The organism is Kribbella sp. NPDC004536 (assembly GCF_042873835.1).
Lineage (GTDB): Bacteria > Actinomycetota > Actinomycetes > Propionibacteriales > Kribbellaceae > Kribbella.
In genome coordinates, this window is sequence record NZ_JBIALY010000004.1 from 337,458 (window position 1) to 392,611 (window position 55,154).

Annotated in this window: 60 protein-coding genes (2 of these 60 cut by a window edge); 25 read left to right on the forward strand and 35 right to left on the reverse strand. The window is 68.4% G+C overall.

Features of this window, described 5'->3' with window-relative positions; translation table 11 throughout:
- A protein-coding gene (locus ACFYRU_RS34800) for a methylmalonyl-CoA mutase (RefSeq protein ID WP_387666860.1) crosses the window boundary here: on the reverse strand, positions 1-217 show its 5' portion. 1,457 nt of this gene lie to the left of the window's left edge; 217 of the gene's 1,674 nt are visible here — the first part of the coding sequence; it begins with the start codon at positions 215-217; the stop codon falls past the left edge of the window.
- 156 nt (positions 218-373) lie between these two features.
- Positions 374-874, reverse strand: a complete 501-nt coding sequence (locus ACFYRU_RS34805) for a MarR family winged helix-turn-helix transcriptional regulator (protein ID WP_387666863.1) — start codon at positions 872-874, stop codon at positions 374-376.
- Positions 875-906: 32 nt separating this feature from the next.
- Here ACFYRU_RS34805 and ACFYRU_RS34810 point away from each other — a divergent pair, with 32 nt between their 5' ends.
- From ACFYRU_RS34810 to ACFYRU_RS34825, 4 genes are all read left to right on the forward strand, one after another.
- Positions 907-1,353, forward strand: coding sequence for a DUF4231 domain-containing protein (locus ACFYRU_RS34810; protein ID WP_387666865.1), 447 nt, complete (start codon positions 907-909; stop codon positions 1,351-1,353).
- Between the two features lie 32 nt (positions 1,354-1,385).
- Positions 1,386-2,108 carry a maleylpyruvate isomerase family mycothiol-dependent enzyme gene (locus tag ACFYRU_RS34815; protein WP_387666868.1) on the forward strand — a complete coding sequence of 241 codons (723 nt, stop codon included), beginning with the start codon at positions 1,386-1,388 and terminating at the stop codon, positions 2,106-2,108.
- Between the two features lie 61 nt (positions 2,109-2,169).
- On the forward strand, positions 2,170-2,517 hold the full coding sequence (locus ACFYRU_RS34820; RefSeq protein ID WP_387666871.1) for a YciI family protein: 348 nt from the start codon (positions 2,170-2,172) through the stop codon (positions 2,515-2,517).
- Positions 2,518-2,611: 94 nt separating this feature from the next.
- On the forward strand, positions 2,612-3,886 hold the full coding sequence (locus tag ACFYRU_RS34825; protein ID WP_387666874.1) for an RNA polymerase sigma factor: 1,275 nt from the start codon (positions 2,612-2,614) through the stop codon (positions 3,884-3,886).
- On the opposite strand, the gene ACFYRU_RS34830 is transcribed toward ACFYRU_RS34825, so the two are convergent.
- The 9 genes from ACFYRU_RS34830 to ACFYRU_RS34870 all read right to left on the reverse strand — a co-directional run bounded on the left by ACFYRU_RS34830 (position 3,853) and on the right by ACFYRU_RS34870 (position 11,210).
- The gene (locus ACFYRU_RS34830; protein WP_387666876.1) at positions 3,853-4,539 is read right to left on the reverse strand and encodes an SDR family NAD(P)-dependent oxidoreductase; all 687 of its coding nucleotides are present in this window, start codon (positions 4,537-4,539) and stop codon (positions 3,853-3,855) included. The genes ACFYRU_RS34825 and ACFYRU_RS34830 overlap by 34 nt on opposite strands.
- The gene (locus tag ACFYRU_RS34835) at positions 4,539-4,697 is read right to left on the reverse strand and encodes a hypothetical protein (protein WP_387666879.1); all 159 of its coding nucleotides are present in this window, start codon (positions 4,695-4,697) and stop codon (positions 4,539-4,541) included. Before ACFYRU_RS34835 ends, ACFYRU_RS34830 begins: the two co-directional genes overlap by 1 nt.
- Positions 4,694-5,629, reverse strand: a complete 936-nt coding sequence (locus ACFYRU_RS34840; protein WP_387666882.1) for an alpha/beta hydrolase — start codon at positions 5,627-5,629, stop codon at positions 4,694-4,696. Before ACFYRU_RS34840 ends, ACFYRU_RS34835 begins: the two co-directional genes overlap by 4 nt.
- Before the next feature lie 20 nt (positions 5,630-5,649).
- Positions 5,650-6,420, reverse strand: a complete 771-nt coding sequence (locus tag ACFYRU_RS34845; protein WP_387666885.1) for a VOC family protein — start codon at positions 6,418-6,420, stop codon at positions 5,650-5,652.
- Positions 6,421-6,471: 51 nt separating this feature from the next.
- Positions 6,472-7,557 carry an aldo/keto reductase gene (locus ACFYRU_RS34850; protein WP_387666888.1) on the reverse strand — a complete coding sequence of 362 codons (1,086 nt, stop codon included), beginning with the start codon at positions 7,555-7,557 and terminating at the stop codon, positions 6,472-6,474.
- Positions 7,558-7,785: 228 nt separating this feature from the next.
- On the reverse strand, positions 7,786-8,505 hold the full coding sequence (locus ACFYRU_RS34855; RefSeq protein WP_387666891.1) for a PH domain-containing protein: 720 nt from the start codon (positions 8,503-8,505) through the stop codon (positions 7,786-7,788).
- Positions 8,506-8,594: 89 nt separating this feature from the next.
- A complete protein-coding gene (locus ACFYRU_RS34860) occupies positions 8,595-8,753 on the reverse strand; it encodes a hypothetical protein (RefSeq protein WP_185759051.1) in 159 nt (52 codons plus the stop codon).
- Positions 8,754-9,051: 298 nt separating this feature from the next.
- Positions 9,052-10,008: a methylmalonyl Co-A mutase-associated GTPase MeaB gene (gene meaB / locus ACFYRU_RS34865; RefSeq protein WP_387666894.1), complete on the reverse strand. Its 957-nt coding sequence runs from the start codon at positions 10,006-10,008 to the stop codon at positions 9,052-9,054.
- Positions 10,008-11,210, reverse strand: a complete 1,203-nt coding sequence (locus tag ACFYRU_RS34870) for an acetyl-CoA C-acetyltransferase (protein ID WP_387666897.1) — start codon at positions 11,208-11,210, stop codon at positions 10,008-10,010. The genes meaB and ACFYRU_RS34870 overlap by 1 nt, the downstream gene beginning before the upstream one ends.
- Before the next feature lie 125 nt (positions 11,211-11,335).
- Here ACFYRU_RS34870 and mce point away from each other — a divergent pair, with 125 nt between their 5' ends.
- The 5 genes from mce (at position 11,336) to ACFYRU_RS34895 (ending at position 17,693) form a co-directional block, all read left to right on the forward strand.
- Entirely contained in the window at positions 11,336-11,761 is a 426-nt protein-coding gene (gene mce, locus ACFYRU_RS34875; RefSeq protein WP_387666900.1) for a methylmalonyl-CoA epimerase, read from the forward strand.
- 58 nt (positions 11,762-11,819) lie between these two features.
- Positions 11,820-12,719, forward strand: a complete 900-nt coding sequence (locus ACFYRU_RS34880; RefSeq protein ID WP_387666902.1) for an anti-sigma factor RsbA family regulatory protein — start codon at positions 11,820-11,822, stop codon at positions 12,717-12,719.
- A gap of 140 nt (positions 12,720-12,859) precedes the next feature.
- Positions 12,860-14,191, forward strand: coding sequence for a crotonyl-CoA carboxylase/reductase (gene ccrA / locus ACFYRU_RS34885; RefSeq protein WP_387666905.1), 1,332 nt, complete (start codon positions 12,860-12,862; stop codon positions 14,189-14,191).
- Positions 14,192-14,271: 80 nt separating this feature from the next.
- Positions 14,272-16,200, forward strand: a complete 1,929-nt coding sequence (locus ACFYRU_RS34890) for a transposase (RefSeq protein ID WP_387666907.1) — start codon at positions 14,272-14,274, stop codon at positions 16,198-16,200.
- A complete protein-coding gene (locus ACFYRU_RS34895; RefSeq protein ID WP_387666909.1) occupies positions 16,197-17,693 on the forward strand; it encodes an AI-2E family transporter in 1,497 nt (498 codons plus the stop codon). The genes ACFYRU_RS34890 and ACFYRU_RS34895 overlap by 4 nt, the downstream gene beginning before the upstream one ends.
- Before the next feature lie 30 nt (positions 17,694-17,723).
- Here the strand turns inward: ACFYRU_RS34895 and ACFYRU_RS34900 are convergent, their stop codons facing one another.
- Both ACFYRU_RS34900 and ACFYRU_RS34905 read right to left on the reverse strand, forming a co-directional pair.
- Positions 17,724-18,356 carry a hypothetical protein gene (locus tag ACFYRU_RS34900; RefSeq protein WP_387666911.1) on the reverse strand — a complete coding sequence of 211 codons (633 nt, stop codon included), beginning with the start codon at positions 18,354-18,356 and terminating at the stop codon, positions 17,724-17,726.
- A gap of 55 nt (positions 18,357-18,411) precedes the next feature.
- Entirely contained in the window at positions 18,412-19,173 is a 762-nt protein-coding gene (locus ACFYRU_RS34905; RefSeq protein ID WP_387666913.1) for a phytanoyl-CoA dioxygenase family protein, read from the reverse strand.
- A gap of 86 nt (positions 19,174-19,259) precedes the next feature.
- Between ACFYRU_RS34905 and ACFYRU_RS34910 the strand changes: the two genes are divergently transcribed.
- Entirely contained in the window at positions 19,260-20,036 is a 777-nt protein-coding gene (locus tag ACFYRU_RS34910; RefSeq protein WP_387666915.1) for a helix-turn-helix domain-containing protein, read from the forward strand.
- Between the two features lie 49 nt (positions 20,037-20,085).
- On the opposite strand, the gene ACFYRU_RS34915 is transcribed toward ACFYRU_RS34910, so the two are convergent.
- From ACFYRU_RS34915 to ACFYRU_RS34965, 11 genes are all read right to left on the reverse strand, one after another.
- Positions 20,086-20,841, reverse strand: a complete 756-nt coding sequence (locus ACFYRU_RS34915) for a carbohydrate deacetylase (RefSeq protein ID WP_387666917.1) — start codon at positions 20,839-20,841, stop codon at positions 20,086-20,088.
- A gap of 11 nt (positions 20,842-20,852) precedes the next feature.
- Positions 20,853-21,599: a PIG-L deacetylase family protein gene (locus ACFYRU_RS34920; protein ID WP_387666920.1), complete on the reverse strand. Its 747-nt coding sequence runs from the start codon at positions 21,597-21,599 to the stop codon at positions 20,853-20,855.
- Positions 21,600-21,609: 10 nt separating this feature from the next.
- On the reverse strand, positions 21,610-22,479 hold the full coding sequence (locus ACFYRU_RS34925; RefSeq protein WP_387666923.1) for a carbohydrate ABC transporter permease: 870 nt from the start codon (positions 22,477-22,479) through the stop codon (positions 21,610-21,612).
- A complete protein-coding gene (locus ACFYRU_RS34930) occupies positions 22,476-23,414 on the reverse strand; it encodes a carbohydrate ABC transporter permease (RefSeq protein ID WP_387666926.1) in 939 nt (312 codons plus the stop codon). Before ACFYRU_RS34930 ends, ACFYRU_RS34925 begins: the two co-directional genes overlap by 4 nt.
- The gene (locus tag ACFYRU_RS34935; protein WP_387666929.1) at positions 23,411-24,685 is read right to left on the reverse strand and encodes an extracellular solute-binding protein; all 1,275 of its coding nucleotides are present in this window, start codon (positions 24,683-24,685) and stop codon (positions 23,411-23,413) included. The genes ACFYRU_RS34930 and ACFYRU_RS34935 overlap by 4 nt, the downstream gene beginning before the upstream one ends.
- A 2-nt stretch (positions 24,686-24,687) precedes the next feature.
- A complete protein-coding gene (locus ACFYRU_RS34940) occupies positions 24,688-25,758 on the reverse strand; it encodes a GNAT family N-acetyltransferase (RefSeq protein ID WP_387666931.1) in 1,071 nt (356 codons plus the stop codon).
- Entirely contained in the window at positions 25,755-26,858 is a 1,104-nt protein-coding gene (locus ACFYRU_RS34945; RefSeq protein WP_387666934.1) for an exo-beta-N-acetylmuramidase NamZ domain-containing protein, read from the reverse strand. The genes ACFYRU_RS34940 and ACFYRU_RS34945 overlap by 4 nt, the downstream gene beginning before the upstream one ends.
- A gap of 103 nt (positions 26,859-26,961) precedes the next feature.
- Entirely contained in the window at positions 26,962-27,729 is a 768-nt protein-coding gene (locus ACFYRU_RS34950) for an alpha/beta fold hydrolase (protein ID WP_387666937.1), read from the reverse strand.
- 11 nt (positions 27,730-27,740) lie between these two features.
- Positions 27,741-28,034 (reverse strand): hypothetical protein, encoded by a 294-nt coding sequence (locus tag ACFYRU_RS34955; protein ID WP_387666940.1) that lies wholly within the window; start codon positions 28,032-28,034, stop codon positions 27,741-27,743.
- A 30-nt stretch (positions 28,035-28,064) separates the two neighbouring features.
- On the reverse strand, positions 28,065-29,447 hold the full coding sequence (locus ACFYRU_RS34960) for a M28 family peptidase (RefSeq protein ID WP_387666943.1): 1,383 nt from the start codon (positions 29,445-29,447) through the stop codon (positions 28,065-28,067).
- A gap of 74 nt (positions 29,448-29,521) precedes the next feature.
- The gene (locus ACFYRU_RS34965; RefSeq protein ID WP_387666946.1) at positions 29,522-30,550 is read right to left on the reverse strand and encodes a fatty acid desaturase family protein; all 1,029 of its coding nucleotides are present in this window, start codon (positions 30,548-30,550) and stop codon (positions 29,522-29,524) included.
- Positions 30,551-30,740: 190 nt separating this feature from the next.
- Here ACFYRU_RS34965 and ACFYRU_RS34970 point away from each other — a divergent pair, with 190 nt between their 5' ends.
- Positions 30,741-32,039 (forward strand): sensor histidine kinase, encoded by a 1,299-nt coding sequence (locus ACFYRU_RS34970; protein WP_387666949.1) that lies wholly within the window; start codon positions 30,741-30,743, stop codon positions 32,037-32,039.
- Positions 31,991-32,638 carry a response regulator gene (locus ACFYRU_RS34975; protein ID WP_387666952.1) on the forward strand — a complete coding sequence of 216 codons (648 nt, stop codon included), beginning with the start codon at positions 31,991-31,993 and terminating at the stop codon, positions 32,636-32,638. The genes ACFYRU_RS34970 and ACFYRU_RS34975 overlap by 49 nt, the downstream gene beginning before the upstream one ends.
- 3 nt (positions 32,639-32,641) lie before the next feature.
- On the opposite strand, the gene ACFYRU_RS34980 is transcribed toward ACFYRU_RS34975, so the two are convergent.
- A complete protein-coding gene (locus tag ACFYRU_RS34980) occupies positions 32,642-33,043 on the reverse strand; it encodes a nuclear transport factor 2 family protein (protein ID WP_387666955.1) in 402 nt (133 codons plus the stop codon).
- A 69-nt stretch (positions 33,044-33,112) separates the two neighbouring features.
- Between ACFYRU_RS34980 and ACFYRU_RS34985 the strand changes: the two genes are divergently transcribed.
- Positions 33,113-33,817, forward strand: coding sequence for a TetR/AcrR family transcriptional regulator (locus tag ACFYRU_RS34985; RefSeq protein ID WP_387666958.1), 705 nt, complete (start codon positions 33,113-33,115; stop codon positions 33,815-33,817).
- A gap of 70 nt (positions 33,818-33,887) precedes the next feature.
- Here ACFYRU_RS34985 and ACFYRU_RS34990 read toward each other — a convergent pair whose 3' ends face one another.
- The 4 genes from ACFYRU_RS34990 to ACFYRU_RS35005 are packed head-to-tail and all read right to left on the reverse strand — an operon-like array spanning position 33,888 to position 37,132.
- A complete protein-coding gene (locus ACFYRU_RS34990) occupies positions 33,888-34,619 on the reverse strand; it encodes an amino acid ABC transporter ATP-binding protein (RefSeq protein ID WP_387666961.1) in 732 nt (243 codons plus the stop codon).
- Entirely contained in the window at positions 34,616-35,467 is an 852-nt protein-coding gene (locus ACFYRU_RS34995; protein ID WP_387666964.1) for an amino acid ABC transporter permease, read from the reverse strand. The genes ACFYRU_RS34990 and ACFYRU_RS34995 overlap by 4 nt, the downstream gene beginning before the upstream one ends.
- Positions 35,464-36,324 carry an ABC transporter substrate-binding protein gene (locus ACFYRU_RS35000; protein ID WP_387666967.1) on the reverse strand — a complete coding sequence of 287 codons (861 nt, stop codon included), beginning with the start codon at positions 36,322-36,324 and terminating at the stop codon, positions 35,464-35,466. Before ACFYRU_RS35000 ends, ACFYRU_RS34995 begins: the two co-directional genes overlap by 4 nt.
- A gap of 10 nt (positions 36,325-36,334) precedes the next feature.
- Entirely contained in the window at positions 36,335-37,132 is a 798-nt protein-coding gene (locus ACFYRU_RS35005; protein WP_387666969.1) for a helix-turn-helix domain-containing protein, read from the reverse strand.
- A gap of 50 nt (positions 37,133-37,182) precedes the next feature.
- On the opposite strand from ACFYRU_RS35005, the gene ACFYRU_RS35010 reads away from it, so the two are divergent.
- Positions 37,183-37,965, forward strand: coding sequence for a phytanoyl-CoA dioxygenase family protein (locus ACFYRU_RS35010; protein ID WP_387666971.1), 783 nt, complete (start codon positions 37,183-37,185; stop codon positions 37,963-37,965).
- On the opposite strand, the gene ACFYRU_RS35015 is transcribed toward ACFYRU_RS35010, so the two are convergent.
- From ACFYRU_RS35015 to ACFYRU_RS35030, 4 genes are all read right to left on the reverse strand, one after another.
- Complete coding sequence (locus ACFYRU_RS35015) at positions 37,962-39,743, reverse strand: 3-hydroxyacyl-CoA dehydrogenase family protein (protein WP_387666974.1); 1,782 nt, start codon at positions 39,741-39,743, stop codon at positions 37,962-37,964. The two genes, ACFYRU_RS35010 and ACFYRU_RS35015, sit on opposite strands and share 4 nt — an antisense overlap.
- Positions 39,744-39,807: 64 nt before the next feature.
- Positions 39,808-40,245 (reverse strand): NUDIX domain-containing protein, encoded by a 438-nt coding sequence (locus ACFYRU_RS35020; RefSeq protein WP_387666976.1) that lies wholly within the window; start codon positions 40,243-40,245, stop codon positions 39,808-39,810.
- Positions 40,242-41,123 carry a class I SAM-dependent methyltransferase gene (locus tag ACFYRU_RS35025; RefSeq protein WP_387666979.1) on the reverse strand — a complete coding sequence of 294 codons (882 nt, stop codon included), beginning with the start codon at positions 41,121-41,123 and terminating at the stop codon, positions 40,242-40,244. Before ACFYRU_RS35025 ends, ACFYRU_RS35020 begins: the two co-directional genes overlap by 4 nt.
- A complete protein-coding gene (locus ACFYRU_RS35030) occupies positions 41,120-41,443 on the reverse strand; it encodes a hypothetical protein (RefSeq protein WP_387666982.1) in 324 nt (107 codons plus the stop codon). Before ACFYRU_RS35030 ends, ACFYRU_RS35025 begins: the two co-directional genes overlap by 4 nt.
- Before the next feature lie 49 nt (positions 41,444-41,492).
- On the opposite strand from ACFYRU_RS35030, the gene nucS reads away from it, so the two are divergent.
- The 3 genes from nucS to glmS all read left to right on the forward strand — a co-directional run bounded on the left by nucS (position 41,493) and on the right by glmS (position 44,370).
- The gene (gene nucS / locus ACFYRU_RS35035; RefSeq protein ID WP_387666985.1) at positions 41,493-42,152 is read left to right on the forward strand and encodes an endonuclease NucS; all 660 of its coding nucleotides are present in this window, start codon (positions 41,493-41,495) and stop codon (positions 42,150-42,152) included.
- A gap of 81 nt (positions 42,153-42,233) precedes the next feature.
- Positions 42,234-42,515, forward strand: coding sequence for a hypothetical protein (locus tag ACFYRU_RS35040; RefSeq protein WP_131292007.1), 282 nt, complete (start codon positions 42,234-42,236; stop codon positions 42,513-42,515).
- A gap of 34 nt (positions 42,516-42,549) precedes the next feature.
- A complete protein-coding gene (glmS, locus tag ACFYRU_RS35045) occupies positions 42,550-44,370 on the forward strand; it encodes a glutamine--fructose-6-phosphate transaminase (isomerizing) (protein WP_387666988.1) in 1,821 nt (606 codons plus the stop codon).
- Between the two features lie 48 nt (positions 44,371-44,418).
- Here the strand turns inward: glmS and glsA are convergent, their stop codons facing one another.
- A complete protein-coding gene (glsA, locus tag ACFYRU_RS35050) occupies positions 44,419-45,864 on the reverse strand; it encodes a glutaminase A (RefSeq protein WP_387666991.1) in 1,446 nt (481 codons plus the stop codon).
- A 161-nt stretch (positions 45,865-46,025) separates the two neighbouring features.
- Between glsA and ACFYRU_RS35055 the strand changes: the two genes are divergently transcribed.
- The 8 genes from ACFYRU_RS35055 to mmuM all read left to right on the forward strand — a co-directional run bounded on the left by ACFYRU_RS35055 (position 46,026) and on the right by mmuM (position 53,895).
- Positions 46,026-47,141: a mandelate racemase/muconate lactonizing enzyme family protein gene (locus ACFYRU_RS35055; RefSeq protein ID WP_387666993.1), complete on the forward strand. Its 1,116-nt coding sequence runs from the start codon at positions 46,026-46,028 to the stop codon at positions 47,139-47,141.
- Positions 47,138-47,833 carry a FadR/GntR family transcriptional regulator gene (locus ACFYRU_RS35060; protein ID WP_387666996.1) on the forward strand — a complete coding sequence of 232 codons (696 nt, stop codon included), beginning with the start codon at positions 47,138-47,140 and terminating at the stop codon, positions 47,831-47,833. Before ACFYRU_RS35055 ends, ACFYRU_RS35060 begins: the two co-directional genes overlap by 4 nt.
- A gap of 15 nt (positions 47,834-47,848) precedes the next feature.
- Entirely contained in the window at positions 47,849-48,727 is an 879-nt protein-coding gene (locus ACFYRU_RS35065) for a LysR family transcriptional regulator (RefSeq protein WP_387666999.1), read from the forward strand.
- A gap of 52 nt (positions 48,728-48,779) precedes the next feature.
- Positions 48,780-49,688, forward strand: a complete 909-nt coding sequence (gene kdgD, locus ACFYRU_RS35070; RefSeq protein WP_387667002.1) for a 5-dehydro-4-deoxyglucarate dehydratase — start codon at positions 48,780-48,782, stop codon at positions 49,686-49,688.
- Positions 49,685-51,001 carry an enolase C-terminal domain-like protein gene (locus tag ACFYRU_RS35075; protein WP_387667005.1) on the forward strand — a complete coding sequence of 439 codons (1,317 nt, stop codon included), beginning with the start codon at positions 49,685-49,687 and terminating at the stop codon, positions 50,999-51,001. Before kdgD ends, ACFYRU_RS35075 begins: the two co-directional genes overlap by 4 nt.
- Positions 51,001-51,825, forward strand: coding sequence for a M55 family metallopeptidase (locus tag ACFYRU_RS35080; RefSeq protein WP_387667007.1), 825 nt, complete (start codon positions 51,001-51,003; stop codon positions 51,823-51,825). The genes ACFYRU_RS35075 and ACFYRU_RS35080 overlap by 1 nt, the downstream gene beginning before the upstream one ends.
- Before the next feature lie 194 nt (positions 51,826-52,019).
- Positions 52,020-52,946 (forward strand): FAD-dependent oxidoreductase, encoded by a 927-nt coding sequence (locus ACFYRU_RS35085; RefSeq protein ID WP_387667010.1) that lies wholly within the window; start codon positions 52,020-52,022, stop codon positions 52,944-52,946.
- Positions 52,930-53,895 (forward strand): homocysteine S-methyltransferase, encoded by a 966-nt coding sequence (gene mmuM, locus ACFYRU_RS35090; protein ID WP_387667013.1) that lies wholly within the window; start codon positions 52,930-52,932, stop codon positions 53,893-53,895. Before ACFYRU_RS35085 ends, mmuM begins: the two co-directional genes overlap by 17 nt.
- Positions 53,896-54,677: 782 nt before the next feature.
- Here the strand turns inward: mmuM and ACFYRU_RS35095 are convergent.
- Positions 54,678-55,154 carry the final stretch of a PLP-dependent aminotransferase family protein gene (locus tag ACFYRU_RS35095; protein ID WP_387667015.1) on the reverse strand. The gene runs 906 nt beyond the window's last position, so 477 of the gene's 1,383 nt are visible here — the last part of the coding sequence; the start codon falls outside the window, past its right edge; it ends in the stop codon at positions 54,678-54,680.

Genomic DNA, 55,154 nt, shown 5'->3' on the forward strand with positions numbered 1-55,154 from the left:
GGCCGCGGTACCCGGTCGCGTACAGCCCACGGGTGAACGGGAACTCGCCCGGCCAGCCGATCCGCTCCATCCGCGGGTCCGCGCTGCGCTCGGGCGGGCCGTACACGGGGGCGACCTCGGTGCCGGAGAGCGTGGTGAAGTCCGCCTCCCGCTTGCGCGCGGCGTCGTAACGCTGCTGCCACCGGCTCTGCCCGGCCGCGATCTGCTCGGCATCCATCAGTCAGACCTCCCTAGGGACTGGTCCCAAAATACTAGGACGTCCAACTATTTCCAATGTGAGGTGGACCGCCAGGCCATCGCAATCGGCTGCCGCCGGAGGTGCCAGGCGGCAGATGCGGCCCGGAAGCCGATTGTGATGGCCTGGGCGTCCGGCTCAGAAGTCGCCGGCGTTGTGGCGGAGGGGCTCGAGGACGGACCAGAGCATCTTGAGTTGCTCGTCGGTGAGGCCGCGGAGGGCGAAGTCGGCGGCGACCAGGTCGGCGGTGGCGCGTTCGACCAGGTCGCGGCCGTCGGGCGTGATCTCGCACAGCACCGCACGGCCGTCGTCCGGGTGCGGCGTCCGGGTCACCAGCCCGGCCGCCTCGAGCCGGCGGACGATCGACGTCACCGATGTCGGGTGCACCTGGAGCCGCTCCCCCATCTTTCCCAGCGGCAGCGACCCGCGGCGCGAGAAGGTCAGCAGGACCAGCGCCTCGAACCGGGCGAACGTCAGCCCGTGCTTGCGGAGGATGTCGTCCAGCTCGTTGATCACGATCTGCTGCGCCCGCATCAGCGACGTGACCGCCCGCATCTGCTCGACCGCACCCCACCGCCGCCCCCACTGCCGCGACGCCTCGTCGATCGGATCGAACGGCAACGCCCTTCTCCTGGCCATGACCGGAACCTTAGCCCCAGACTGGGCGGACCATGTCGAGACTCAGAGATTCCGACTTCCCCGCGCTCGGGAGCGACTCGCCCGCCGAGCAATTGATCAGCATCCGTTTCCGCTGGTACGCCCACCAGGCCCGGCGCGCCCGCATCTGGTACCGGGCGCTCGGCACGGTGCAACTGCTGGCCGCGCTGGTGATCGCGATCTCGGTCGCGATCAAGGCACCGACCTGGCTGGCACCCGCGCTCGGCGGCGTGATCGCGCTGGCCGAGGGGATCCGTACGTTGTTCGGGTTCAAGGACTCGTACCCGACGTACACGCGGACCGCGCAGGAGCTGCGCAACGAGGCCTGGCTGTACGCGCAGAAGGCGGGCCGCTACACGACGGCCGAGGAGCCGGTGAAACTGCTCGCCGAACGCGTCGTCGAGATCAGCCACACCGAGACCGAGGACTGGGAAGCGGCCCTCAAAGCGCGGAGCGTCTGAAACTGTCGGCGGTCTCTGACAGGGTGCGGACCATGACATACCTGGAGCAGCTGCGCGCCGACAGTGCGCGACTCGGCGAGGTGGCGCGGACCGGACTCGGCGCGCCGGTGCCGAACTGTCCCGGCTGGACGGTCGACGACGTGGTGCGGCACGTCGCGCAGGTGTACGTCCACAAGGTCGAGGTGCTGAAGCACGGCACTCTCCCCGACCCGTGGCCGCCGGACTTCTCCGGCCTCGGCAGCCTCCAGTGGTACGACGAAGCGCGCGAGGCCATTGTCGCGGCGCTGGAGAGCGCCGGGACGTCGACGCCGGTCTGGACGTTCAACCCGCGGGACAACACGTCCGCGTTCTGGTACCGGCGGATGGCGCACGAGACCGCGATCCACCGGGTCGACGTCGAACAGGCGCACGACGTGGTCACCCCGATCGACCCGTCGCTGGCGCTCGACGGCATCGACGAGGTGCTGTACCCGACGCTCGGCGGCCCGTGGTGGGAGGAAGGCGACACCGAGTACCCGATCGACGCCGCGATCCGGCTGCGGGCCGGTGGCCGGTCCTGGACGGTGAACGCCGACGCGACGAGTGTCGACGTACAGCACGGGGACGACGGCGTGGTCGCGGCGGAGGTGACCGGCGAGCCCGAGCAGGTCTACCTGTGGTTGTGGGGACGGGCCGGCGAGGACGCGATCGAGATCCTCGGCGATCCGAACGTCGTGCGCGCGTTCCGGGGCCGGATCTCCGAAGCGTCACAATGATCATGTCCTCTGTGGGAGGTGCCGTTCGTTCCCTTCACAACAGCCGAGAAGGAGGACTCCCATGGCGCAGTACCTAGCACTCACCTACACCGCGGACGTCGACTGGTGGGCGCCCGAGCAGGCCGACGAGCTGGCCGAGTACCGCCGGTTCGGCGTCGAGTACGCCGACCAGGTCAAGGCGAGCGCCGTCCTGCACCCGACCGCGACGGCGACCGTCGTCCGGGTCGAGGGAGCCCGTGGCGGACCGGTCGTCACCACCGACGGGCCGTACGCCGAGACCAAGGAAGCGCTGACCGGCTACTACCTGATCGAGGCGGACGACCTCGAGGCAGCGGTCAAGATCGCCGCCGAGATCCCAGCCGCCTGGGGCGGAGCCGTCGAGGTCCGCCCGGTGATCGTCGCCAAGTAACAGCTCTCCACGCCGAGCGGCCGCCGAGCGGCGCGGGCGCAAACGAGTGGTTGGACGATGGGCGCGGACGGCGGGGCGAGGGGTTGGGTGAGGGGTGGACGGGTCGTACGACGTGGTTGCCGAGACCGTTCGGGTCGAGCGGACGCGGATTCTCGCGACCCTGATCCGGACGCTCGGCGACGTCCAGCTCGCCGAGGACGCCGTCCAGGAAGCAGCTCTTGCCGCGCTCGGGGCCTGGCCGGTGACCGGCGTACCGCCCGAGCCGCGCGCCTGGCTGACCGTGACCGCACGGCGGAAGGCGATCGACATCATCCGCCGCGAAACCGCCCGCGGCGCCAAGGAACGCGGCGGGCAGGACCTGATCGAGCTCACCCGGCGAGACATCGAGCCCGAGGAAGTCGTCCAGGACGACCTGCTCCGGCTGATCTTCACCTGCTGCCACCCGTCGCTCTCCCCACCGACGCGGGTAGCCCTCGCGCTCCGCACCCTGTGCGGCCTCACCCCCGCCCAGATCGCCGGCGTACTGCTCACCACCGAGGTCGCCACCACGAAACGGCTCGTCCGCGCCCGCCAGAAGATCGCCGCCGCCCGCATCCCGTACCGCGTACCGCCCGCGGCCGAGCTGCCCGAACGCCTGCCGGCCGTCAGCGCGGTCGTCCACAGCCTCTACACGGCCGGACATGCACCGGCCGAGGGCGAAGCGGCGTACGACGTGGATCTCTGCGCGGAGGCGATCCGGCTGGCGGAGCTCCTGCATTCGCTGCTACCGGATCAGCCGACGCCCACCGCCGTACAAGCCCTGCTCCTCCTGACTGAAGCGCGCCGGCCGGCCCGGCTCGACGCGGACGGTCAGGTGGTGACGCTCGACCTGCAGGACCGGACGTTGTGGAACCAGGAGATGGTTGCCCGCGGCATCGCCCTGCTCAACGAATCGCTGGAACGCTCCGAGCGGCAGGCGGACGCGTACCAGCTGCAGGCCGCGATCGCCGCCGAACACGCCCGCGTCCCGAGCTACACCGCGACCGACTGGCGCGAGATCGCCCGGCTGTACGACCTGCTCGTCGAGGTCTCCCCCAGCCCCGCGGCCGAACTCGCCCGGGTCGTCGCGATCGCCGAGACCGGCGAGGTCGACGCCGCGCTGAAACTCCTGGAGACGATCCCGGTCACCTCACGGCACCACGCCGTACGCGGCGAACTCCTCGCCCGCCAGTCCCGCTACACCGAGGCAGCCGAGGCGCTGGAGGATGCGCTAGCCGAAGCCAACGAAGCCGAACGCGCCTATCGGGAGGCTCGCCGCGACCTGTTCCGGAGCTTGGAGACTCCCGATCCTCAGGCTCACCACGGAAGCATGCCGTCCACATCACAGTAAGTGCCGGTCGGCCCGTCCGGGCCAAGACAGGCCATCTGCACGATGATGACAGCTCCTTCAGAAACGCTCAGCGGGCCGCTGTGCTGATTGAGATCCGTCGCTACGTATCCCGGAACGACACAGTTGACCCGGAAGCCGGGGAACGACTTCGCGTAGTGCACCGTGATCATGTTGACTGCGGCCTTCGACGCGCCGTACGCCATCGCGGTCAGCTCGTTCTCCGGCAGGCCGGGCGTGCTCACCCGGCCCATCGATCCGAGGCTGCTCCCCACGTTCACCACGACGGGATTGGCAGACTCCGCCAGCAGGGGCAGGAACGCGTGGGTGGTTCGAACCAGCCCGACGACGTTCGTTTCGTAGATTCTATGGATCAGATCAGGCGTGACGTCCTCGACGGGAGTCCACGGGTAGTCCATGATGCCGGCGTTGTTGATCAGGACATCCAGACTGCCGACGGTCTCGACAGCCGCGGCGACCGACGCGTCATCGGTCACATCGAGCTCAACCAAGCGACCACCCACCTCGGCAACGGCGCGTTCGCCTCGAGCCTTGTCACGGGACCCCAGCCAGACAGTGTGGCCCGCCGCGACGAGCTGCCGAGCCGTCTCAAGCCCGAGCCCCTTGTTCGCGCCGGTGATCAATGTTGTGGTCATCAGTCCAGTGGCCCAACGCGTCGAAGCGTGTCCGCCCCGGTGCAAGTCAGGAGCAATAAGGTCCGGCCGCCGACGAACCCACTCATTTTGCCTGCGTTGGCCCGCAATTCCTTGATGATCTGGCCATTGTCGTCGTTGGGCATCTCCTGGTTCGTCATGTCAGATGCCTCTCGAACCAATCGAGCACCCTGGCCGGTTCCTTCTGAAAATGGCAGTAGCCGTCCCAGCGACGCGTCGTGCCCTCGATCCAGAACAAAGCCTTGTCAACCGCCGGCAGGCTGTCGAACATCGACTGGACATCACTCGGGCGAGTCATGACGTCGTCCCGCACCTGATAGAGCAGCGTCGGCAGGGTGACCTTCCGTGCTGCCGGCAGCGGCGACAGGTCCTCGAGTCTGAAGCTGATATGCCGCCGAATCCGCTCATCCAGGTCCGGCAGCCGGTCGAGCGGGATCCCCATGCTCAACAGTCTTTGCTCGACGGCCACGCGCACGGACAACGGCTGACAACCGACGAGGCACCTGACCGCTTCGAAGACGTCCGGACGTCGCGCTACCGCAAAGAACGTCGCGTTGCAGTCCATGGATCGGCTGAAGAGCCCCATACGCATGCTGCCGGTATCCTGCCGGCCGCGCACATACTGAACGGCGCCGACAACGTCGCGAGACTCGAAGATGCCGTTCGAGGTGAAGCCGTTGTTGGCAGCCCCACTGTGGCCGAAGTTCCTGTGGTCGTAGGCGAGAACGGTATAGCCGGCGTCATGGAGAATCTTCATGTCAGGTATGAAGTTGACTTCGAAGTCATTGCCACCGTAGGCGCCGAGCGACTTCCACGGCTCGAGGTGTGAGGGCAGTCCTGCACGGCTGCACCACTGGGGGTGCCCCATGATGATGATCGTGTCAGCGGAGTTCGCCGGAATCAGCCAGCCCTCCAGCGGAGTACCGTCCTCCGACGGGAAGGTCACGTCTTCGAACTCCAACCCGCTCTCCGCCGGTGTATGCAGGATCGGAGACCGCGTGAGGATACTGAACTCCTCCGCCATGACGTCCAGCAGCACATCCAGAGTTCCACCGCCGTCGGGATCCGCCATCGCGACATCGTCTGCGGGCATCAGAAGTGCTCGGTCAGGCCTGAGATCAGGGCGAAGCCGGCACCCACGACGTCACTGAAGATTCCGACCCTGCCGGCCGTCGGGAAGTCCGCGAACGGCCGCTGCTGCTCGCCGCCCAGCTCGAGAACGGTTTTCGCGGCCAGATCCACGTCGTCCACGACGAAGGTGTTCAGCCACTGCGGCGGAACATCGGGCGAGACGTACGACGGCATGTCCATCATGCCCCCGACGAACTTGCCGCCGACCCTCCAGTCGATGTACCCGGCCGTACCCACGTTCTCCTCGGGCCTCCAACCGAAGACGTCCGGATAGAACGCCATAGCCTTACCCGAATCGCGGGTGTTGAGTTCGCTCCAGCTCCAGGCTCCACGCTCGTTGACAATCTCCGCGCCGTGATGCCGGATGGGTTCCCAGGCCCGGATGCGGACACCTTCCAGGTCGGCGAAGGTTGCCGTGATTCCGCTGTCCAACACCGCCGTCGCCGGTACCAGGACCTGGCCGCCGGCCTGCAGGACCTTGGCAGACGTCGCTGCCAGGTCGCGACTGGTGATGTAGGTGTTCCACGTAGCCGCGATGTCCTCGCCGGTGGTTCGAACGATCCCAGCGACGATCTTTCCGCCTTTCCGGAACACCCCACGGCTGAGGTCCTCCGTCCAACTGGGCTCCCAGCCGAGTAGACCTCGATAGAAGTCAACGGCCGCTACGGTGTCTTCTGTCGAAAGGTCAACCCAGCACGGGGTACCTGGAACGTACGCTTGCCGTTCGGACATCGAAGACCGATCCCCTCAACAAGGCGCGGCGGGGTCGCCGGCACCGGGCGACTACGACTGGCTGCCGACACCTATCCGTGCCGAGTTGGCCCCTAGGACTGCCGGGGTCCCCGGAGGTCGCCGCCGGCGTGACTTGTCGAGGAGCGCAGGCGGGGTGTAGTTGGAGTCGTCCCGGTTGATATCGGTACCGGGGGGCACGATCTCGTCGATGCGGTCGAGGATGTCAGCACTCAGGATGGTGTCCGCTCCGGCCAACAGGTCCTTGAGCTGCTCCAGCGAGCGCGGGCCGATGATGGCCGAGGTGACCGCTGGGTGAGCGAGGACGAAGGCGATCGCCATGTGCGCCAACCGCAGCCCGGCATCGGTCGCGACCGCCCGAAGCTTGGTCACGGCCTCCAGCTTCGCGACATTCGCAGGAATGCCCTGGTCATACTTGACGCGTTCCGAGCGGGCTCGTCCTTGCTCAAGGTCCAGCTTGCCCCGTCCGTATCGGCCCGAGAGCCAGCCGGCACTCAGAGGTCCCCAGGTCAGCACGCCCATCCCGTACCGCTGCGCAGCCGGCAGTACGTCGCCCTCGACACTCCGGGCCAGCATGGAGTACGGCGGTTGCTCCGTCCGGAAGCGGACGTGGCCGCGTCGTTCGGCAGTCCACTGCGCCTCGACGAGGAGATCAGCGGGGAAGGTCGAGTGTCCGATCACCCTGACCTTGCCCGAACGCACCAGATCGGACATCGCCGACAAGGTCTCGTCGATGTGTGTCAACGGGTCAGGGCGATGCAGCTGATACAGGTCGATGTGGTCGGTGCCGAGCCGCCGCAGGCTGTTCTCGACCTCGCGGATGATCCACCGCCTGGACGAACCGCTGTGGTTCGGGTCGGGACCCATCGAGTTGAAGCATTTGGTGGCCAGCACGACGTCGTCGCGGCATCCGGCCAGAGCCTTGCCGAGAATCTCTTCGGACTCGCCGCGCGAGTACATGTCGGAGGTGTCGACGAAGTTGATGCCCGCGTCCAGAGCTGCGTGGATCGTGCGGACTGCCTCATCGTGATCAGGGTTGCCCCACGCCCCGAACATCAGTGTCCCCAGGGCGAACTCGCTCACCCAGATACCGGTGTCCCCGAGAACCCGTTGCCTCATGGCCGCCCCTTTGCTCGCCAGGCAGAGTGCAGGACGATTTGAGAGTAGCGCGGAAATGTCCGGTCGCCAGCTTGGAGTTCAGCCACACGATCACAAAGTCAGCGACACTTCAGTGACACTTCAGTGAGGCTTCAGTCACCCGCGCGGAGCCTGACACACGCTGTGCACGCGGGCACCACATCCCCACCTACACAGGACGTTCGCGCCCAGCAGGCCGTAACTGTCAGATCAGTCGTTGTCGGTCCAGTTGCCGCGTTCGCTGTTGAAGATGGACTTCGTGGCGGACGACGACGGTGGTGGCGACGGGCGGGACGTCTGCGCGGCGGCGGGGGCCGGTGTGCTCGCGGTGACCTCCTGCGCGGAGTCCATCCCGATCGGGCCCGTGCCGTCGTCGTCGGAGTCCTCGTCACCCTGCAGTACGTCGACACTCGCGGACGCACGCAGGCCGGTGCGCTGGATGACGCGCTGGATGGTCAGGTCCCGGTCGTCCGGGCGGCTGACCCACTTGATCTCACGGAAACCCTGGTCCTGCGCGGCCGACTCGAAGACGAAGTGGCCGTAGCCCAGCATCCGCCCGATGATCGGCTTCTGCAGGGTGATGTCGAGGACCCGGGCGATCGGGGTGGTCGCGACCGTCTGCGAGAAGACGCCGCGGATCCGCATCACCCGCATGTTCGTGACCACGAACCGGTCCCGATGCTGGGTGAGGAACTGCCAGAAGGCGTGCGCGAGCAGTACGAGCACGATCGCGAGCAGCACCGGCTGCCCGCCGATCGCGGTGGTCGCCATCGTCAGCAGCAGTGCCGCCGCGAGGATCACCTCGAGCATCGGCACCGTGAACACCACCCAGTGGTGCCGCACCTCGTCGATGACGACTTCGCCCTCGTCCGAGATCAGATGGCGCCGGACCTTCGGGTCGAAGATCCGGAACAGGCCTATTCCGGCCATCCACTCACTCCCCTGTCACGCGCTGGTGTGTGACCCCGTAGCTCCAAGTGTCCCGCACGATCACTCGCGACGGGACACCCGGCGGTAGATCACTTGAACAGCGCGGTCAGGAAGGTGATGACACTTCCGAACGCATCACCCACGGCAGAGAACGCGCCACCGACCGCCCCCGCGGCGTTGGCCGGCTGAGTGAACAGATAGAAGCCGGCAAAGGCGATGAGCGACCAGATCAACAGCTTCTTCGGCATGTCGCCACTCCTTGTTCCTAACCCACTCGGTCGACTGTGTTTGAGTTTTGTATCACGGACCGTCACCAATTGTCACTGACTGAACACAGCCCACCGCACAATGCTCACCAGCTACAAGGTCCATTCTGTAACGGATTCGGGGGCACGGCACCCACCGGCGCGCCGCCCGGAGAGGCGGATCCGCTTGCGGAGCGTAAATCCTGCGGTATTTGCCCGAAATCGGCACAACTCCTGGTGAACGGAAAGCAAAGACACAAAGTGACACTGCGTGGTCGATTGTTCCACAGCGAGACAAGTGTCACAAAGCGGCGATCAACTCATCTGCTGCTGAATACGGGTCGGTGCCGCCTTCGGCGACCTTTGCGGCGAGTACGTCGAGGCGGGCGTCGCCGTGCAGGTGGGCGAACCGGGCCCGCAGCGCGGTGGTCGCGATCGCCTCGATCTCGTCGCGGGCGCGGCTGCGCCGGCGCTCGGTGAGTACGCCGTTCCCCGACATCCAGGTCAGCCGGTCCTCGATCGCCTGCACGACCTCGGCCACGCCTTCGTTGCGCGAGGCCACCGTCTTCAGGATCGGCGGGGTCCACGAGCCCTCGCTGCGCTCGGCCAGCGCGAGCATCGCCCGGAGGTCCCGGGTGACGGACTGGACGCCGTCGCGGTCCGCCTTGTTGACCACGTAGATGTCGCCGACCTCGAGGATTCCGGCCTTGGCCGCTTGGATGCCGTCGCCCATACCGGGCGCGAGCAGTACGAGCGTGGTGTCCGCCATTCCGGCGATCTCCACCTCGGACTGGCCGACGCCGACCGTCTCCACGAGTACGACGTCGAAGCCGGCCGCGTCCAGTACTCGGAGCGCCTGCGGCGTGGACCAGGACAGGCCGCCGAGATGCCCGCGGGACGCCATCGAGCGGATGAACACGCCCCGGTCGGTCGCGTGGTCCTGCATCCGTACCCGGTCCCCGAGCAGCGCGCCGCCGGAGAACGGCGACGAAGGGTCCACCGCGAGTACGCCGACCCGTTTGCCGGTCTCGCGGTACGCCGAAACCAGCGCGGAGGTCGACGTCGACTTCCCGACGCCTGGCGATCCGGTGATGCCGACGATGTGCGCGTTCCCGGCGTACGGCGCCAACGCCGCCATCACGTCCCGCAGCAACGGCGACTCGTCCTCCACCAGCGAAATCAGCCGAGCCACCGCCCGGGAGTCCCCCTCCCGGGCCCGCTCCACCAGTTCACCGACCGGCGGCGTCCGACGCGGCATCAGTTCTTCGGGACCCTCACGATGAGGGCGTCGCCTTGGCCGCCGCCGCCGCACAGTGCGGCTGCGCCGACGCCGCCGCCGCGACGGCCCAGTTCGAGGGCCAGGTGCAGGACCAGGCGCGCACCCGACATCCCGATCGGGTGGCCGAGCGCGATCGCGCCGCCGTTCACGTTGACCTTGTCGTCGCCGACCTGCAGCTCGCGCGCGGACGCGATCCCGACCGCCGCGAACGCCTCGTTGATCTCGATCAGGTCGAGGTCGGCCGGCGCGATGCCTTCCTTCGAGCACGCCTTCGCGATCGCGTTGGCCGGCTGGCTCTGCAGGGTCGAGTCCGGACCCGCGACCGAACCGTGCGCACCGATCTCGGCGATCCAGCTCAGCCCGAGCTCCTCGGCCTTCGCCTTGCTCATCACGACGACCGCACAACCGCCGTCGGAGATCTGCGACGCGGACCCGGCGGTGATCGTCCCGTCCTTGCCGAACGCCGGCCGCAGCTTCGCCAGCGCCTCGACCGACGTGTCACCACGAACACCCTCGTCGGTCTCGACCACGATCGGGTCACCCTTGCGCTGCGGCACCTCGACCGGAACGACCTCGTCCGCGAAGACGCCGTTCTTCCACGCCTCTGCCGCGCGCTGGTGCGAACGAGCGCTGAACTCGTCCTGCTCCTCGCGGGTCAGCTTCTCGACCGCGTTGTTCTGCTGGTCCGTCAGCGCACCCATGGCCTGGTCGGTGAAGGCGTCCCACAACCCGTCGTACGCCATCGAGTCGACCAGCGTGGTGTCGCCGTACTTGAAACCCTCGCGGGACTTCGGCAGCAGGTGCGGCGCGTTCGTCATCGACTCCATGCCGCCGGCCACGACGATCTCGTACTCGCCGGCCCGGATCAGCTGGTCGGCGAGCGCGATCGCGTTCAGCCCGGACAGGCAGACCTTGTTGATCGTGATCGCCGGTACGTCCATCGGGATGCCGCCCTTGACCGCGGCCTGGCGGGCGGTGATCTGACCGCCGCCGGCCTGCAGGACCTGGCCCATGATCACGTACTCGACCTGGTCCGCGGCGACGCCCGCCTTCTGCAGTGCGCCCTGGATCGCGAACCCGCCGAGGTCCGCGCCGGTGAAGCCCTTGAGGCCGCCCAGCAACCGCCCGATCGGGGTCCGTGCACCGGCGACGATGACGCTTGAGTTCCGCGTGTCAGACATGCTGTCACGATACCTGCGACGGCACTGGTACGCCGCTGGTCGGCGACGTCAGACGGGTCACACGGATCGTGTCAGCTCGGCCACTTTCGATGGTTCCCGGGCCCGGTCTGCGCAACGCTTGGCGGATGGATCAGCTGTTCGACGCGATCGACCACGTCGGCATCGCGGTGGCCGACTTCGACGAGGCCGTGCGGTACTACGCCGACGTGTTCGGCATGACCGTGGCGCACGAGGAGATCAACGAGGAGCAGGGCGTCCGGGAGGCGATGCTGTCGGTCGGCGACTCCGGTTCCTCGATCCAGTTGCTGGCTCCGTTGTCGGAGGCGTCGCCGATCGCGAAGTTCCTCGACCAGCGCGGCGCGGGCATCCAGCAGCTCGCGTACCGGGTGCACGACCTGGACGCGGTGTCGGCCGTACTGCGCGAACGCGGCGCGCGGCTGCTCTACGACGAGCCCAAGCGCGGCACCGCCGGGTCCCGGGTGAACTTCATCCACCCCAAGTCGGCCGGCGGCGTCCTGGTCGAACTCGTGGAGCCATCAAGCTCGCACTAGGTGTAACGGCGCGCTAAAGAACTGCCTGCTTGTCCGTTCGGCGGACTACTCTGTTCGGGTGCTGAAGGACAGCGCCACCGACTCCTTGCACGGTGCGCCGGCCGGATTCGAGCACGATGCCTTTGTCCATGCCGGGGACGAGGGCTTCGTGCAGCGTGCGGCTGCGTTCATCTCCGAGGGTCTGGCGGCGGGGGAAACCATCGTGGCCGTACTTCCACCGGAGCGGCTCGCGATACTGCGCGACGCCCTCGGTGCGACCCGGGACGCCGTCCGCTTTATCGATATGACCGTTGCCGGTGGCAACCCCGCGCGGCTGATCCCGTTCTGGCGCAACATCCTGGACCAGCACCCCGGACCGGTGCGCGGCCTCGGCGAACCGGCGTACCCAGGCCGCAACGCGGCGGCGTACGACGAGGTACAGCTGCACGAGGCGCTGTCCGGAATCGCGTTCGCGGCGGACCGGTCGTTCCGGTTGTGCTGCGCGTACGAGGCGACGGTCGGGATCGATCCGACCGCGACCCACGCCGGCGCGGATGCCCTTGCGGAGAAGGCTTTTCGGACCGCGTTGGACGCCGCACCGGACCGGGCCGAGCGATGGGAGTTCGGGCCGGACGAGCTCGGTGAGGTGCGGCAGTGGCTCAGCGGCCAGGCTGCTTCGCACGGGGTTTCGCGGGACCGGCTCGAGGACCTGTCGCTGGCGCTGCACGAGATCTGTACGAACAGCATCCGGTTCGGCGGCGGTCGCGGGCGGCTCGCGGTGTGGATCGCGAGCGGGGCGTTGATCTGTGACGTGACCGACCAGGGACGGATCGAGAACCTGCTCGTCGGACGGGTCCTGCCGCCACTCGACGGGCTCGGTGGCCGGGGTGTGTGGCTGGCGAACCAGCTGTGCGATCTGGTGCAGCTGCGGTCGGGTGACGACTTCACCCAGGTACGCCTGCACACCCACTTGCGCTGATAGGACCACTGACAACGGTGGACTGATCGAGTGACGGTCGTCTCACCCGGGGTTCGCTGTGTTACACGGCACAGCCACGGGCGCATACTCAGCGGTAAGTTCACCGCTCACCAGACCCCCGCGCTGCAGGAGGCCCTCTCGTGAAGCAGATCCTCGAAGCGATTCTCTCCGGTGACAACGCCGCCGTCGGAGAGCTCGACGTACCGGACCACTACCGCGGGATCACGGTGCACGCCGACGAGGCGGGCATGTTCGAGGGGCTGGACGCCAAGGAGAAGGATCCGCGCAAGAGCCTGCACCTCGACGACGTACCGACGCCCGAGCTCGGGCCCGGCGAGGCGCTGGTCGCGGTGATGGCGAGCGCGATCAACTACAACACCGTCTGGACGTCGATCTTCGAGCCGGTGTCGACGTTCGCGTTCCTGAAGCGGTACGGGAAGCTGTCGCCGCTGACGGCCCGGCACGACCTGCCGTACCACGTCGTCGGCTCCGACCTGGCGGGCGTCGTACTGCGGACCGGGCCCGGCGTGAACGCCTGGAAGCCCGGCGACGAGGTGGTCGCGCACTGCCTGTCGGTCGAACTGGAGTCGCCGGACGGGCACAACGACACGATGCTCGACTCCGAGCAGCGGATCTGGGGTTTCGAGACGAACTTCGGCGGGCTCGCGGAGATCGCGCTGGTCAAGTCGAACCAGCTGATGCCGAAGCCGGCGCACCTCACCTGGGAGGAGGCGGCGTCGCCCGGGCTGGTGAACAGTACGGCGTACCGGCAACTGGTGTCGGCGAACGGCGCCAACATGAAGCAGGGCGACGTCGTGCTGATCTGGGGCGCGTCCGGCGGGCTCGGCTCGTACGCGACGCAGTTCGCGCTGAACGGCGGCGCGATCCCGGTGTGCGTGGTGTCGTCGCCGGAGAAGGCGGAGATCTGCCGCGCGATGGGTGCCTCGCTGATCATCGACCGGTCCGCCGAGGGGTACAAGTTCTGGACCGACGAGCACACCCAGGACCCGAAGGAATGGAAGCGGCTCGGCGCGCGGATCCGCGAACTGACCGGCGGGGACGACCCGGACATCGTGTTCGAGCACCCAGGCCGGGAGACGTTCGGGGCGTCGGTCTTCGTCGCGCGCAAGGGCGGGACGATCGTGACGTGTGCGTCGACGTCCGGGTTCATGCACGAGTACGACAACCGGTACCTGTGGATGAACCTGAAACGGATCATCGGCTCTCACTTCGCCAACTACCGCGAGGCGTGGGAGGCGAACCGGCTCATCGCGAAGGGCATGGTGCATCCGACCGTCAGCCGGGTCTACCCGTTGGAGGAGACGGCCCAGGCGGCGTACGACGTACACCGCAACCTGCACCAGGGAAAGGTCGGCGTCCTCACCCTCGCACCCACCGAAGGCCTCGGCGTCCGCGACCCGGAACTGCGCGCCCGGCATCTGGATGCTATTAATCGCTTCCGTAACAGGTAGTTGGATTGGGCGTTTGGTTGGGGTTCTGACAGGCTTAAGGTGAAGGATTCACGCTGAGCCGCCAGAAGGGAAACTCCGGAATGCCTGACGAGTCGAGCCTGCCGTTCTTCGACCGTACGGCGACCGCGGCCGGGGGCTTCCCGGTCAGTCGCCGGGGGTACGACAAGCAGGCCGTGGACGATTACGTCCGCGCGCTGGAGATGCAACTCGTCGAGGCGCGGAACCGGGCCGACCAGTTGCAGCAGAACGTCGCGCCACTGCAGCACCAGCTCGAAGAGACCCGCCGCCAGCTCGAGGCCAGCGCGAACCCGTCGTACGCGGGCCTCGGCGACCGGGCCGCGCAGATCCTCCGGCTCGCCCAGGACCAGGCGTCCGAGGCGCTCGAGGAGGCCAAGCGCGAGGCCGAGGAGCTGCGCGCGAACGCCGCCAAGGAGGCTGCTGCCGCGCGCGCCACCGGCGACCGCGAGGCCGAGGACATTCGTACGGTCGCGCTGAACGAGGCCGACAGCATGCGCCGGACCGCCGAGGGCGACGCGGCCGAGCTGCGGCGTACGGCCGAGACCGAGGCCGCCGAGGTGCTGGAGTCGGCCCGCCGGAAGGCGGAGACGCTGCAGCTGACGGCCGAGTCGCAGGCGAGCACGCTGAAGAACGGCGCGCTGCACGAGGCGGAGAAGATCCGTACGGCGATCCAGCGCGAGTCGGCGGCGCTCCGTGCGCGGCTGGCGGACGAGCGCGAGCAGCAGGCGAAGGAGCTCGCCGACAAGCACCAGCAGATCGCGGCCGACACCGACAGCCTCACCACCCAGATGAAGGAGGCCGCCGAGGCGTCCGAGCGCCGGGTGGCCGAGGCGACCGAGCAGGCCCGCAAGATCCGCGCCGAGGCCGAGGAGTCGGCGGAGCGCACGCTGTCGCGGGCGCGGCGCGAGGCCGAGCAGCTGCTGACGACGGCGCGGACGCGTTCGGAGGCCGAGCTGGCGAACGCCGCCGACGAGGCGGAGCGCTCGCGGACCGTCGTCGCCCGCGAGACCGAGCGGCTGGCGAAGCGCCGCGACGGCATCCTCACCCAGATCGCCGGCCTGAACGAGATCGCCAGCAACATCGCCCGCCAGGCAGCCGAACTCGACTCCGAGACGGCGGCGGCGCCGTACGTGAACCCGTTCGCGCGGCCGGCCGAGACGCCCCGCCCGTCGGCAACCACGAACGCCCCGGGCACCGGCGCGGGCAGCCCGTTCGCCCCGGAGACCTCGTCCTCGTCAACCACGGACAAGCCCTTCGGCTCTTCCTCGAGCTCGTTCGGCGCGGAGACCTCGAGCAGCAGCCCGTCCACCCCGGAGGCGACCAGCCCCACGTTCGCCACTGAACCGAGCAGCACCTCGTCCGCCACCGAGACCCCCGACTCCAGCCCTTCCACCAGCCCATTCGGTGCAGAGGAGTCGAGCGGCGGCTCGTCGACCCCGGGGTCCAGCGCGTTCGGGGCGGAGAGCTCCTCCGCCACCTCCCTCGCGCAGGGCGGGTCGGCTGGCGGGACGGGATCGGTTGCCGGTGCGGGTGACTCGTCCGGCACGGGTTCGTACCCGGAGGCGACGGCGGAGGACAACCCGTTCCCGGGTGCTACGCCCGGTCCGATCGCGTCGTCGTACGACGATGACGAGGGTCCGTTCACCGGGTCGAGCCCGTTCGTCGGCACGGGTGCCGGTGACGCGCGGGTGGACGAGACGCGGATCGACACCGGACTGCGGGTCGACGCGAAGGACGCCGGCGACCTCGCGGACAAGACCAGCAAGACCGCCGGCGGCCCGGCGACCACCACCTCCGGCGCCGACGGCGCCGAGGAGCCGAAGGACTCGACGATGGTGGACGAGTTCCGACTGGGTGACCTCGGCAGCGAGGACACTCGGGTGAACACGCGGCCGTCCGCCTCGGCGAAGTCCACCGGGAGCAAGTCGTCCGCGGACGACAAGACCGATGCGGCCGGCCCGGGCGCGCGATCCCAGAAGGACAAGATGTGACGCCATCCGGCGACGACACCTCCACAGCGACCACCGACGCGGACCTCGCCGAAGCGACACGGGAAGCCAGGTCCGCGGCCGCCCGGGCCGAAGCCGCCGCCGGCAAGAGCCAACGAGCAGCCGCCGACGCAGCCGGCTCGGCCAAGTCCGCCGACACCTCCGCCGACGAGGCCGACGACTCGGCCGACCAGGCGGAAGCATCCGCAGACGACGCTGATGGGTCGGCCGACGAGGCGGAAGCATCCGCAGACACGGCGGATCGTGCGGCCGGCAAGGCGGACGCCGCTTCGGCGCAAGCCGGCCGGTCGGCCGCCCAGGCCGACCACGACGTCGACATCGCCGAGGAGTCCGCAGCCAAGGCAGGCGCAGCCGCCGACCGGGCCGACCATGACGTCGACATCGCAGACGAGCTGCTGATCGAGGAGCGGCACCCGTCCGAGGGGATGGGCCAGCCCGGTCCGCCGATCCGGCGCGGCAACCCGTTCACGTTCGGGTTCTTCGCGGCGCTCGGCGTACTCGTCGCCTGGGGCCTGTGGAACGCACTCGGCCAGGCCCGTTCGGTACTGATCCTGCTGCTGGTCTCGATCTTCATCGCCGTCGGCCTGAACCCGCTGGTCGAGTGGTTCATGCGCCGCGGCCTGAAGCGCGGACTGTCGGTCGGCGTGGTGTTCCTGCTGATGATCCTCGCGGTCGTCGGTGTCGGCGCCGCGATCGTCCCGGTGGTCACCGATCAGATCGACAGCCTGATCAAGAACGCACCCGGCTACCTCGACCTGCTCGAGAAGTCGAAGACGCTGACGAACCTGAACAACAAGTACCACTTCATCCAGAAGGCCCAGGAGTACATCCAGGACCCGGCGCTCGCCCAGCGTGCGTTCGGCGGCATCCTCGGCGTCGGCAAGGTGGTCGCGAACGCGCTGTTCAACACGTTCACGATCCTCGTGCTGACACTGTACTTCCTGGCGTCGCTCCCGTCGGTCAAGCGGGCCGCGTACAGCCTGGTCCCGAACACCCGGCGCCGGCGCGTCTCGATCCTCGGCGACGAGGTCCTCGGCCGGGTCGGCGGCTATGTCAGCGGCCAGTTCATGGTGGCGCTGTGCGCGGGCGTCACGATGTTCATCTTCCTGGAGATCATCGGCCTGCGGCAGTACGCGGTGGCGCTGGCGATCGTGGTGATGTTCTGCGACTTCATTCCGATGGTCGGCGGTTTCATCGGCGTCGTCGTGGTCTCGCTGATCGGCTTCACCGGCGGCCTCTGGACCGGCATCGCCTGCCTGATCTACGGCATCATCTACCAGCAGATCGAGAACTACGTAGTAGCCCCCCGCATCATGCGCCGAGCCGTAGACATCCCCGGCGCCGTAACCGTCATCGCAGCCCTCCTAGGCGGCGCCCTCCTAGGCGTAGTAGGCGCCCTCCTGGCCATCCCCTCCGCCGCCGCCCTCCTCCTGATAATCCGAGAAGTCTGGGTCCGCAAAGCCGACGCCTCCTAGAGCGTCTGTGCGCGGTTACTCTCTCTGTGCCTACACGCTTTGTCTCCGGGTAGATCCGTGGCCGGCGACGGTCTGACGCCTCCGGCTAGCGGGGGTCCGCCTGGCCGAAGCTTCGGCGTTCTGCGACGTCGACTGTCCGGCTGTGGGCCTCTTGGAGCGGCTGCTCCTGCCCTCCGTGACCTCGATGACGCGAAGGGACCGGCCGTCGTCGAGCTTGACGACGAGATCGTACGCAAACTCACGGCGCGCGGCCTTTGTCGCAGAACGAGACGCTCCTTCCGCGACGGACTGCACGAGCTGCGAGACGCGCTGGTGCGACACCCCGAGCACGCTACTCACGTCCCGCACCGGAACATCCACCTCGGTCAGCGCCGAAGCAACCTCGCGGGTGAGCTCGGCGACCAGCGACTCCAAGTCCTTCGCCCGGCGGCGTAGGCCGTCGACCAACGTCTTCGCCTCGAGCAGATCCTGGCCGCCGGCCTCGATGCCGGACACGTCCACCGCGACCTTCGACACGGGCACGTCGGTCGACACCGCGATGTACTCCCGGGCCATCCGCTCGACCTCGTCGAGTCGGCGAGCCTGAGTCAATCCGTCGATCTCAGGCACCGCCACCATCCACCAACGCCCTTCACGCCTGACGGTCACTTCGTACGTCTTCATGTAGCCAGCTTCGCCTAGGCGGCTAGACAGTTTCAAGGCCAGCCGGATAGACGATTCAGGCGGTGACGTCGAGGATGAAGTGTTGGGCGGGGGTTAGGCGGGTGTAGGTGTTGAGGCGGAGGTAGGTCTGTTGGTCGAGTTGTTGGGGGAGGGTTCGGTGGGTGAAGTAGGAGTGGAGGGCTCGGCGGGGGTGTTGGGTTTGGTTTTGGGTGCCGCCGTGCCATAGGTGGCTGTTGAAGATGATCACCGTGCCGGCTCGGCCCAGGAGTTGGAGCTGGTTGGGGTGGGGGGCGGCGGGGTCGGGCATTTCGTCGGTGGGGAGGGTGCCTCGGCGGTGGGAGCCGGGGACTACTCGGGTGGCACCGTTCTCGGGGGTGAAGTCGTCCAGAAGCCAGATCGAGTTGCAGACCTGGTAGGCGCCGGGCTCGACCGGATGGCCGAAGTCCGCGTGGAGGGCTTGGTGGCCCTGGCCTGGTAGGGCGGCTCGGCTGTTGAGTGAGGACAGGCGGAAGTCGCCCAGTACGTGATGCATCGCGGCCAGTACGCGTGGATGGCTGAAGCAGACTTCGAAGAGCGGGTCCTTGTTCACCAGGTCCGCGAGGCGGTCGGTGCCCTTCTCCTGGTGTACCTCGAGGCCGGCGCGATCACCTTCTGCCGCGGTCAGTTCGGCAAGGCGTTCGGTGATCGCGGACACCTCTTCCGCGGACAGGACTCCCTCCAACGGCAGGAAGCCGTCGCGGTCCAGCTGTTCCTTCTCGGCCGGCGTCAGTATGTCGTCGGTGACGCCGAGGTCGCGCAGCGCGGTCTGCATGTCCATCGCGGGTACTCCTTCACAGGATGCACGGATCGATGTCAGCATCAACCAGGCGTACCAACGAAACAATGCAGAAGGCGACAGACGTTATGCACAAATCGCCACAGCTCCTCGGCGCCGGCGTCCACACCGCGGCCCCGGGCAAGGACTACCCGCTGCACGCCCACACGTCCTGGGAACTCGTGTACTACGTTCGCGGCCGCATCACCTGCCCAGTCGGCGACGAGACGTACGACGCGACGCCCGGCACCGTACTACTCACCCCACCGAACACCTGGCACGCCGAGCAGAGCCGTACCGGGTACGCGAACCGCTTCCTCCAGGTAGATGCCCCGAGCAACCACCCGTGGCCGCGCAGGTGCTACGACGACACCGACCACACGCTGCGCCGGGTGTTCGACGCACTGGTCCGCGAGACCGGCAGCACCGAGCTCCGCGAGACAGGAAGTGACGAGCTCCGCGCGATCCTGCTCACCGAACTCGACCTCCGCCTCCGCCGCGCCGCGGCCCCACCACCCACGCCCGCCGAACAACTCGTCGCCCAAGCCGAGCAGCTCTTCGAGGAACGCTTCGCCGACCGTCCTCGCATCGCCGGCATCGCCCTCGAGCTGGGCATCTCCCCCTCAGGTCTGCGCGCCGCGTTCGCCCGAGTACGCCGTACCAGCCCGCAAGCCGCCCTCCAGGCCGTACGCCTCCGCCACGCCCTGGCCCACATCCGCAACTCCACCCTCCCCCTCCAAGCAATAGCCGACCTCACCGGCTACAACTCGGTCAGCCATCTCTCTCGCCACGTCAAATCCACCACCGGCACCCCACCCGGCGCCCTCCGCCCCACCTCCACGCGCCGAGTCGTGGCAGACGGCTAGGACCCCCGTCGTCGAGTCGTGGACATCGGCTCGCCGGAGCAGCCGTTTCTCACGACTCGGCGAAGGCTTCGTCGACCGTCGTGAGGGTGATGTTGTGGTCCGCGATGACCTGGCGGATCTCCGGGTCGAGGACGATCTCCTGGTCCGACAGCCGGTACTCCTCGGCCCAGCGGTACGTGTCCGAGCCCGGCCGGTGGAGCGCGCCCAGCTCGGGCTGAGCCGCGGCGCAGTGGGTCACGAGCAGGTGCACCCCGGGCGTCAGCTTGTCCAAGTACGACAGGGCCCAGGCCTTCTTGTCGGGCTGATGGCTCAGGGTTTCGATCGATCCGAACCGTTGCGCCTCGACCGGCGAGTAGATGAACGGCTTCCCCGCGGCCGCCGACACCTCGTCGTACGCCGACGGCACCGAAGCCCCCATGTGTACGTCGAGGTACCCGATCGTCAGCCCCTCCGCCGCGAACTGCGCGACCTGCGCCGACAGCTCCCGCACCGCGTCCTCGTGCGTGATCGCCGCACGCGCCTCCTCGACCGTCCGCAGGAACGTGCCGTCCGGACCCACCAACGAGACACCGTCGGTCAACGGCCGCCACCGGAGGAAGTCCCACTCGCACGTCAGCGTCTGATGTACGCCGAGCGGGATCGCGAACTCCCGCGCCAACGCCGCCGCCTCGGTGAACCAAGGACATGCCGCCATTGTCGAGACCTGCGTGACGATCCCTTCCCGGAACGCCTGCACGGTCCCGACATTCACGGCATGACACATGCCGAAGTCGTCGCCCTGAACGATCAGCTGAACCTCACTCATGCGAACAGATCCTACGGCCCGGCGAGCTTGCTGACTTCAGGAGTCGGGCTGGTGTTGAAAGCACATGCACGTGGGTACGACGCGAGGCAGCCGCGGGTCGTCATCAGCGCCGTGTAGTAGTCGATGTACCGGAACCCGTACGTCTCGCCCCGCGCGAACGCCTGGTGCCGGATCGCGGACACCCAGCGGTAGAACGCCTCGTCGGAGATCGGTACGTACCGCGTGGGCGTGAAGCCCTCCATGTCCTCCCAGTTCTCGGCGTGCATGAACGTCCGTACGCCGTGCCGCGGCAGCTCGGCCACCCGCGCGGCGAGTTCGGCGTACGGCGTGAGCGCCTTGAAGTCCTCGTCCGACTCGATCGGGAGGCCGGCCAGGAACCGTGCCCGCTCCGCCACGAGCGCGGTGTTCTCGTGGTCGCCGTGGATCGAGTTCTTCCAGTGCGTGATGATCGTGTCGGGCTTCTTCTCGCGGATGATCCGGGCCAGCTCGAGCGCGACGTCGTCGGTCGACGGCAGGAATCCGTCGCTGTGGTCGAGGACCTGGAAGTCGGCGCCGATCGCCTCCGCGAACGCCGTACCCTCGGCGATCTTCTGCCTCTTGTAGTCCGCCGGCGTCATCCGCGGGTGTCCGCGTTCGCCAGGGGTGAGCGCGACGATCGTCGCCGACGCACCCTCCAGGACGAGCTTGGCGAGCGTCGGCCCGGCGGTCAGGTCCATGTCACCGATGTGCGCGCCGATCGCCAGCACGTTGCCACTCATAGATCGCTCCTCATTTCAGGCCACTGAGCACGACGCCACGGACGTAGTACTTCTGCAACAGCAGGAACACGACCAGCACCGGCAGCGTGCTGATCACCAGCCCGGCCATCACGATCGGCATCGTCCGGTCCGGGTCGAGGAAGCTCTGCAGCAGTTGGATGCCGACCGGCAGGGTCTGCAGGTCGGGGTCGGACGACGAGATCAGCAGCGTCCAGATGTACTCGTTCCAGGTGCCGATGAACGTGATCAGGCCGAGCGTGATCGCGACCGGCTTGGTCTGCGGCAGCACGATCAGCCGCCAGGTCTGCCACTGGTTCGCACCGTCGATCTTGGCCGCCTCGAGCATCTCGTCCGGCAGCGGGACCATGAACTGGCGCATCAGGAAGATCCCGAATCCGCTGACCGTGAACGGCAGGATCAGCGCGATCAAGCTGGTGGTGAGGCCACCGTCACCACCGCGGCCGAGGATGTCGTTGCCGCCGGCAAGCGGCCAGTTCAGCATGATCAGGAACGTCGGGATCAACAGCAGGAACGGCGGCAGCATCATCGTCGCGAGGATGAACCGGAAGATCACCGCGCGGCCACGGAACCGCAGCTTGGCCAGGGCGTACCCGGCCATCGAGGACGTGACCAGCACGGAAACCGTGACCGAAACTGTGACGATCACGCTGTTCTTGAACAGGTGCAGCAGCTGCAGCTGTGCGAACGCCTCGCGATAGTTGTCGAGGTTGAACGACGAGGGCAGGAACTTGTACGGGATCACGCCGTACTCCCCCGCACCCTTGAACGAGCTCATCACCATGTCGAGGAACGGCATCACCATCGCCACCGCGCCGAGAATCACCACCAGGTACGCGAACCACGGAAAGCGCCGTTTCACGAGGTTTCCTCCCCGCGCCGCCGGGCGATCCACAGCTGCAGCAGCGTGATCGCCAGGATGATCACGAACAGCACCATCGCCATCGCGCTCGCCGTACCCCACGCGCCGTACTTGAACGCCCGCTGGTACATCTCGAACGCCGCGACGTTGGTCGCGTTCACCGGGCCGCCGTCGCCGGTCATCACGATGATCAGCGCGAACGACTGCAGTCCGCCGATGAACTGCGTGATCAGTACGAACAGCAAGGCCGGCCGCAGCAGCGGCAGCGTGATCGACCAGAACAGGTGCCACGAGTTGGCGCCGTCCACTTCGGCCGCCTCGTAGTACTCCGCGGGGATCGCCTTCAAACCGGCGGTCAGGATCAGTACGGCGCCGCCGATCGAGGCCCACGCCTGGACGACGGTCACCGACGGCAGCGCGTACGACGCGTCGGACAGAAAGCCGATGCTGTTCACGCCGAGCTTGTTCAGCACGCCGTTGATCAGCCCGGCCGGCTGGTACATCATCTTCCACACGTTGCCGATGGCCACCACCGTCGCGACCACGGGCAGGAAGTACAGCACCCGCCAGAAGCCCTGGAACGACAACCGGTCGATGCAGTAGGCAACGAGTACCGATCCGAAGGTGGCCAGGAACACCGAGCCGAACGCGAACAGCAACGTGTTCACGAGGATCGGCTTCACGAACGTCCCGTTGAAGCTCAGTACGTCGCCGAAGTTCTTGAAGCCGGCCCATTTCAACGTGCCGAGGTCGAAGCCGCCCCAGTCCGAGAACGCGAGCACGATCGCGAAGATGAACGGCAGGATCAGGAACACGCAGAAGAACAGCAGGGCCGGCGACAGGAACAGGTACGCCGCCCGCCCCTCGCGGTGCAGCTTGCCGATCCGCCGGGCCGGCACCGCGACGGCGCCGACCCTGGAGACGGCGGTCGTCATTGCGGCTTGACCGCCTTCGCGGCCTGGGCCAAGGCGTCGTCGGAGTTCTTGCCGTCGGCAAGTACGCCCATGATCGCGTTGTGCAGCGCGGTCTTCGCCTCGTACGCGCCGGGCTGGTTCGGCTCGGCCATCGCGTACGTCGCGGCGTCGTAGATCGGCGCCAGGTTCGGGTCGGACAACGACTTCTTGTACTCGGCCTGATCCGCGGTCCGCGGCGGGATCAGGCCCTGGTCGGCCAGCCACTTACCGGTCTCGGTCACCTTGCCGTCAGCCGTCTTGTGCTCGTTCATCCAGGTGAGGAACTTCCATGCCTCCGCCGAGTGCTTGCTGCGCTGGTTCACGCCCATGAAGAACCCGTACGCGAGCGAGCCCTTGCTGCCCGCGGTCGGGCCGGGGATCGCGGTCACGCCGACGTCGGTGGAGTACTTGTCCTTCATCTGCGTCTTCAGGCTGCCGATCCACCAGCCGGCCTGGATCGCCATCGCGACGCCACCGCTGCGGAACTGCTTGGTCGGCGAGATTGACGGGTTGGTCGCCTTCGCGGCCGCGAGGTCCGACTCGAACTTGAGCGCCGCCTTGCCCGCGGCGTCGTCGAACTGCGCCGTCCCGTCCGGTGCGAGGAACTGGCCGCCGGCGGAATCGAGCAGCGACAGGAACGGGTGCACCGACTTGTTGTCGCCGTCCTGGATCAGGCTGAGTCCTTCGACCTGGATGTTGCCTTTGGCATCCCGCTTGACTGTTTTGCGAGCGGCGTCGGCGAGCTCGGCCCAGGTCGTCGGCGGCTTGCTGATGCCGGCCGCGGCGAGGATCTTCTTGTTGTAGAACAGCACGTACGTGTTCAGCTCGGTCGGGTACCCGAGCAGCGTGTCGCCGGTGGTGACCGCGCCGAGCGCCGCCGGGCTGTACTCCGCCTTGATCTTGGTGGCGATGTCGTCCGGGACCTTCGCGACCACGTTCGCCTTCATCAGCTGGCCGCCCCACAGGCCGTACGCGCTGACGATGTCGGCGCCACGGCCGCCGGTCTGCCGGACCGTCATCGTGGTCAGCAGGTCGTCGAACTTGACCACCTGCGACTTCACCTGGATCTTCGGGTTCTCCTTGTTCCACTCCTGGATCATCTTGTCCAGGCCTTCCTTCGACGGGCCGTCGCTGTAGTGGCTCAACAGCGTCAGCTCGACCTTGTCGCCGCTGCCACCCGAACCGCTGCCCCCACCACAGGCGGCAGCGGTTGCGAGCAGGCCGAATGCAACAGCAAGCCGCAGAATCCTCATCGTCATTCCTTCTCGCCGGCCGGGTGCAACGGCGCCCGGAGGATGGTGAACGTGCGGGTGATCTCGAACCCGGTCTTCAGGTACAGCTGTCCCGCGGCGGACTTCTCCCCGGTCCACAGGAACCAGGCACTGTGGGCGCCGGCGGCAACCATCCGCTCCAGCGTCAGGTGCAGCAGCACCTTCCCGAGCCCGGTACCGCGGGACGCCGGCAGTACGCCGAACGGCCCGAAGCGGTCGATCACGCCTTCATAGGTCCCATGCATCGCCCAGCCGAGGATCGCCCCACCGGGTTGTGCTCGATTTTCTTGGCGCGCCACCACGATCCTGTCGAGTGGCAGACCGGATAGGACGCCCTCGCGGATCGCGCGCGCCCAGTCCGGGTTGAACTCCGCGCCGGCGATCGCGATCAACGCGGTCAGCTCGTCGCCGGAAGGTGCACCAAAGCTGTAGCCCTCGGCCGTCAGCGCGTCGATCCGCTTGCGGACCTCGTCCGGTACGGCGTACCCGACCAGACTGCGGTCCATCGCGACGGCGTCGTACCCGCGCTCGAACCCGATCGACGTGAGCAGTCGCGCCGCCGCCGGATAGCGGGCCGCGTCCAGGCCGGGGAGGAAGTAGTTCGGGGTGTACGAGGAGAAGAAGACCTCGGTCCGCCCGTGCGACCGCAGCCAATCGGTTGCCGCGGTCAACAACGCACGGCCGAGACCTCGCCCGCGGTGGTCGGGATGGACGAAGAAGAACGGGATCCAGCCGGACGCCGGTTCGAGGTCACCTGGGTTGCCAGGGTCGGCCGCGATCAGCCGGCGGACGGCGTACGCGGCGCCGACGATCTGATCATTGATCACGGCTACCTGGAGACCGGCCGCGTCGAAGTTGCGATCGAGCAGGAACAGGTCACGGAACCGCTGGTAGGAGATCGGATCGGCGGGTGCGGCGGCCGTCCAGACGGCGGCGAGTTCGGCGCCGTCACCGACCTCGAACGTCCGAATCGTCACGCCTGCGCCTCCGGCGCGACTCGCCGCCCGCGGCTCCTCGGAGCCGCTCGTCGTGGGCGGGACTTCGGCGGGGGTCATCGTGGGGTCCCTTCGTAGAGCAGTGCGTCCGGGCGGGCCCAGCCGGCGGGTGTGGTTGCCGGGGGCAAGAGGTCGACCGGGTCGTCGCCGGCTTCAAGCGTCTTGCGCAGCGAGTCCGAGCCCCACAGGCGGTCGAGCGACGGCAGCATCGCGAAGTCGTCCGGGTACAGCTCCCGCAGTACCCGCAGCATCTCCAGCGCGGTCCGTACCGGCTCGAACGCGTCCCGATCGGTCAGATGCAGTTGTACGCCGGACACCGCAACGCCCGCGTGCTTGCTGAACACCGGCTCGAACCACGTCCGCCGGAAGATCACTCCAGGCAGTCCGAGCGCGCGCAGCGCCGGCACGAAGCGGTCGTCGACATACGGCGCACCGATCGTCTCGAACGGTCGCGTCGTACCACGGCCCTCGCTGAGGTTCGTACCTTCGAAGAGGCCGGTGCCGGGATAGACGAGCGCCGTGTCCAAGGTCGGCATGTTCGGCGACGGCGGTACCCAGGGCTCGACGCCGCGGGTCCCGCGGGTCCAGCCCTCGAGCTCGACGACGGTCGCCGGACCCAGCTGGCGCGCCAGTTCGCCGACCGTCAGCCCGTGCCGGAGCGGGATCGGTGCGCGCCCGACGAAGCTCTCGAAGCCGGGCTGCAGCAGCGGTCCCTCGACCCGGACACCACCGAGCGGGTTGGGGCGGTCGAGGACGACGAACGGCTTGCCGAGCCGCGCGGTCGCCTGCTGGCAGTCGTACATCGTCCAGACGTAGGTGTAGAACCGCGTCCCGATGTCCTGGATGTCGAACAGCAGTACGTCGACGTCGGCGAACAACTCGTCGAGCGCTTCGCCCTGGCGCTCGTACGTGTCGAACACCGGCAGCCCGGTGTCCGGGTCGACGCCCGCGCCTTCACTCGCGCCCGCTTGGGCCGTACCGCGTAGACCGTGCTCGGGACCGAACAACGCCGTCAACGGCAACCCGGCCGCACGCAACGCGACCGAGGTCGGCGTGAGGTCCGGCAGCACGCCGGTGAAGTTCGTGATCAGCCCCAGGCGCCCGTCCGGCACCAACCCCGGGTCCTCGGCCAGACGCTGCGCGCCGGTCCGGACCACCATCGCTACCACCAACCCAGATCGTGGATCCTGCAGGAACTGGGTTGAAAACTTACCGATGACCTCCGCCGAAGGTCAATGGATTACGGACAACCGTTTACCAGGGTCAATCGATGAAGGGCGTCAGGGCGGCAAGGAAGTCGTCGAGGCGTTCGGCGTGGACCCAGTGGCCTGCTTCGGGGATCTCCGTGTACTGGGCGTGGGGGAAGTACGAGGCGATGGTTGCGCGGTGGTCCTGTTGGACGTAGTCGGACTTGCCGCCGTAGATGAACAGGGTTGGGCCGTCGTACGTCAGTCCCGTCGACTCGGCCGGCCAGCCGGAGATCTCCGGGAGGGCGGCCTCGATCACCGGGAGGTTCGGGCGCCAGCGGGCGCCGTCCGCGTCGAGGATCAGGTTCTGCAGGAGGAACGCCCGCGTTCCGGGCGTCGGTACGGCGTCGGCGAGTTGGGCGTCGACCTCAGCGCGCCGGGTGACGGATGCCAGCGAGGCGTTCCGCATCGCGCGGGCGTACTCGACGAAGGCCGGCGGGTACGCGACCGGCGCCGCGTCCACGACCACGAGCCGCTCCACCACGGACGGGTGCTGCAGCGCTGTCAGCATCGCGGTCTTGCCGCCCATCGAGTGCCCGGCCAGCGCGACCGGCCCGACGCCGAGCGACTCGATCGTCTCGCGGACGTCGTCGGCCATCTCCGGGTAGCTCATCGTGTCCACGTGCGGCGAGCTGCCGTGGTTGCGCAGGTCGAACGCGAACACCCGGTGCCGGCCGGCGAGCCGCCGGGCCGCGGTCATCCAGTTCCGCCCCGAGCCGAACAGACCGTGCATCACTACGACCGGCGTACCCGACTCGCCGTACGACGTGACCGGAAGCTTCATGCACGCACCTTTCAACGGCTCCGCTGCCAGCAGGCCGTGTGCCAATGACGCCGCTCGTCGAGAGATTGCGCACCGCCCAGCGCGCCGAGCAGGCTCGGGTTGTCCGGCCACACGACCACGTGCGGCGTGGCCGGCGGGATCAACTGGTCGCACCCCGGGCAGCGGTACGACTTCGCCGACGCGGACCCGGACACCCGCCGCACGTTCCACTCGCCGCCCGCCTTCACCTCACGGGACTGGGTACCACCGAGCAGCGGCCGGTCGCTGACCGGCCGCTGCCACTTGGAAGGCTTTCTGCGCGACATAGCCATACCAGGCTAGTCGTATGACCTAGCTCACCTGGCCACCGCGTACGCCGCGCAGCCGATCAGTTCCATCGACACCTGGAGGCGCTCGAGGCTGACGTTCTTCGCGATCGTGTCCTCGGGCGAGTGGTACGGCGGTTCGAGGAACGACGGCGCCAGCTCACCGCGCCAGGAGAAGTTCGCCGACGCGATGCCGACCTCCTGGAACGACTGGTGGTCGGAGGCACCTCGTTGTACTGGTCCGACCAGTTGCGCGTCGTACCCGAGCCGCTGGCCGGCCGCGCGGACCGCGTCCGTCGCGGTGTTCGCGAGGCCGGTGAACGAGAGCAGCCAGTACGTGACGGCCGGGTCCCAGCTGGTCGCGACCATGTCGTTCTGGAACACCGCGCGGTACCGGTCGCGCTGGTCCTGGGCGAGCTGCGCGACGTGGTACCGCGAGCCGATCAGCCCCTGTTCCTCCGATCCCCAGAGCGCGAACCGCAGCGTCGCGTCGGTCGGGATCCGGCTGAACACCCGCGCGAGCTCCATCGTCAACACGGTTCCGGAACCGTCGTCGTTCGCTCCTGGAGCACCCGGGACGGTGTCGTAGTGGCCGCTCACCATCACGATCGGACCGTCGGCCTTGCCGCGGCGCTCGCCGATCACGTTGTTGGAGATGAGGCCCCGATGTGCCGTCGTACTGATCTTCAACGGCAACGAGGTGACGACCGCGAGCGCCTCGCGGATCAGGCGCTTCTGCACCTGGGCGACCCCGATCACCGGGATCGGTGCACTGGTCAGACCAGTCGGCGAGAACGCCGACGCCCGCCGCGGGTACACCTGGTCGGCCGGCAGCAGGATCACGCCGACCGCACCCCGCGCCGCGGCCTCCGCCACCAAGGCGGGACGCGCGGCCGCGGTGTCGTCCGCGATCACGATCGAACCGGCCACCTCAGCAGGCCAGACCGGCGCAGTCGCCGGACCGACGTCGCGGACCGGCCCTTCGACCGTGACGTCGAGCTTGCCGCCCGGTGCGGCCCCGGCCTGCCAGCACAGGTCGTCCGGCAGCATCCCCCGTACGTCGGTGATCTGGGCGAGGAACTTGTCCGCGACCGGGAACGGCTCGAGCCGGGTCCGGTACCCGAACCTGTCGAGCTGTCCGGCGATGTAGTCGGCGGCGCGTTTCTCGCTCTGCGTACCGCCGATGCGTGGACCGATCCGCTCGGACAGCACCTGGAGATGCTGCAGCGCGCGCTCGGACGACAGGCCGGACACGATCTGCCGGTCGTACCTGTCCAGCTTCGGCCGGTTCACAGCTCCCGGCCGAAGGTCGTCGGCGCCCCACGCGGGCGCAGCGGTCAAAGCAGAGGCGGCGGTGACGCCGGCGACACCGGCGAGCAGGCCTCGGCGACTCAGACCGGATCTGTCGGTCATGAAGGTCTCCCTCAGAAGGTGGGCGGCCCCGAGAGCCCAGACCGTAACTGAGACCCAGCTGAGAAACCTAGGGGTTACAGCGGATTGCTCCGAAGTTCTTCGCCGACCGCGTGCATATGGCGCAACCCCATTCGGTACGAATCGATCAAACCTGTTGAAACGTAGGGCATTCCGATGCCTTCGCAGTACTGCCGGACGATCGGCTGGGCGAACCGGAGGTTGGCCCGCGGCATGCTCGGGAACAGGTGGTGCTCGATCTGGTAGTTGAGGCCGCCCATCAGCCAGTCGGTGACCAGGCCGCCGTTCACGTTCCGCGAGGTGAGCACCTGCTTCTCCAGGTGACCCCAGTTGCTGTCGGCATCGGGCATCTCCATGCCCTTGTGGTTCGGGGCGAACACGCTGCCGAGGTGCAGCCCGAAGACCATGTGGTGCACCAGCGCGAACACCAGCGCCTGCGCCGGCGACAGGATCAGGAACAGCGCGCTGAAGTACAGCACCAGATGCGCGGCCATCAGGCCGATCTCGAGCTTCTCGGTCCGGCGGCGCGCGAGCAGGAAGCGGATACTCGACACCTTCAGGTTGAAGCCCTCGAGCGTGAGCAGCGGGAAGAAGATCCGCGCCTGGTTGCGCGTGAGCCAACCCTCGAGACCCTTGCGGCCCTCGGCCTGCTGCAGCGTCCAGACGAAGACGCCCTCGCCGACGTCCGGGTCTTTGTCGGTGTGGTTCGGGTTCGCGTGGTGACGGTTGTGCTTGTCGACCCACCAGGCGTAGCTCATACCGAGCACCAGGTTGCCGTGCAGCATCCCGATCCAGTCGTGCAGCTTGCGCGAGCCGGCGATCTGCTGATGCCCGGCGTCGTGCCCGAAGAACGCGGCCCGGGTGGTCAGGATCCCGAGCGGAAGTGCGAGCAGGATCACCCACCAGGACGCCCCGATCGCCGCGATCCCGGCCCAGGTCAGCGCCATCAGCGCGACGTTGATACCGATCGCCATCGCGTACGCCGCGGTCCGGCGTTCCAGGAGTCCGGCTGCCTTGATCTCCCGCAGCAGTGGGGAGAAATCGGAACGGCGGGTAGCAACAGGTGACACGACAGGCTGAGCCATCAGGTCCTCGTCTCGAGAGCGGTGGGAGGCCTAGGCGTACAGCCGCGGCCAGCGTACGGCATCAACCCTCTGCGCCCTAACCGCTGAAAACATGAGAGCTACTACCCAAATACCGAGGGGTGACAGCCCTCCGGCGGGAGTGGAGTTAACCCCACCGCCCCTGAGCACACGCTGAGTCATGATGGAGGACATGAGCACTGTCGCCACCACCGAAGCACCGCCGATGCGGTACCCGAAGGTCGCCCAGCCGTGGATCGCGCTGTTCCTGGCGATCCTGGCCGAGCTGGGGATCGCGCTGTTCGTGCTCAGCGTGGTGTCCGTGCCGCTGATCACGGTCTGGGTCGGCATCCCGCTGCTGCTCGTGGTCGTACCGACCGCGCGCTGGTTCGCGAACTGCCACCGCACGATCATGGCCGGCTTCCTCGGCGAGCGGATCCCGCGGCCGTACAAGCAACCGCCGCTGCCCGGCATGCTGATGCGGCTGCGGACGATCCTCACCGACGCGCAGACCTGGCGGGACGTCGCGTGGCTGCTGGTGAACGCGGTCGTCGGCTTCACGCTCTGCCTGCTGAGCGCCGTACTGTTCCTGGCCGGGCTGTTCTACCTCGTCTACCCGCTGCTCGTCGGCGTCACGCCGGAGGGTGTCTTCACCGAGCCGTTCGGCGGGCTGTTCCATGTGAACTTCTGGACCAGCTTCCTGGTGATGCCGGTCGCGCTGATCGCGTTCGTGATCTGGAACGCGGCCGGCGAACGACTGCTGAAGGCGAACGCGTTCCTGGCCCGCTCGCTGCTCGGCCCGACCGAGAGCGCGAAGCTGGCGATGCGGGTCCGTGAACTGTCCGAGTCCCGGGCCGAGACCGTCGACACCCAGGCGGCCGAGCTGCGCCGGATCGAGCGCGACCTGCACGACGGCGCCCAGGCCCGGCTGGCCGCGCTCAGCATGAACCTCGGCATGGCCGAGGAGATGGTCGCCCGCGACCCGGCCCAGGCCGCCGCGCTGCTGACCGAGGCCAGACTGTCCGCGAGTACGGCACTGTCCGAGCTGCGCGACCTGGTCCGCGGCATCCACCCGCCGGTGCTCGCCGACCGTGGCCTCGAGGGTGCGGTCAAGGCGCTCGCGCTGACCTGCCCGTTCAAGGTCGACGTCACCTTCGACGTCCCCGGCCGGCCGGCCGCGCCGGTCGAGTCCGCGGCCTACTTCGCGGTCGCCGAATGCCTCGCGAACGCGGTCAAGTACTCGGCCGCCACGAACGCCTGGATCCAGATCACCCACGAGGACGAGAAACTGCACATGATCGTCGGCGACGACGGCGTGGGAGGCGCCGAGGTCAAGCCCGGCGGCGGTCTGTACGGTATCGAGCGGCGGCTGGCCGCCTTCGACGGTACGTTGACCGTGGTGAGCCCGAGCGCCGGGCCGACCACCGTGATCATGGAGCTGCCTTGCGAGTCCTCATCGCTGAAGACCACGCCCTCCTCCGGGACGGCCTGATCCGCCTGCTGGAGGCGCACGACTTCGAGGTCGTGGAAGCGGTCGACAACGGACCCCGGCTGGTGCCCGCACTCGTCGAGCACCGGCCGGACGTCGCGGTCGTCGACGTCCGGCTGCCACCGACGTTCACCGACGAGGGCCTGAAGGCCGCGATCGAGGCCCGTACCCAGGTTCCCGGCCTGCCGATCCTGGTGCTCTCGCAGTACGTCGAACAGCTCTACGCCCGCGAGCTGCTCACCGGCGGCGGAGGCGGTGTCGGGTACCTGCTCAAGGACCGGGTGTCGAACGTCGCCGAGTTCCTGGACGCGGTCCGCCGGGTCGCGGGCGGCGGTACGGCAATGGACCCGGACGTGATCGGTCAGCTGCTGGCCCGCAACACCAAGGACTCCCCCGTCAGCCGGCTCACGCCGCGCGAGTCCGAGGTGCTGGGGCTGATGGCCGAAGGCCGGTCGAACGCCGCCATCGCCGGCGCGCTGTTCGTCACCGAGAAGGCGGTCAGCAAGCACACGAACAACATCTTCGCGAAACTCGACCTGCCGCCGTCGGAGGACGACAACCGCCGGGTGATGGCGGTGCTCACCTACCTGTCGGCGCGCTGAGGTTCAGGCCACCTGGGCCATGATCGCGGCGGTGTCGAGCCAGACGTTCTCCCGGCTCATCAGCCCGTCGCGGAACTCGCAGACGTGCAGGATCCGGTACTGCACGACCTTGCCGCGCGCCTGCGGGCCGAAGTCGTCGTTCACGATCCGCTGGGTCGCGAGCACCTCGTCGACCACGAAGCCGTCGCCGTGGTAGCGGCGTACGGGTTCGTACTTCTCCTCGTCGGCCTGTGCGAAGAGCATCTTGTACCGCTCGGCGATCGCCTCGCGGCCGACCAGCACGCCCATCCCCACCACGTCGTGCTCGGCGTCCTCGGTCAGGGTGCCGAGCAGGGTGTCCAGGTCGTGCGCCACCTCGGCGGTGAAGTGGCGGTCCAGAACCGCGTCCATCTCATCCGGTGTCATCTTGTCCCCCTTCGTAAGATACTTCTATCGTTATGAGAAAATCTTCTCACGTCAAGTAGGATCTTCGGCATGACTGGTCGGGAACGGCAGAAGCAGCGCACCCGGAGCGCGCTGGTCGAGGCGTACAACGAGCTGGTCCGGCAGGGGCACTCGCCGAACGTCGCGCAGGTCGCCGAGGCGGCGCAGGTCTCGGTCGCGACGGCGTACCGCTACTTCCCCAACCCGGAGTCGTTGCGCGCGGACGCCGCCGTCGCCGCGGCCCGTACCCAGCCGGACTTCGCTGCGTTGCTGGATGCGGCCGGCGACGATCCGGTGGTCCGGATCGAGGTGCTCGTACGAGCGATCGCCCGCTGGCAACTGAACGACGAGCCGGTGTGGAGGGGCGTACTCCGCGCCACCCTCGAACGCTGGTTCGCCCAACACGAGAGCACGACACGCACCCCCACCCCCGCCCCGGCCCGATCCACCACGACCGCCGCCTCCACCGCCGCCGCAGGCGGCGCGGAGCGCGCGGGCGGCACGGAGGGTGGGATCGACGTGGTGCCGGTTCGATCGACTGCTCGGGAGGACGTGGTCAGGCTTGCATTGCGGTCGCTCGAAGCGGAGCTCTCGCCGGCCGGATTCCGGCAGTTGGTGAACACGGTGATGCTGACGTGCGGCGTCGAGGCGCTGATCGCCACCCGCGACGCCGCCGGCCTCGACCCTCACGAGGCCGAGGAAACGATGGTCGCCGCCGCCCGCACCCTGGTCGCCGCCGCGCTCAAGCGCGGCTAGGCCCGGCTGGGAAAGAAATGGTCACCACGTGCCAGTTTGTTTCCCGACCGACCGACCAACCCGCACCAGGCTAGGTGCGGATTCGGCTGAGGAACTCGCGGGTGCGGGGTTCGCGTGGCGCGTCGATCACCTGGTGGGGTGGGCCGAGCTCGAGGGGGCGGCCTTGGTGGAGGAAGCAGACCTGGTCGGCGACCTCGCGGGCGAAGGTCATCTCGTGCGTGGAGACGAGCATCGTCATCCCCTCGGACTTCAGTTCGCGGAGCAGGTCGAGGACCTCACCGACGAGTTCGGGGTCGAGCGCGGACGTCACCTCGTCGAGCAGCATCAGCTGCGGCGAGTTGACCATCGCCCGCGCGATCGCCGCGCGCTGCTGCTGACCACCCGACAGCTCATCGGGTTTCGCCGCCGCCTTGTCCGCCAGCCCGACCCGGTCCAGCATCTGCGACGCCCGGGAACGAGCGGCCTCCCGCGGCACCCGGTGGACGCGGATCGGCGCCAGCGTGATGTTGTCCAGCACACTCAGATGCGGGAACAGGTTGTACGACTGGAACACGATCCCGATCCCGGACCGTACCTTGTCCGCGTCGACCCGCGGATCGGTGATGTCCTGGCCCGCCAGCTCGACCACGCCGTCGTCGACGGTCTCCAGCAGGTTCACGCACCGCAGCAACGTCGACTTCCCGGACCCGGACGCCCCGATCAGTACGACGCACTCGCCCGCCGCGACCTCCAGATCGAACCCGTCCAGTACGACGTTCTCGCCGTACGCCTTCCGCACTCCACGTAACGTCAGCAGGCTCATACCGGTCCGCCTCCCCCGCCGTACCAGCCCTGTCTGCGCGCGACGTAGTCGGTCAACCGCGTCAACGGGATCGTCAGCGCGACGAACAGCAGCCCGGCCACGACGTACGGCGTGAAGTTGAAGTCCTCGGCCGTCTCCAGTTGCGCGGCCCGGATCGCGTCGATGACGCCGAGGACCGCGATCAGCCCGGAGTCCTTCTGCAGGCTGACGAAGTCGTTCAGCAGCGGCGGCAGCACCCGGCGTACGGCTTGTGGAAGTACGACGAACCGCAGCGTCTGCCGGTACGTCAGCCCGAGCGAACGCGCCGCCGCCCGCTGCGACGGATGCACCGACTCGATCCCGGCGCGGAACACCTCGGCGACGTACGACGAATAGGTCAGCACCAGCGCCGCGCCGCCCCAGATCACTGCCTGATTGGGCAGCCCGCGCAACTGCAACGCCGGTACGCCGAAGCCGAGCAGGAAGATCACCAGCAGCAACGGCAGCCCGCGGAACACATCCGTGTACGCGGCCGCGAACACCCGCAGCGGGAAGAAGACCGGCCCGCGCAAGGTCCGCATGATCGCGAGCGTCATCCCGAACACGACGATCAGCACCGAGCAGACCAGCATCACCCGGACGTTCAACCAGAGGCCCTGGGCAACGACCGGCAACGCCTGCCAGCCGCGGTGGACGTCGAAGAACGTCTCCCGGACCCGCGGCCAGCCCGGCGTCGAACCGATGCCCACGACAACCAACGCGAGCAGGACCACCGAGCTGACGACGGCGATCAGGGTCGATCGCCGCGCCTGCCTGCTCCGGTACGCGATCCGCTCACGCTGTAACTCGGACGGTTGCCAATCGCTCACGAGAGTTCGGGAGCGCCCGACTCGGTCAGGTACTGCTTCTGCAGGTTCGCGAGCGTGCCGTCGGCCTTCAGCGCGTCGACGGCCTGGGTGACGCAGGCGGTCAGCTTCGAGTTCTTCTCGAGTACGTAGCCGAATTGCTCGGCCTTCCCGCCGGCCGGCAACTGCCCGACGATCTTGCCGTTGTCGAGCTGCGCGGCGGTCATGTAGAACGCGGTCGGCAGGTCCACCACGATCCCGTCGAGCTGCTTGTTCTTCAGCGCCTGCACCGCGAGATCGTTCGAGTCGAACACGGCCGGCGCGTGCTTCGGCTTCACGATGTCGCGCAGCTCGGCGTAGCTCGTCGTACCGACCTGGGCGCCGAGCTTCGCGTCCGCGAGCTCCGCGACGGACTTCGCGTTCGCGATCTTGCTGCCCGCGGTGGTGATCACGGTCTGCCGTACGTCGTAGTACCCGGAGGAGAAGTCGACGGCCTTACGGCGCTCGTCGGAGATCGACACCTGGTTGACGTCCAGGTCGAACGCCTTCGGACCGGGCGCGAACGCGGTGTTGAACTGTACGGTCTGCCACTTCACCTCGGCCTGCTCGAACCCGAGCTTCTTCGCCAGCGCGTACGTGACCGCCGACTCGTACCCCTTGCCGTTGCTCGGGTCGTTGTTGCTGAACCACGGTTCGTACGCCGGCTTGTCGGTGCCGACCGTCAACGTGCCGGCCGTCTTCACCGCCAGCTTGTCCTTGGCGCACGCATCCGCCCCCGACGGCGTCGACGTACCGGACGACTTGTTGTCCTCCGGCGCACACGCCCCCAACCCCACGACCGCCAGCACGGCCACCCCTGCCAGAACACCCCGGTTTCTCATGCGGAGAAGACTAAGACCTGCGGCGGTACTTCGTGGGGCTGGATCCGGTATGTAGGCGGAAGCGGGTGGAGAAGTAGAGCGGGTCGGCGTACCCGACCTGGGCGGCGACCGAGGCGACTGGGCGGCTGGTGAGTTCGAGCAGGCGGGCGGCGGCATCCAGGCGGCGGCGTTCGACGAACTGCTGCGGGGTGACGCCGAGCTGCTCACGGAACAGGTGCGCGAACCGGGACGTCGACAGATTCACCGCGCGGGCAAGCCGGGGGACGTCGAGGTCGGCGGTCAGGTCCTGGTCAACCAGTTCTATCGCGCGCAACAGGCGGTCGTCGATCTGGACCGCCTTCGGGTTCTGGGTGTCGCACCACAGCAGCGCGGCCTCGAGCGAGTTGGCGCTCAGTTGCTCGGCCTGCGGGAGGACGCTGTGCTGATGCCGTACGGCGTCCTTCAAGTGGTCCGCGATCCGGTGGAAGGTGGGCTCCGCGGGGTGCAACTGGACGGTGCCGGGGGCAACTTCCGGCCAGTCGAGCAACGGCAGCCAGTCGGGCTTCGGGTGCATGTGCGTGTACAGGAAGTGCCAGCGGTCACCGACCGTCGCGTAGTCGTGCTCGGTGCCTGGTCTGACCAGTGTGACGCTGCCCGGCGTCGCGGCGACCTGACCGAATCGTCCCTGTCCGTCGAGGGTCTGGACGAGCAGCCAGTCGGTCGTCCCGCGCCGCCGGTACGTCGCGTACTCAGGCCCTTCGTCGAACTCGCCGACCACCAGCCGGCGTACCGTCGGATGCGGCGACTCAGCAGGATATCGAAGGTTCACAGCTCGATAGGCTATCGCTTGAAACAGGTGGCGCACCTGATTCTGGAGCCATGACAGTCGCCGAGATCTACCAGCGGGACGGCATCGTCCAGGTCCCGCAACTGCTCGAACCCGCCGAGGTGGAGCGGATCCGCAAGGTCTACATGGAGCAGGTCGAGGCCGACCTCTCCCTCGCCCACGACGACGGAGTCCCCGACGACGACCCGCTGAAGAAGTACCCGCGGTTCGTGCACCCGCACCGGCGGACCGACACAGAGGCCGGCGCGATCGCGCTCGAGCTGATGCTGGACGACCGGATCCTCGATGTCGTCCAAGCCCTGATCGGTCCGGCGCTGGGCGCCCAGTCGATGTTCTACTTCAAGCCACCGGGCGCCCGCGGCCAAGCCTTGCACCAGGACAACACGTTCCTGCGCGCCGACCCCGAGACCTGCCTCGCGGCCTGGATCGCGATCGACGACGTCGACTCCGCGAACGGCGGCCTCCAGGTCGTCCCCGGTTCGCACCGCACCGAGTTGCTCTGCCCGGAACCGGCCGACCTGGCGGAGTCGTTCAGCAACGCACAGGTCGCCGTACCCGACGGCCTGTCCAAGGTCCAGACCAAGATGACCGCCGGCGACGTCCTGTTCTTCCACGGCAGCGTCGTCCACGGCTCCCGCCCGAACTCCACCCAGGACCGCTTCCGCCGCGCCCTGATCTTCCACTACATCCCCGAAGACAGCGAGGAGATCGCCGCCTTCTACAACCCCCTGATCCGCCCCGACCGCCGCGAAACAGTCCTCCCCGAAGCAATCGGCGGCGGCCCCTGCGGCGACTACGCGGAGATGGAGCCCTAGTTGCTGCTGTAGTCGCGGAAGCCGCGGCCGGTTTTGCGGCCGAGGTAGCCGGCGGTTACCAGGTGTTCCAACAAGGGGGCGGGGGCGAAGCCGGGTTCGCGGAACTCCAGGTACAGGGTGCGCTGGATGGCGAGGGAGACGTCGAGGCCGACGACGTCGAGGAGGGCGAAGGGCCCCATCGGGAGGCGGCAGCCGAGTTTCATGGCGGCGTCGATGTCGTCGACGCCGGCGTAGTGGGCCTCGAGCATCCGGACGGCGTCGTTCAGGTACGGGAACAGCAGGGCGTTGACGATGAAGCCGGCGCGGTCGCCGCAGCGGACCGGGTGCTTGCCGGCGGCAACGGCTACGGCGGCGACGGTGTCGGCGACGTCCTGCGCGGTGCTGACCGTACTGACGACCTCGACCAGCTGCATCACCGGCGCCGGGTTGAAGAAGTGCAGACCGACCACGTCGGCCGGCCGCTTGGTCGCCATCGCGAGGTCGATCACCGGCAGCGACGAGGTCGTGGTGGCCAGGATCGCGCCCGGCTTGCAGATCTCGTCGAACGTCTCGAACAGCGCCTGCTTGACGCTCAGCTCCTCGACCACGGCCTCGATGACCAGGTCGACGGTTGCGAGGTCGTCGAGCTTCGCGGTACCGGTCACCCGGCGCAACGCCGCGTCGCGCTCCTCCGACGAGAGCTTGCCGCGTTGGACGCCCTTCTCCAGCGAGCGTTCCAGCACTCCGCGGACCCGCTCGACCTTCTCGGTGCCGCGGGCCACGTACAGCACGTCGTACCCGGCCTTCGCGAGCACCTCGACGATGCCGACCGCCATCGTCCCGGAGCCGACCACGCCGACTTGCTTGACCGGGCGGACGGCGATGTCGTCACCGGCAACAGAAGGCGTGTGCTCGTCGTCGACCACGACCGGCGAGTCCGCCGACTCGTAGGTGTAGAAGCCGCGCCCGGTCTTCCGGCCGAGCAGCCCGGCGGTGACCATCTGCTTGAGGATCGGCGCCGGCGCGTGCAGCCGGTTCCGGCCCTGCTTGTACATCGTGTCGAGGATCTCGTACGCCGTGTCGAGGCCGATCAGGTCCAGCAGCGCGAGCGGCCCCATCGGGTACCCGCAGCCGAGCCGCATCGCCGCGTCGACGTCCTCGCGGGTCGCGTACCGGGACTCGACCATCGACACCGCGTGGTTCAGGTACCCGAACAGCAGCGCGTTCGCGATGAAGCCGGCCCGGTCGGCCGCGACCACCGGGACCTTGTCGAGCCGGCGGGCCAGCGCCTGCACGTCCTCGACCACGTCCGGCTCGGTGACGACGGTCTTGATCACCTCGACGAACTCCTGCACCGGCGCCGGGTTGAAGAAGTGCATGCCGACGACGCGCCGCGGCCGCTGGGTGGCGACCGAGATCTCGGTGACCGACAACGACGAGGTGTTGGTGGCGAGGATCGCGTCCTCGCGGACGATCTTGTCCAGCGTGGCGAAGATCTCGCGCTTCAGCTCGAGCCGCTCGACGACCGCCTCGATCACCAGGTCGCAGTCGGCCAGCGCCTCCATCGAGGTCGCGAACGTGACCCGGTCGAACAGCGCCTGCTGGTCCTCGACCGACAGCTTGCCGCGCTTCACGGCCCGGTCGGTGGAGTGCTGGATGTGGCCGCGGCCGCGCTCGGCCGCCTCCTCGTCCCGCTCGACGCCGACCACGGTCAACCCGTTGCGCGCGAACACCTCGGCGATGCCGGCGCCCATCGTGCCGAGACCCACCACACCCACTGTCGTCAATTCCCGAGCCATGCTCTGCACTATGCCAGTCCCGGTACTGGTCCGCCCATGAGCTGGGTCACCGGCGAGGCCAACTTCACACCGGCTCGTCGAGCACCACCGGCGTGACGGACCAGCCGTCGAGCAGCCACCACGGGTCCGGGGCTCCCTCGAGCGCGGCTGCGATCGGGCGGGGCCTCAGGTCTCGCGCGATGAGCTCCCCGAGCGGCAGCCAGACAGGACGGTAACCACCGAGCGCGAGCTCCGGCCCGTCGCCGGTACCGAACTCGCCGCCGATCACGTCCGCGGTGAAGTAGTGCTGCGTACTGTCCCCGAAGTGCACGACCGCGACCGCGTTGCGGATCTTCACCAGCAGCCCGAGCTCCTCGTGCACCTCGCGCCGGGCCGCCTCCGCGGGACTCTCGCCGTCCTCCACTTGACCACCGGGCAGTACGTGGTACGTCCGCCCGTCCCGGATCCGCTCGATCGCCGCGAGCCCGTCGTTCGTCAGCAGCACCACACCGGCCCGGATCACGACCGCGACGCCAGGATCTGGAACCAGGACCCGATCTTGGAGTCGGTCCGCGTCAACTCGTCGACGGCCCAGCCCGTGGCCGTGAGCAACTCGCGCAACGGATCCTCCTGCCAGAGCACGAAGTGTCGCGGGAGGTCGAGGTGCCGGTTCGACCACTCCTCCCCCTTGCCCTCACGGGTCGCGAAGGCGAGTACGGGCGCGCAGCGGGCCGACTTCCGCAGTACGGCGGTCAGCTCGGCGCGATCGAAGTGCAGGAACACCGCACTCGCGTACACGGCGTCGTACGGTCCGCCGTAGTCGTCGGTGATCGCGTTCAGCCGGTCGGCGGCGTACCCGTCGGCGCGCATCATGTCGACGAACGCCTGGGTCGCGTCGGTACGGCGTACCCGGTAACCGCGGCGCTCCAGCTCGAGGGCGTCCCGTCCGGTACCGCTGCCGAGCTCCAACACCTGTGCACCCGGTGCGACACGCCCGGCGAGCAGATCGATCAAGGCGTTGTTCGGATCCTTGGGGATCGTGTCGCGGAACTTGTCCGGGGCCTGTTCGTACGCGGCCAGCGTGACCTCGTTGTCGGAGGCGATCCGGATCCACCCGTCGCCGGTGTGCTCGACGACGGCGGGGAGTTTCAGGCCGAGGTCCAGCCCGAGTACGACGACGGTCTCGCCACGGTGCAGGTCCGCGATCGCCTGCAGTTCCGCGTCCGGTCGCTGGGTCAGCTCGGGTACGACGGTCAGCCGGACGCCGAGGTGCTCCGCAAGGCTCGACCCGGCCGCGGCCTCGAACGGGCCCGCGTACACCTGCGCCACCCGCTCACCGACCTCCGCGTCCTGAACATCACCAGGCAGCAGCAGGATCCGCGCAGGACACATGAGATTCATCGGGCGACGTACTCCAAGGCGTCGGCGGCGTACTCCGGCCAGACGTCGGACCGGCTGAGCGGGATCTTCACCCACTCCTTCATCGGCCTACCCATACCCGGATCGAACTGCTCCACACCCTCCAGCGCGAGCGCCTTGGCCAGCGTCTCCGGCGGCAGCTTGAACGTCATCGCGTCCCCGAACATCCCCGCGACCACCTTCTTGCCGATCTTCAGGCACGGCATCCCGAACATGCTCCCGCGCACCACCCCGGCAGCCTCCAGCCCGGCCGCCACCGCGTCGTACGCCGCAACCGCCTCGTCGCTCACCTTCGGCATCATGCTCACCACCTTCCCACCTCGGGCCCCGCGTGCACTACGGTGCTTTCTCGTGCGCTTGGTGATTGCTACGTGTTCTGTGGACTACTCGGGGCGGCTGACGGCTCATCTGCCGATGGCGCCGCGGCTGCTGATGGTGAAGGCGGACGGGTCGGTGCTGATCCACGCCGACGGCGGGTCGTACAAGCCGCTGAACTGGATGTCTCCGCCGTGCAAGCTGGTCGAGGAGGACAACGTCTGGAGCGTCACCAACAAGGCTGGTGAGGAGCTCCGGATCACGCTCGAGGAGGTGCACAGCGACACCGCGTACGAGCTCGGGCAGGACCCCGGGCTGATCAAGGACGGCGTCGAGGCGCACCTGCAGGAGCTGCTCGCCGAGCACGTGCACACCTTCGGCGACGGCTGGACGCTGGTACGGCGGGAGTACCCGACCGCGATCGGCCCGGTCGACCTGCTGCTCCGCGACGCCGACGGCAGGCACGTCGCGGTGGAGATCAAGCGCCGCGGCGAGATCGACGGCGTCGAGCAGCTCACCCGGTACGTCGAACTGCTGAACCGCGACCCGCTGCTCGCCCCGGTCCGCGGCATCTTCGCCGCCCAGCTGATCAAGCCGCAGGCCCAGTTCCTGGCCACCGACCGCGGCCTGGAGTGCCTGACCGTCGACTACGACGCCCTCCGCGGCATGGAATCCGACGTACTCCGGCTCTTCTAGATCCTGACAAAGCAGTAAATTTGCCCGATTTCGGGCAGAAGGTTTGCAGTGACCTCTGAAACACTGCATGGTGGTCGAGTGATCAGTGAGGCGGCGGCTGTGGAGCCGGTGGACGAGCTGGCCGACCAGGTCAGCCGGACGACCGGACTGTCGGCGGATGTCGCGCGGCGCGTGGTCGCCGACGTACTGGCCTACTTCACCGAGACGACCGAGGAGTACGTCCGGCGCCGGCACCGTGAGCTGCAGACCTACGGTGCCCGCAACGACGAGATCTTCGCCCGGCTCGGCACCGAGCTCCGGCACTGGCCGGTCCGCTCGCCCGAACTCTCCGCCCGGCAGCTACGACGGATCGTCTACGGCTGACCGGCACCAAACCCTTCCGAAAGGCACCCACTACATGTGCGGAATCGTCGGGTACGTCGGCACCAAGCCGGCCGCCCCCATCCTCGTGGACGGACTGGCCCGCCTGGAGTACCGCGGCTACGACTCGGCGGGCGTCGCCGTCCTCGGGTCCAGCGAACTCAAGGTGCACAAGGACGCCGGCCGGGTCCGTGAACTGGAGGCGTCGCTGCCCAAGCGGTTCGGCGGCAAGCTCGGCATCGGCCACACCCGGTGGGCCACCCACGGCGGCCCGAGCAAGGACAACGCGCACCCGCACGCCAGCGGCAACGAGCGGATCGCGGTCGTGCACAACGGCATCTTCGACAACGCCGCGGCGATCCGCGCCCAGCTCGAGGACGCCGGCGTCAAGCTGCGCTCGGAGACCGACACCGAGGTGCTCGCGCACCTGATCGAGCAGGCCGACGGCGGCACCCTCGAGGAGAAGGTGATGGCCGCGCTGCGCCGGATCGAGGGCACGTACGGCATCGCGGTGATCGACCTGGACTTCCCGGACCGGATCGTGGTCGCCCGCAACGGCAGCCCGCTGATCCTCGGCATCGGCGACGGCGAGATGCACATCGCCTCCGACGCGGCCGCGCTGATCCGCTACACCCGCCAGGTCGTGTATTTGGACGACGGCGAGCTGGCCACCGTCCGCGCCGACGGGTACCGCACGTTCACCCAGGACGCCTCGCCGACCACGAAGACCGAGAAGACGGTCGAGTGGGAGGCCGAGGAGTTCGAACGCGGGCTGCACGAGCACTTCATGATGAAGGAGATCCACGAGCAGCCGGACGCGGTCGGCCGGGTGATCCGGGGCCGGCTGGACGAGCGCTTCCACACCGTGCACCTCGGCGGCCTGAACATGGACGCCCGCGAGGCGCGGGAGATCAAGCGGGTCAAGATCCTCGGCTGCGGTTCGGCGTACTACGCCGGCCAGATGGGCGCGCAGTTCATCGAGGAGGTCGCGCGGATCCCCGCCGACGCGGAGCCGGCCTCGGAGTTCCGGTACCGCAACCCGGTGGTCGAGCGGGACACGCTGTACGTCGCGGTGTCGCAGTCGGGCGAGACGCTCGACACGCTCGTCGCCGTCCAGGAGCTGAAGCGCAAGGGCGGGCGCGTCATCGGTCTGGTGAACGCGGTCGGTTCGAGCATCGCCCGTGAGGTCGACGGCGGCGTGTACCTGCACGCCGGCCCGGAGGTGTCGGTCGCGTCGACCAAGGCGCTGACCAACATGGCGGTCGGGTTCGCGATGCTCGGCATCCACCTCGGCCGGATCCGGGACGTCTCTCCCGCCGACGGCCGGCGGCTGATCGAGGGCCTGAAGAAGCTGCCCGAGCACATCGCCGCGATCGTCGCGCAAGAGGAGGAGCTAGCCAAGATCGCCGGCCGGCTCGCGCAGCACGAGTCGCTGTTCTTCGTTGGTCGTACCCGCGGTTATCCGGTGGCCCGCGAGGGTGCGCAGAAGCTCAAGGAGATCTCGTACCGGCACGCCGAGGCGTACCAGACCTCGGAGCTGAAGCACGGCCCGCTCGCGCTGATCTCGCCGGACGTGCCGAGCGTCGCGATCGTCCCCGACGACGAGCTGCTCGACCGGAACATCGGTGCGCTGCACGAGATCGGCGCGCGGTCCGGCCCGCTGTACGTCGTCACGCACCCGGGCGTCGAGGTACCGGACGGAGTCGCGGCGAAGATCGTCGTACCGAAGAACGAGCCGGAGCTCGACCCGATCCTGCTCACGATCCCGCTGCAGATCATCGCGTACTACGCAGCCGTTGCCCTCGGCCACGACGTCGACAAGCCCCGTAACCTGGCCAAGTCGGTCACCGTCGAGTAGTAGCACCACGAACACAGCCCCCGTCCTTCGACGGGGGCTGTTTCGTCGTCAGAGCTGCGGGCCGGTTTGCTGCGATCCCTTCGCCTTCATCGCCGCGGCGGCATCCGGGGCACCGCCGAGCGCGGCGGGGCCATTGGAACCCACACTGGCCATTCCGGAGAGGGCGGCGGCGATCTGCCGAGCCGTGTGGGCCTTGATGTCAGCCTCGTTGCGCGGGCGGTCGGCCTCGGTGGTGCGGGTGCGTTCCAGGGTCCGCCGGTCGTACGGGTGGAGGTTGAAGTCGTTCACCAGCCGCTTGGCGAACTCGACGCCGCGCACCGAGTTGCCGACCTCGTTGAGCGGCGGCGAGAAAACCACCACGCTGCATTTCTGGTCGGGCAGGATCAGCATCACGTTGCCGGATACGCCACTCTTTGCGGGCAGGCCGACCTGGTGGGCGAATTCGCCGGACCCGTCGTACATGCCGCTGTGTTGCATCACCGACAGGACCCGCCTGGTGGTGTCGTGGGAGAACACCCGCTTGCCCGAGTACGGCGCGACACCGCCGTTCGCGAGCGTGGCTCCGGCGGCAGCCAACCGCGCCGCGTCGACCTCCTGTGAGCAGAGCCGGTGGTACCACTCAACTGCCGCCGCTGTGCTCGTCAGCCCGCCGGCGCCCTTCAGCCGGCCTCTGGCCGCCATCGCAAAGGCCAGCTGACGGTTCCCGTCCCCGGTCTCGTCCTCGGCCAGGAACGTCTCGTTGTCGAAGCCCGGCGCCTTCCCCATCATCGCGGTCCACGTCTCCTTGACCAGGTGGAACCGTTCGCTCTGTGCCTTCCCCGAGCCCACCAGCGCGCCCGCCCCGATGGCTCCGGCGTTGATCATCCCGTTGTGCGGCTTGCTGTTCGGATCGAACGACCGCATCGGGTCGTTGAAAGTTCCGCCGCTCTGCTCCGTTCCGATCCACCGGTCCACCTCGGCCGAACCCAGCTCCTCGAGCGCCATCGCGTAGGTGAACGGCTTCGACGTCGACTGGACGCTGAACGGTACGTCGCAGTCACCGAGCTTGTAGAGCTGGCCGTCCGCGCTGCAGATCGCGACGCCGAACTGGTTCGGATTCGCGTCCCGCAGCGTCGCGATGTATTGGGCGTTCTCGCCGTCCAAGTTCGCAAGCAGGTCCTCGTAGATCTGCTTGGCACCCGCGCAGAGCTGCGCCCAGTCGGCGGGGGAAACTGCCAACTCGCCGTTCAGGGCCCGGCCGATCACCCCGTCGCCGTGCTGCGCGATCCGGATGAACTCGGGGTAGTCGATCTGTACCGGCTGCTGGTCGGGCCCCGTCTGCAGCGGCTGACCGTCGGCGTCGCGGGCACCGTCCAGCGCGGACCGTACCCGCGATTCGAACGGATCGATGCCGGCCTGGCCCACCTTCCTGAGCAACTCCCAGGCCCAGATCCTGCCGTTACCGTCCCGGTCGAGATCCTCGAATACCCGGCGCAACTTCTCCGACGCGTCCATGTGGCTGCTTCCTTCCCCAGCTGGCGGCAGACGGGCGCACGACGGCGTTGTCGGCGGCAACAGCTTTGCCGGTTCGTATTTCCGGTTCGGTCACCTGGTGTTACGGCAATGTCAACCGGATGTCTTGTCGGACAAGTTGAGTACTTGTACGATCACCTGCCATGGACCGGATCCGGCAGGTGCGGTTGTCGTCGGTGGTGTTGCCGCTGGAGCGGCCGGTCAGCGACGCGAAGGTGCTGACCGGGCGGCAGCGGCCGATGACCGAGGTGGTGTTCCTGTTCGCGGAGATCGCGACCGAGCAGGACCGGCACGGGATCGGGTTCAGCTACTCCAAGCGCGCCGGCGGCCCGGCACAGTACGCGCACGCGAAGGAGATCGCCGCGAACCTGATCGGCGAGGACCCGTCGGACATCGCCAAGGTGTACGACAAGCTGCTCTGGGCCGGCGCTTCCGTCGGGCGGTCCGGTGTCGCGACGCAGGCGATCGCCGCGATCGACATCGCACTGTGGGACCTGAAGGCGAAGCGCGCCGGCCTCCCATTGGCCAAACTGCTCGGCGCCTACCGCGACTCGGTCCGCACGTACAACACCTCCGGCGGGTTCCTGCACGCGCCGATCGAGGAGGTGCAGGAGCGCGCCTCGAAATCGCTCGCGGACGGGATCGGCGGTATCAAGCTCAAGGTGGGGCAACCCGATCCGCGGATCGACCTCGAGCGCGTCCGGGCGGTCCGCGAACACCTGGGCGACGACGTACCGCTGATGGTCGACGCCAACCAGCAGTGGGACCGGCCGACGGCATTGCGGATCGGGCGCGTACTGGAGCAGTTCGGCCTGGTGTGGATCGAGGAGCCGCTGGACGCGTACGACGCCGTCGGGCACGCGGAGCTGGCTCGCGCGCTGGACACCCCGATCGCGACCGGCGAGATGCTGTCCAGCGTCGGCGAACACGTCCGGCTGATCGAGGCCCGGGCAGCCGACGTCATCCAGCCGGACGCGCCGCGGATCGGCGGCATCACGCCGTTCCTGAAGCTGGCGACGCTTGCCGACCACAACGGTCTGCAACTCGCGCCGCACTTCGCGATGGAGATCCACCTGCACCTCGCGGCGGCGTACCCACGGGAGCCGTGGGTAGAGCACTTCGAGTGGCTGAATCCCTTGTTCAACGAGCGTCTGGAGACGGTCGGCGGGCGGATGCTGGTCCCGGACCGCCCCGGCCTCGGCTTCACCACCAGCGAGCAGTGCGCGCGCTGGACCGTCGACGGCTGCGAGTTCACGTGAGCAATCTTGCGCACCAGATCGTGGAGGATCTGAAGCAGCGGATCCTCAACGGCGAGATCGCGCCCGGTGCGAAGTTGCCGGGTGAGAACAGTCTGGTCGAGGAGTTCGGGGTCAGCCGGACCGTCGTCCGCGAGGCGGTGTCGCGGTTGCAGGCGGCCGGGCTGGTGGAGACGTTCCAGGGCCGCGGCTCGTTCGTACTCGAGGTTCCGGACCGTACGCCGGGGCTGCGCGCGGTCCGGTCGCACCGCGACGTCCTCGACCTGATGGACTTCCGGATCGGCGTGGAGAGCGAGGCGGCCGGGCTGGCGGCGGTCCGGCGTACCGCCCATCAGCTGAAGGGGATCGCGCGCGCCCTCGACGAGTTCCGCCGGGTCGGTGACGATCCGGCGCGTTCGGTCGAGGCGGACTTCGCGTTCCACCTCAAGGTAGCCGTTGCTTCGGGCAACCGGTTCTACGGCGACCTGATCAGCGAACTCGGCCCGATGATGATCATGTTGCCGCGGACCCGGCTCGACCCGGCGTACGAGATGTCCGACCCGGACCACCTGACCCGGGTCGTGCACGAGCACGAGAACATCCACGCCGCGATCGAACGTGCCGATCCGGAAGCGGCCCGGGCCGCGGCGCGGGTGCACCTCGCGAACACCAGGCAGCGCTTGATGCACGTCGAAGGTCGATCCGGCAGCGAGTGATACCTTTCGGGAATCATGTTCTCGCTCGACCAGCTGAGTGCGTTCGTCGCGGTCGCCGAGGAACTGCACTTCGGCCGGGCCGCCGATCGGCTGAACATGACCCAGCCGCCGTTGAGCCGGCAGGTGCAGAAACTCGAACGGGCCGTCGGGGTGCGGCTGCTGGAACGGGACAACCGCAAGGTCGAGCTGACCGAGGCGGGGAGGGCCTTCCTCGTCGAGGCGCGACGGTTGCTCGCGTTGGTCGAAACCGCGGGTGATCTCGCGCGGCGCGTGGATCAAGGGGTCGCGGGCACGTTGCGGCTCGGGTTCACCGCGACGTCGGCGATCCGTACGTTGGGGCCGTTGCTGCGCCGGCTGTCTGAGGAGTTGCCGGACGTCGACGTGATCCTGCACGAGCGGGTCACGCCCGCGCAGCTCGACGGATTGCTGCGCGGCGAGCTGGACCTCGGGCTCGGGCGGCCACCGTTCGATCCGGACGTACTGGAATCCCGCGTGGTGTTCCGGGAGCCGTTGTGTGCCGTTGTCCCCGGCAACCATCGGCTCGGGTCGCTCGGCCGGCCCCTGACCGCGGCGGACTTCGCCGGCGAGCACGTGATCAGCTACTCGCCGACCCAGGCACGGTACTTCCACGAGCTGACCGTCCGGTTCCTGGCCGCGTCGCAGCCGCGGATCGAGCAGCGGGTGCAGCAGATCCTCACTGTGATCCTGCTGGTCGCGGCCGGGCGCGGCGTCGCCCTGGTCCCGGCATCGGCCCGCAGCCTGGGCGTCGAGGGCGTGACGTACTGCGACCTCGACGGACCCGACGATCTCGTCGAGCTGCACGCGATCTGGCGGCGCGACAACACCAGCGCGGTGTTACGGCGAGTGCTGGCGATGCTCTCAGAGCATCAGTAGATCCAAAAACGATCTTGGACAGGTATTCACGCCGGTTCCTACGCTGAGCTCCGTGTACTCCCCCATCGAACTCGCCGCGCAGCTCAAGACCGGGCTGCTCTCGTTTCCCGTCACCGCGTTCCACGACGACCTCAGCTTCAACGAGGCGGCGTACCGCGAACACCTGTCGTGGTTGAGCCAGTACGACGTCGCGGGCCTGTTCGCCGCGGGTGGTACCGGCGAGGGCTTCTCGTTGACGCCTTCGGAGATCGACGCGGTCGTACGGGCGGCTGTGTCCGAGGTCGGTGGACGCGTCCCGGTGATCGCGCCTGCGACCGGTGGTACGGCGTCCGCGATCGAGGGGGCGCGCGCGGCGGAGGCTGCGGGCGCGGACGGGATCCTGTTGTTCCCGCCGTACCTGACGGAGGCCGGGCAGCGTGGATTGATCGAGCATGTGTCGGCGGTGTGCCGCAGTACGAGTCTGGGCGTCACGGTCTACAGCCGGGCGAACGCGGTGCTCAGCGACGTGACGGTGGCCGAACTCGCGGACCGGAACGCGAACCTCGTGTGTTTCAAGGACGGGGTCGGGAACGTGGAGCAGATGACACGGACGTACGCGCGCGTCGGCGAGCGGTTGACGTACGTGGGCGGGCTGCCGACGGCGGAGACGTTCGCGTTGCCGTTGCTGCAGCTCGGGTACAGCACGTACTCGTCGGCGATCTTCAACTTCGTACCGGAGTTCGCGTTGGGGTTCTATGCGGATGTGCTGGCGCAGGACCGGGTCTCGGTCTACCGGAAGCTGAACGAGTTCGTCCTGCCCTATCTGGACATCCGCGATCGGACGAAGGGGTACGCCGTGTCGATCGTGAAGGCCGGGGTGAACGCGATCGGGCGTCACGCCGGACCTGTGCGGCCGCCGTTGCAGGACCTGACCGCTGACGAGGTTGCCTTGCTGTCCGAGCTGATCGGGAAGGTGTCATGACGCCGAGGGTCGCGTCGGTGGAGGTCGTGCCGGTCGCCGGGCACGACAGCATGCTGCTGAACCTCAGCGGCGCACACGGCCCGTTCTTCACCCGCAACATCGTGATCGTCACCGACAGCACCGGCAACATCGGCCTAGGCGAGGTCCCCGGCGGCGAAAAGATCGCCCAAACCATCCGCACCGCCGCCGCGCAGGTCGTAGGCCAACCCCTAGCCCGGTACAGAAGTGTGCTGCACACCATCTCCAGAACATTCGAAGGCCTCGACAGCGGTGGCCGCGGACTACAAACATTCGACCTCCGTACGACGGTGCATGCCGTCACCGGGCTCGAGTCGGCGCTGCTCGACCTCCTCGGCCAACACCTCGGCGTACCAGTCGCCGAATTACTGGGCGAAGGGCAGCAACGCACCGAGGTCCCAGTACTGGGTTACTTGTTCTACGTCGGTGATGTGGCGCGAACGGATCTGCCCTACCAGGCCGAGGTTGGTGACGGGTGGGAACAGATCCGGCGGCAGCCTGCGTTGACAGCTGATGCTGTGGTAGAACTGGCGGTGGCGGCTCAGGAGCGGTACGGATTCAAGGACTTCAAACTGAAGGGCGGCGTGTTCGACCCGCATGTGGAGATCGACGCCGTACGAGCCTTGCACGAGCGGTTCCCCGACGCCCGGATCACCGTGGATCCCAACGGCGCCTGGTTGTTGCGGGAGGCCGTGGCTGTCTGCGCGGGACTGGACGACGTACTCGCATACGTAGAAGACCCGTGCGGCGCCGAGGGTGTGTTCTCCGGGCGTGAAGTGATGGCCGAGTTCAAACGGCGTACCGGACTCCGCACCGCGACCAACATGATCGCCACCGACTGGCGCGAGCTCGCGCACGCGATCCGCACCGACGCCGTCGACATCCCGCTCGCCGACCCGCACTTCTGGACCATGGCCGGGTCGGTGCGCGTCGCCCAACTGTGCAACGACTTCGGCCTGACCTGGGGTTCGCACTCGAACAACCACTTCGACATCTCGCTCGCGATGTTCACCCACGTCGGCGCCGCGGCGCCCGGCGAGATCACCGCGCTCGACACGCACTGGATCTGGCAGGACGGCCAGGCACTGACCAAGAACCCGCTGCGGATCACCGACGGCCACATCGCCGTACCGACCGCACCCGGCCTCGGCGTCGAACTCGACCGGGACGCGCTGGCCGCCGCGCACGAGCTCTACCTGGAGCACGGCCTCGGCGCCCGCGACGACGCGATCGCGATGCAGTACCTGATCGAGGACTGGAGGTTCGACCCGAAGCGGCCTTGTATGGTGCGGTGATGAAGGTCTTCCTTTCCACCGACATGGAAGGTACGGCGGGCGTCGTCGACTGGGGGCAGGCCCGCGGACCCACCACGGAGTACGAGTACTACCGGCGCCAACTGCAGGCCGAAGTGAACGCCGCGATCGACGGCGCGCTGGCCGCGGGCGGGACCGAGTTCCTGGTCAACGACTCGCACTCCACGATGCAGAACCTGCTCCCGGACGAACTGCACGGCCGCGCGAGTTACCTGTCCGGCAAGCACAAACCGCTGTACATGATGCAGGGCCTGGACAGCTCGTTCGACGCCGCGTTCTTCGTCTCGTACCACGGTTCGGCCGGCGCAACCGGGTCCGTACTGCCACACACGTACAACCCGCGCGCCATCGCCGAGGTACGGCTGAACGGCGCGATCACCGGCGAGGCCGGGATCAACGCGCTCGTCGCGCTCGCCTGCCAGGTGCCGGTCGTACTGATCTCCGGCGACCGCACGACGATCGACGAGGCACAGCCGTTCTGTCCGGACATCGAGTCGGTCGTGGTGAAGGAGTCGGTCTCGCACAACGCCGCGCTGTCGGTGCACCCCGAACGCGCGCGCGAGCTGATCCACGACGGCGCGCGCCGCGCCGTCGCCCGGTCGAGCGACATCAGGCTGCCGAGCATCACACTGCCGGCCGAGCTGACCGTACGGTTCCACAACCGCGCCTTCGCCGAGCTGGCGTGCGCACTACGCGGAGTGGAACGCCGCGAGGACCGCGTCGTTGCCCTCCGCAACGAGGATCCGTTACAGCTCTACCGGACGTTCATCGCAATGGTCTTCCTGAGCCGCGGCGTCAGCGATTAGGTTCTGGTCTGACCTGAGTCCGGACCCGGCCACTGACAGCGCACTTGATCAGTGCCACAGATCCGGACCCCCACGCCATCGCAATGCGTTCCACCCACGGGGACCCGGCGGCGGGTGCCCCGGATCGGGCGATTGTGATGGGCTGGGGATTCGTGGCGGTGGCGTGATTCGGGTTGACGCGTAACAATCTGTGAATGCGCGTGATCGTGGTGGGTGCGGGCGTGATCGGGTTGAGTTGTGCGATCCGGCTCGCCGAGAGTGGGTTCGAGGTGGCGGTGTTCGCCCGGGACCTGCCGCTGGAGACGACGTCCTCGGTGGCGGCCGCGCTCTGGTACCCGTACCTGTCGGCGCCGGAGGACCGGGTGGCCGGCTGGTCGCGGACGACATACGAAGAGTTCGCCAAGCTCGCCGAGGTCGAACCGGCGGTGGAGCTGCGGCACGGGCGCGAGTTCCTGACCGAACGTACGCCCGACCCGCGCTGGGCCGACGTACTGCCCGATCTCACCCGGGTCGGGTCGCCGCCGGAAGGCTTCGTCGACGGGTGGGCGTTCACCGCGCCGGTGATCGACATGCCGGCGTACCTGCCCGCGTTGGTGAAGCGGCTCGAAGCGGCCGGCGGAACGCTCACCCGCGCGGCGCTGTCCGCGCTGCCGACCGGCGCCGACCTGGTCGTGAACTGCACCGGCCTCGGCGCCCGCCTGACCGCGGGCGACCCGACCGTGACGCCGGTCCGCGGGCAGGTGCTGACCGTCGAACCGTGCGGGCTGACCGACTGGCTGCTCGCGGACCGTTCGCCGGACGAGCTGACGTACGTGATCCCGCGCCCGAACGACGTCATCGTCGGCGGTACCAGCCAACCCGGCGACTGGAACCTGACGGTCGACCCGCAGACCACCACGCAGATCCTCGACCGCGCCGCCGAACTGGTCCCCCAGCTCCGCAGGGCGAAGATCATCCGCCAACGCGTCGGCCTCCGCCCCGCCCGGCCGGCGATCCGCTGCGAGCTCGTCCGCACCCGTTCCGGCGAACCGATCATCCACTGCTACGGCCACGGCGGCTCCGGGGTCACCCTCTCCTGGGGCTGCGCCGACGAGGTCCTGCACCTTGCCCACACCGTCTGACCCCACGCCCGTCGACGGCCGCGTGGTCATCCTCGACGGCGGTCTGTCGAACGCCCTGGAGGACCGCGGCCACGACCTGTCCGACGCGCTGTGGTCCGCCCGGCTGCTCCGCGACGCCCCGTCGGAAATCGCCGCCGTACACCGCGCGTACTACGAAGCCGGCGCGATGGTCGCCACCACCGCGAGCTACCAGGCCAGCGTGGTGGGCTTCGAACGAGCCGGCGTCTCCCGCACCGAAGCCGAACGCCTGATCGCCGCCAGCGTCCACATCGCGCGCGACGTCCGCGACCAGCTCGACACCCAACCGAACCCCCGGCCGGACGACGGACCGGACCGCACCCTCGACGCCCGGTCCAGCCAGGGACCGCTGCGCCGTCTGGTGGCCGCGTCTGTTGGGCCGTACGGGGCGATGCTTGCGGATGGATCGGAGTATCGCGGGAGGTACGGCGTGAGCGCGCAGGTACTCCGTGACTTCCACGGCCCGCGCCTGGAACTCCTCGCCGCCGCCGGCCCGGACCTGCTCGCCGTCGAAACCATCCCCGACGCCGACGAGGCCGAGGTCCTGGTCGGCCTGTTGGCCGAACTCGACCTCCCCGCCTGGTTCTCCTACTCGATCGAAGGCCTCCACACCCGCGCCGGCCAACCCCTCACCGACGCCTTCGCGATCCCCGCCGCAGTCCCCCAGGTAATTGCCATCGGCATCAACTGCTGCAAACCCGAGGACGTCCTACCCGCCGTCCGAACCGCAGTCGCGACCACAGCCAAACCCGCCATCGCCTACCCCAACCGCGGCGAGACCTGGAACCCAACCACCCGCACCTGGCTAGGCGACGGCGCGGGGCCCGTGCAGTTCGTGCGCGACTGGATCGAAGCTGGGGCGACGTACGTCGGCGGTTGCTGCCGAGTAGGCCCAACCGACATCCGCTCCCTCACCGCAGCCGTCCTGTAACCGCACGGCTCTTTGCGGAACTTACTCGGCGCCCAGCGACGAAAAAGCTCCGAAAAACGCCAAGAACCAGCAGGTAGCCCCGGCCGGCAGCACGGCCACGCGAGACGACAGCGAGACAGGCGGCAAGCGGCAAGCGGCGGCGCAACGCGTGCGCCGCGGTTGCCCGCACCTGGGTGGGCGACGGCGCCGGACCGGCGGAGTTCGTGGACGACTGGGTCGAGGCGGGGGCCGCATACATCGGTGTTGCTGCCGCGTGGGGCCTGAGGACAGCCGATCGCTCGCGTTCGGCTGTCCCAGAGCTGCGCGGCCCTTTGCGGAACTTACTCTGCACCCAGCGACGAAAAGTTCCGAAAAGCGCCGAGAACCACCAGCCAGCCCGCTGGCGGGGCAGCGCGCAGGACAGGGCGGCGCGCGGGGTGGCGCGCGGCGCGGCCGGTGGGGCCGCCGGTGCGCGGGGTCGGCACAGTGTGCGGCACGGGAGGCGCCCCGGGGACGGTGCGGGGCGGTGCGGGGGCGGTGCGCGGGGTGGCGCGCAGGACAGTGCGGTGCGCGGGGTGGCGCGCGGCGCGGGGTGGCGCGCGGCGCGGCCGGTGGGGCCGCCGGTGCGCGACGTCGGCACAGCGTGCGGCACGAGAGGCGCCCCGGGGACGGTGCGGGGCGGTGCGGGGGCGGCGCCGGGCGGACCGGGCCTGGCCTGGCGGGGGCACGGCAGGGCCGGCTGTGCGGGGCCGGCTGGCGGGGGCGGCTGGGGCGGGGCCCGTCCGGTGGGGCGGGGGTGGGGGTTAGACGCCTAGGACTTGGCAGAGGAGGTCTAGGGCGCCGGGGTAGGCGTGGGTGGGTGGGGTGCCGTAGCCGACTATTACTGCTTGGCGGGTGGCTGGGGTTGGGTTGAAGTGGTACGTCGTGAGGGTGGCCAGGCCCAGGCCTTGGCGGGCTGCTCGGGTGACGATGTCTTCGGCGTCGGCGGGGACGTCGAGGAGTACGTGCATGCCCGCGGAGATGCCGGCGACTTCTACCTCGGGGGCGCGGACGGCGAGGAGTTCGACCAGGCGGTCGCGGCGGCGGCGGTAGTGCAGGCGGGAGCGGCGGACGTGGCGGTCGTAGTGGCCGGAGGCAATGAATTCGGCGAGGACCAACTGTTCGAGGGTGGCGGTCTGGAAGTCGGCGGTACGTTTGGCGGCGACCACCGGTTCGATCAGGCGTTGGGGCAGGACCATCCACGCCAGCCGTAGCCCCGGCGCGAGGCTCTTGCTCGCGGT

Coding starts and splice junctions, on each gene's coding strand:
- ACFYRU_RS34855 (WP_387666891.1), bottom strand. CDS start 8,505: ATGGCCGGAATAGGCCTGTTCCGGATCTTCGACCCGAAGGTCCGGCGC.
- glmS (WP_387666988.1), top strand. CDS start 42,550: ATGTGCGGAATCGTCGGGTACGTCGGCACCAAGCCGGCCGCCCCCATC.
- ACFYRU_RS34860 (WP_185759051.1), bottom strand. CDS start 8,753: ATGCCGAAGAAGCTGTTGATCTGGTCGCTCATCGCCTTTGCCGGCTTC.
- ACFYRU_RS34990 (WP_387666961.1), bottom strand. CDS start 34,619: ATGAGCCTGCTGACGTTACGTGGAGTGCGGAAGGCGTACGGCGAGAAC.
- ACFYRU_RS34905 (WP_387666913.1), bottom strand. CDS start 19,173: ATGGACATGCAGACCGCGCTGCGCGACCTCGGCGTCACCGACGACATA.
- ACFYRU_RS35030 (WP_387666982.1), bottom strand. CDS start 41,443: ATGATGCCGAAGGTGAGCGACGAGGCGGTTGCGGCGTACGACGCGGTG.
- ACFYRU_RS34805 (WP_387666863.1), bottom strand. CDS start 874: ATGGCCAGGAGAAGGGCGTTGCCGTTCGATCCGATCGACGAGGCGTCG.
- ACFYRU_RS35075 (WP_387667005.1), top strand. CDS start 49,685: ATGACGCCGAGGGTCGCGTCGGTGGAGGTCGTGCCGGTCGCCGGGCAC.
- ACFYRU_RS34985 (WP_387666958.1), top strand. CDS start 33,113: ATGACTGGTCGGGAACGGCAGAAGCAGCGCACCCGGAGCGCGCTGGTC.
- ACFYRU_RS34910 (WP_387666915.1), top strand. CDS start 19,260: ATGCACAAATCGCCACAGCTCCTCGGCGCCGGCGTCCACACCGCGGCC.
- ACFYRU_RS34950 (WP_387666937.1), bottom strand. CDS start 27,729: ATGAAGCTTCCGGTCACGTCGTACGGCGAGTCGGGTACGCCGGTCGTA.
- ACFYRU_RS34980 (WP_387666955.1), bottom strand. CDS start 33,043: ATGACACCGGATGAGATGGACGCGGTTCTGGACCGCCACTTCACCGCC.
- ACFYRU_RS34815 (WP_387666868.1), top strand. CDS start 1,386: ATGACATACCTGGAGCAGCTGCGCGCCGACAGTGCGCGACTCGGCGAG.
- glsA (WP_387666991.1), bottom strand. CDS start 45,864: ATGGACGCGTCGGAGAAGTTGCGCCGGGTATTCGAGGATCTCGACCGG.
- ACFYRU_RS34890 (WP_387666907.1), top strand. CDS start 14,272: ATGCCTGACGAGTCGAGCCTGCCGTTCTTCGACCGTACGGCGACCGCG.
- ACFYRU_RS35015 (WP_387666974.1), bottom strand. CDS start 39,743: ATGGCTCGGGAATTGACGACAGTGGGTGTGGTGGGTCTCGGCACGATG.
- ACFYRU_RS34810 (WP_387666865.1), top strand. CDS start 907: ATGTCGAGACTCAGAGATTCCGACTTCCCCGCGCTCGGGAGCGACTCG.
- ACFYRU_RS34935 (WP_387666929.1), bottom strand. CDS start 24,685: ATGAGGATTCTGCGGCTTGCTGTTGCATTCGGCCTGCTCGCAACCGCT.
- ACFYRU_RS35065 (WP_387666999.1), top strand. CDS start 47,849: ATGTTCTCGCTCGACCAGCTGAGTGCGTTCGTCGCGGTCGCCGAGGAA.
- ACFYRU_RS35085 (WP_387667010.1), top strand. CDS start 52,020: ATGCGCGTGATCGTGGTGGGTGCGGGCGTGATCGGGTTGAGTTGTGCG.
- ACFYRU_RS35000 (WP_387666967.1), bottom strand. CDS start 36,324: ATGAGAAACCGGGGTGTTCTGGCAGGGGTGGCCGTGCTGGCGGTCGTG.
- ACFYRU_RS34845 (WP_387666885.1), bottom strand. CDS start 6,420: ATGTCCGAACGGCAAGCGTACGTTCCAGGTACCCCGTGCTGGGTTGAC.
- ACFYRU_RS34870 (WP_387666897.1), bottom strand. CDS start 11,210: ATGTCTGACACGCGGAACTCAAGCGTCATCGTCGCCGGTGCACGGACC.
- ACFYRU_RS34915 (WP_387666917.1), bottom strand. CDS start 20,841: ATGAGTGAGGTTCAGCTGATCGTTCAGGGCGACGACTTCGGCATGTGT.
- ACFYRU_RS35010 (WP_387666971.1), top strand. CDS start 37,183: ATGACAGTCGCCGAGATCTACCAGCGGGACGGCATCGTCCAGGTCCCG.
- ACFYRU_RS34970 (WP_387666949.1), top strand. CDS start 30,741: ATGAGCACTGTCGCCACCACCGAAGCACCGCCGATGCGGTACCCGAAG.
- ACFYRU_RS34940 (WP_387666931.1), bottom strand. CDS start 25,758: ATGACCCCCGCCGAAGTCCCGCCCACGACGAGCGGCTCCGAGGAGCCG.
- ACFYRU_RS35055 (WP_387666993.1), top strand. CDS start 46,026: ATGGACCGGATCCGGCAGGTGCGGTTGTCGTCGGTGGTGTTGCCGCTG.
- ACFYRU_RS34900 (WP_387666911.1), bottom strand. CDS start 18,356: ATGAAGACGTACGAAGTGACCGTCAGGCGTGAAGGGCGTTGGTGGATG.
- ACFYRU_RS34830 (WP_387666876.1), bottom strand. CDS start 4,539: ATGACCACAACATTGATCACCGGCGCGAACAAGGGGCTCGGGCTTGAG.
- ACFYRU_RS34835 (WP_387666879.1), bottom strand. CDS start 4,697: ATGACGAACCAGGAGATGCCCAACGACGACAATGGCCAGATCATCAAG.
- ACFYRU_RS34965 (WP_387666946.1), bottom strand. CDS start 30,550: ATGGCTCAGCCTGTCGTGTCACCTGTTGCTACCCGCCGTTCCGATTTC.
- ACFYRU_RS34920 (WP_387666920.1), bottom strand. CDS start 21,599: ATGAGTGGCAACGTGCTGGCGATCGGCGCGCACATCGGTGACATGGAC.
- meaB (WP_387666894.1), bottom strand. CDS start 10,008: ATGCCGCGTCGGACGCCGCCGGTCGGTGAACTGGTGGAGCGGGCCCGG.
- mce (WP_387666900.1), top strand. CDS start 11,336: ATGGATCAGCTGTTCGACGCGATCGACCACGTCGGCATCGCGGTGGCC.
- ACFYRU_RS34945 (WP_387666934.1), bottom strand. CDS start 26,858: ATGGTGGTCCGGACCGGCGCGCAGCGTCTGGCCGAGGACCCGGGGTTG.
- ACFYRU_RS35025 (WP_387666979.1), bottom strand. CDS start 41,123: ATGAATCTCATGTGTCCTGCGCGGATCCTGCTGCTGCCTGGTGATGTT.
- ACFYRU_RS34850 (WP_387666888.1), bottom strand. CDS start 7,557: ATGAGGCAACGGGTTCTCGGGGACACCGGTATCTGGGTGAGCGAGTTC.
- ACFYRU_RS34930 (WP_387666926.1), bottom strand. CDS start 23,414: ATGACGACCGCCGTCTCCAGGGTCGGCGCCGTCGCGGTGCCGGCCCGG.
- ACFYRU_RS34960 (WP_387666943.1), bottom strand. CDS start 29,447: ATGACCGACAGATCCGGTCTGAGTCGCCGAGGCCTGCTCGCCGGTGTC.
- ACFYRU_RS34840 (WP_387666882.1), bottom strand. CDS start 5,629: ATGGCGGATCCCGACGGCGGTGGAACTCTGGATGTGCTGCTGGACGTC.
- ACFYRU_RS34820 (WP_387666871.1), top strand. CDS start 2,170: ATGGCGCAGTACCTAGCACTCACCTACACCGCGGACGTCGACTGGTGG.
- ACFYRU_RS35080 (WP_387667007.1), top strand. CDS start 51,001: ATGAAGGTCTTCCTTTCCACCGACATGGAAGGTACGGCGGGCGTCGTC.
- ACFYRU_RS34955 (WP_387666940.1), bottom strand. CDS start 28,034: ATGTCGCGCAGAAAGCCTTCCAAGTGGCAGCGGCCGGTCAGCGACCGG.